Annotated in this window: 42 protein-coding genes (2 of these 42 running past the window's edge); 11 read left to right on the plus strand and 31 right to left on the minus strand. The window is 69.6% G+C overall.

The annotated features are described in order from the left end of the window. A protein-coding gene (locus EPO51_RS12720) for a CPBP family intramembrane glutamic endopeptidase (protein WP_293351022.1) crosses the window boundary here: on the plus strand, nucleotides 1-706 show its 3' portion. It extends 248 nt beyond the left edge of the window; 706 of the gene's 954 nt are visible here — the last part of the coding sequence; its start codon lies off the left edge, out of view; the stop codon is at nucleotides 704-706. Nucleotides 707-719: 13 nt separating this feature from the next. On the opposite strand, the gene EPO51_RS12725 is transcribed toward EPO51_RS12720, so the two are convergent. Genes EPO51_RS12725 through EPO51_RS12745 form a run of 5 tightly spaced genes read right to left on the minus strand, consistent with a single transcriptional unit; the run spans nucleotide 720 to nucleotide 6711 of the window. Next, entirely contained in the window at nucleotides 720-2501 is a 1782-nt protein-coding gene (locus tag EPO51_RS12725) for an IlvD/Edd family dehydratase (protein WP_293351024.1), read from the minus strand. Then, the gene (locus EPO51_RS12730) at nucleotides 2494-3369 is read right to left on the minus strand and encodes an SMP-30/gluconolactonase/LRE family protein (protein ID WP_293351026.1); all 876 of its coding nucleotides are present in this window, start codon (nucleotides 3367-3369) and stop codon (nucleotides 2494-2496) included. Before EPO51_RS12730 ends, EPO51_RS12725 begins: the two co-directional genes overlap by 8 nt. Next, entirely contained in the window at nucleotides 3366-4142 is a 777-nt protein-coding gene (locus EPO51_RS12735; RefSeq protein ID WP_293351028.1) for an SDR family NAD(P)-dependent oxidoreductase, read from the minus strand. Before EPO51_RS12735 ends, EPO51_RS12730 begins: the two co-directional genes overlap by 4 nt. Next, nucleotides 4133-5569 carry an aldehyde dehydrogenase family protein gene (locus EPO51_RS12740; protein WP_293351030.1) on the minus strand — a complete coding sequence of 479 codons (1437 nt, stop codon included), beginning with the start codon at nucleotides 5567-5569 and terminating at the stop codon, nucleotides 4133-4135. Before EPO51_RS12740 ends, EPO51_RS12735 begins: the two co-directional genes overlap by 10 nt. Continuing rightward, the gene (locus EPO51_RS12745) at nucleotides 5566-6711 is read right to left on the minus strand and encodes a fumarylacetoacetate hydrolase family protein (protein WP_293351032.1); all 1146 of its coding nucleotides are present in this window, start codon (nucleotides 6709-6711) and stop codon (nucleotides 5566-5568) included. Before EPO51_RS12745 ends, EPO51_RS12740 begins: the two co-directional genes overlap by 4 nt. Before the next feature lie 109 nt (nucleotides 6712-6820). On the opposite strand from EPO51_RS12745, the gene EPO51_RS12750 reads away from it, so the two are divergent. Next, nucleotides 6821-8068 (plus strand): SGNH/GDSL hydrolase family protein, encoded by a 1248-nt coding sequence (locus tag EPO51_RS12750; RefSeq protein ID WP_293351034.1) that lies wholly within the window; start codon nucleotides 6821-6823, stop codon nucleotides 8066-8068. 43 nt (nucleotides 8069-8111) lie between these two features. On the opposite strand, the gene EPO51_RS12755 is transcribed toward EPO51_RS12750, so the two are convergent. Then, nucleotides 8112-9161, minus strand: a complete 1050-nt coding sequence (locus EPO51_RS12755) for a LacI family DNA-binding transcriptional regulator (protein ID WP_293351036.1) — start codon at nucleotides 9159-9161, stop codon at nucleotides 8112-8114. A gap of 302 nt (nucleotides 9162-9463) precedes the next feature. Between EPO51_RS12755 and EPO51_RS12760 the strand changes: the two genes are divergently transcribed. Beyond that, nucleotides 9464-12361, plus strand: a complete 2898-nt coding sequence (locus tag EPO51_RS12760) for a TonB-dependent receptor (protein WP_293351038.1) — start codon at nucleotides 9464-9466, stop codon at nucleotides 12359-12361. Nucleotides 12362-12543: 182 nt separating this feature from the next. Here EPO51_RS12760 and EPO51_RS12765 read toward each other — a convergent pair whose 3' ends face one another. Both EPO51_RS12765 and EPO51_RS12770 read right to left on the minus strand, forming a co-directional pair. Continuing rightward, nucleotides 12544-12999: a BLUF domain-containing protein gene (locus tag EPO51_RS12765; protein WP_293351040.1), complete on the minus strand. Its 456-nt coding sequence runs from the start codon at nucleotides 12997-12999 to the stop codon at nucleotides 12544-12546. Nucleotides 13000-13065: 66 nt separating this feature from the next. Then, nucleotides 13066-15171: an alpha-glucuronidase family glycosyl hydrolase gene (locus tag EPO51_RS12770; RefSeq protein ID WP_293351042.1), complete on the minus strand. Its 2106-nt coding sequence runs from the start codon at nucleotides 15169-15171 to the stop codon at nucleotides 13066-13068. A gap of 105 nt (nucleotides 15172-15276) precedes the next feature. Here EPO51_RS12770 and manD point away from each other — a divergent pair, with 105 nt between their 5' ends. Both manD and EPO51_RS12780 read left to right on the plus strand, forming a co-directional pair. Then, a complete protein-coding gene (gene manD, locus EPO51_RS12775; protein WP_293351044.1) occupies nucleotides 15277-16488 on the plus strand; it encodes a D-mannonate dehydratase ManD in 1212 nt (403 codons plus the stop codon). Between the two features lie 80 nt (nucleotides 16489-16568). Then, entirely contained in the window at nucleotides 16569-17315 is a 747-nt protein-coding gene (locus EPO51_RS12780) for a FadR/GntR family transcriptional regulator (RefSeq protein ID WP_293351046.1), read from the plus strand. Nucleotides 17316-17386: 71 nt separating this feature from the next. Here the strand turns inward: EPO51_RS12780 and EPO51_RS12785 are convergent, their stop codons facing one another. The 8 genes from EPO51_RS12785 to EPO51_RS12820 all read right to left on the minus strand — a co-directional run bounded on the left by EPO51_RS12785 (nucleotide 17387) and on the right by EPO51_RS12820 (nucleotide 28201). Further along, nucleotides 17387-18382 carry a PEPxxWA-CTERM sorting domain-containing protein gene (locus tag EPO51_RS12785; protein WP_293351048.1) on the minus strand — a complete coding sequence of 332 codons (996 nt, stop codon included), beginning with the start codon at nucleotides 18380-18382 and terminating at the stop codon, nucleotides 17387-17389. Between the two features lie 86 nt (nucleotides 18383-18468). Beyond that, entirely contained in the window at nucleotides 18469-20778 is a 2310-nt protein-coding gene (locus EPO51_RS12790) for a serine/threonine-protein kinase (RefSeq protein ID WP_293351050.1), read from the minus strand. Continuing rightward, on the minus strand, nucleotides 20756-21319 hold the full coding sequence (locus EPO51_RS12795) for an ECF-type sigma factor (RefSeq protein ID WP_293351052.1): 564 nt from the start codon (nucleotides 21317-21319) through the stop codon (nucleotides 20756-20758). The genes EPO51_RS12790 and EPO51_RS12795 overlap by 23 nt, the downstream gene beginning before the upstream one ends. Before the next feature lie 145 nt (nucleotides 21320-21464). Continuing rightward, nucleotides 21465-23852: a glycoside hydrolase family 3 N-terminal domain-containing protein gene (locus tag EPO51_RS12800; RefSeq protein ID WP_293351054.1), complete on the minus strand. Its 2388-nt coding sequence runs from the start codon at nucleotides 23850-23852 to the stop codon at nucleotides 21465-21467. A 1-nt stretch (nucleotide 23853) separates the two neighbouring features. Next, the gene (locus EPO51_RS12805; RefSeq protein ID WP_363200617.1) at nucleotides 23854-25500 is read right to left on the minus strand and encodes a glycoside hydrolase family 43 protein; all 1647 of its coding nucleotides are present in this window, start codon (nucleotides 25498-25500) and stop codon (nucleotides 23854-23856) included. 122 nt (nucleotides 25501-25622) lie between these two features. Beyond that, nucleotides 25623-26477 carry an aldose 1-epimerase gene (locus EPO51_RS12810; protein WP_293351058.1) on the minus strand — a complete coding sequence of 285 codons (855 nt, stop codon included), beginning with the start codon at nucleotides 26475-26477 and terminating at the stop codon, nucleotides 25623-25625. Between the two features lie 12 nt (nucleotides 26478-26489). Further along, nucleotides 26490-27488: a glutathione S-transferase family protein gene (locus EPO51_RS12815; protein ID WP_293351060.1), complete on the minus strand. Its 999-nt coding sequence runs from the start codon at nucleotides 27486-27488 to the stop codon at nucleotides 26490-26492. Nucleotides 27489-27520: 32 nt separating this feature from the next. Further along, nucleotides 27521-28201, minus strand: a complete 681-nt coding sequence (locus EPO51_RS12820) for a TetR/AcrR family transcriptional regulator (RefSeq protein ID WP_293351062.1) — start codon at nucleotides 28199-28201, stop codon at nucleotides 27521-27523. A gap of 159 nt (nucleotides 28202-28360) precedes the next feature. Between EPO51_RS12820 and EPO51_RS12825 the strand changes: the two genes are divergently transcribed. After that, a complete protein-coding gene (locus EPO51_RS12825; protein WP_293351064.1) occupies nucleotides 28361-29398 on the plus strand; it encodes a glutathione S-transferase N-terminal domain-containing protein in 1038 nt (345 codons plus the stop codon). On the opposite strand, the gene EPO51_RS12830 is transcribed toward EPO51_RS12825, so the two are convergent. The 7 genes from EPO51_RS12830 to EPO51_RS12860 form a co-directional block, all read right to left on the minus strand. After that, nucleotides 29395-30576: an endonuclease/exonuclease/phosphatase family protein gene (locus tag EPO51_RS12830; RefSeq protein ID WP_293351066.1), complete on the minus strand. Its 1182-nt coding sequence runs from the start codon at nucleotides 30574-30576 to the stop codon at nucleotides 29395-29397. The genes EPO51_RS12825 and EPO51_RS12830 overlap by 4 nt on opposite strands. A 124-nt stretch (nucleotides 30577-30700) precedes the next feature. Beyond that, complete coding sequence (locus tag EPO51_RS12835) at nucleotides 30701-31069, minus strand: RidA family protein (protein ID WP_293351068.1); 369 nt, start codon at nucleotides 31067-31069, stop codon at nucleotides 30701-30703. Nucleotides 31070-31100: 31 nt separating this feature from the next. Beyond that, complete coding sequence (locus EPO51_RS12840) at nucleotides 31101-32393, minus strand: APC family permease (RefSeq protein WP_293351070.1); 1293 nt, start codon at nucleotides 32391-32393, stop codon at nucleotides 31101-31103. Next, a complete protein-coding gene (locus EPO51_RS12845) occupies nucleotides 32390-34423 on the minus strand; it encodes an amidohydrolase family protein (protein ID WP_293351072.1) in 2034 nt (677 codons plus the stop codon). The genes EPO51_RS12840 and EPO51_RS12845 overlap by 4 nt, the downstream gene beginning before the upstream one ends. A gap of 171 nt (nucleotides 34424-34594) precedes the next feature. Continuing rightward, nucleotides 34595-35536, minus strand: a complete 942-nt coding sequence (locus tag EPO51_RS12850; protein WP_293351073.1) for an ornithine cyclodeaminase family protein — start codon at nucleotides 35534-35536, stop codon at nucleotides 34595-34597. Nucleotides 35537-35624: 88 nt separating this feature from the next. Then, entirely contained in the window at nucleotides 35625-38615 is a 2991-nt protein-coding gene (locus EPO51_RS12855) for a TonB-dependent receptor domain-containing protein (protein ID WP_293351074.1), read from the minus strand. A gap of 307 nt (nucleotides 38616-38922) precedes the next feature. Then, complete coding sequence (locus EPO51_RS12860; protein ID WP_293351075.1) at nucleotides 38923-40428, minus strand: S10 family peptidase; 1506 nt, start codon at nucleotides 40426-40428, stop codon at nucleotides 38923-38925. A 261-nt stretch (nucleotides 40429-40689) separates the two neighbouring features. Between EPO51_RS12860 and EPO51_RS12865 the strand changes: the two genes are divergently transcribed. Beyond that, nucleotides 40690-41868: a pyridoxal phosphate-dependent aminotransferase gene (locus EPO51_RS12865; protein WP_293351076.1), complete on the plus strand. Its 1179-nt coding sequence runs from the start codon at nucleotides 40690-40692 to the stop codon at nucleotides 41866-41868. A gap of 1 nt (nucleotide 41869) precedes the next feature. Here the strand turns inward: EPO51_RS12865 and EPO51_RS12870 are convergent, their stop codons facing one another. The 5 genes from EPO51_RS12870 to EPO51_RS12890 all read right to left on the minus strand — a co-directional run bounded on the left by EPO51_RS12870 (nucleotide 41870) and on the right by EPO51_RS12890 (nucleotide 50033). Further along, complete coding sequence (locus EPO51_RS12870) at nucleotides 41870-42610, minus strand: SDR family NAD(P)-dependent oxidoreductase (RefSeq protein ID WP_293351077.1); 741 nt, start codon at nucleotides 42608-42610, stop codon at nucleotides 41870-41872. Then, the gene (locus EPO51_RS12875; protein WP_293351079.1) at nucleotides 42610-43404 is read right to left on the minus strand and encodes an SDR family oxidoreductase; all 795 of its coding nucleotides are present in this window, start codon (nucleotides 43402-43404) and stop codon (nucleotides 42610-42612) included. The genes EPO51_RS12870 and EPO51_RS12875 overlap by 1 nt, the downstream gene beginning before the upstream one ends. A 70-nt stretch (nucleotides 43405-43474) precedes the next feature. Further along, nucleotides 43475-45640 carry a DUF6351 family protein gene (locus EPO51_RS12880; RefSeq protein ID WP_293351081.1) on the minus strand — a complete coding sequence of 722 codons (2166 nt, stop codon included), beginning with the start codon at nucleotides 45638-45640 and terminating at the stop codon, nucleotides 43475-43477. Nucleotides 45641-45659: 19 nt separating this feature from the next. After that, entirely contained in the window at nucleotides 45660-48545 is a 2886-nt protein-coding gene (locus tag EPO51_RS12885) for a TonB-dependent receptor plug domain-containing protein (protein WP_293351083.1), read from the minus strand. Between the two features lie 111 nt (nucleotides 48546-48656). Continuing rightward, a complete protein-coding gene (locus EPO51_RS12890) occupies nucleotides 48657-50033 on the minus strand; it encodes a CitMHS family transporter (protein ID WP_293351085.1) in 1377 nt (458 codons plus the stop codon). 177 nt (nucleotides 50034-50210) lie between these two features. Here EPO51_RS12890 and EPO51_RS12895 point away from each other — a divergent pair, with 177 nt between their 5' ends. Both EPO51_RS12895 and EPO51_RS12900 read left to right on the plus strand, forming a co-directional pair. Continuing rightward, nucleotides 50211-51635: a sensor histidine kinase gene (locus EPO51_RS12895; protein ID WP_293351087.1), complete on the plus strand. Its 1425-nt coding sequence runs from the start codon at nucleotides 50211-50213 to the stop codon at nucleotides 51633-51635. After that, complete coding sequence (locus EPO51_RS12900) at nucleotides 51632-52744, plus strand: ABC transporter substrate-binding protein (protein WP_293351089.1); 1113 nt, start codon at nucleotides 51632-51634, stop codon at nucleotides 52742-52744. Before EPO51_RS12895 ends, EPO51_RS12900 begins: the two co-directional genes overlap by 4 nt. Here EPO51_RS12900 and EPO51_RS12905 read toward each other — a convergent pair. After that, on the minus strand, nucleotides 52741-53403 hold the full coding sequence (locus tag EPO51_RS12905; protein ID WP_293351137.1) for a response regulator transcription factor: 663 nt from the start codon (nucleotides 53401-53403) through the stop codon (nucleotides 52741-52743). The two genes, EPO51_RS12900 and EPO51_RS12905, sit on opposite strands and share 4 nt — an antisense overlap. Nucleotides 53404-53594: 191 nt before the next feature. On the opposite strand from EPO51_RS12905, the gene EPO51_RS12910 reads away from it, so the two are divergent. Further along, entirely contained in the window at nucleotides 53595-54791 is a 1197-nt protein-coding gene (locus tag EPO51_RS12910; protein ID WP_293351090.1) for a serine hydrolase domain-containing protein, read from the plus strand. 301 nt (nucleotides 54792-55092) lie between these two features. Here the strand turns inward: EPO51_RS12910 and EPO51_RS12915 are convergent, their stop codons facing one another. Together EPO51_RS12915 and EPO51_RS12920 are read right to left on the minus strand one after the other, a co-directional pair. Further along, a complete protein-coding gene (locus EPO51_RS12915) occupies nucleotides 55093-55764 on the minus strand; it encodes a peroxiredoxin-like family protein (RefSeq protein WP_293351092.1) in 672 nt (223 codons plus the stop codon). A gap of 199 nt (nucleotides 55765-55963) precedes the next feature. After that, on the minus strand, nucleotides 55964-56206 hold the full coding sequence (locus tag EPO51_RS12920; RefSeq protein WP_293351093.1) for a hypothetical protein: 243 nt from the start codon (nucleotides 56204-56206) through the stop codon (nucleotides 55964-55966). A 271-nt stretch (nucleotides 56207-56477) separates the two neighbouring features. Between EPO51_RS12920 and EPO51_RS12925 the strand changes: the two genes are divergently transcribed. Next, nucleotides 56478-57671: the 5' portion of a S10 family serine carboxypeptidase-like protein gene (locus EPO51_RS12925; protein ID WP_293351094.1), read on the plus strand. It continues 357 nt past the right edge of the window; the window shows 1194 of its 1551 coding nt (coding positions 1-1194); the start codon lies at nucleotides 56478-56480; its stop codon lies off the right edge, out of view.

Here is a 57671-nt window from a genome sequence, read left to right on the forward strand (position 1 = left end):
GAGCTACACCTATGAACTCGCGATGGTCGGCGGCGCCTCGATCTCGGCGGCCGGCGCCTTCATCGCCGTCGCCGCACGACGGGCAGGACGGCCGATGCGAACCTTCCTCACCGTGGCGCCGCGCTTCCGCTGGCGGCAGGCCCTCGCCGGCCTGCTCATCTTCCTGCCGGTGGTGGCGGCCGAGATCTGGCTGGACGGCGTCGTCCACCCTCCCACCGATCCCGCGCCGGTGGCGACGCCCGGCGCGTCCGTAGGGGATCGGCTGATCTACGTCGCCGCCGCCGCGGGATTCCTCTGGCTCGCCGCCCTGGCGGAGGAGGTGCTGTTCCGGGGCTGGCTGCTGCAACAGGCGCGCGCCTTCACCCGCAGCGTCGCGGTGATCGTCGCGATCAACGCCGTCGCCTTTTCCCTGGCCCACGGCGACCCCAGCGTGGGCGGCCTCGTCACGCGCCTGGCCCTCGGCATCGGCTGGGCCTGGATCGTCCTGCGGCTGGACGGCGTGGAGTTCGCGGCCGGGGCGCACCTGGCCAACAACCTCGGCCTCGCCCTGCTGGCAAAGCCCGTCCTCCTGACCCAGTCCGCGCCGCAGCCCTTCGAGCCCCTGTCCGTCGCCCTTCAGGTCGGAACCGTCGCGGCGCTGGCCTGGGGCGTGGAGTGGTGGGTGCGCCGCGGGTCGGCCGCCCAGGTTCTCGCCTACCGCGGCTGATCCGCCAGACGGATCAGTGGTTGTGGCGCGGGGTCTTCGCCGCGACGCCGCGATATTTCACCGCCATCTCCAGCACCGCCCCGTCCACCAGTTGGCCGGTCTTCTCGCGATAGAGCTCTTCCCACGGCGTGTGGCTTTCCGGGACCGGCGGCGGGCCTGCGGACCGGCGGCGGGCGATCTCGGCCTCATCGACCAGGGCGTCGCAGCGGCCGGCGTTCAGGTCGATCCGGATCGTGTCCCCCGTCCGCAGCCAGGCCAGGCCCCCCCCCGCCGCGCTCTCCGGCGAGGCGTTGAGAATCGACGGGCTGTCCGAGGTGCCCGACTGACGCCCGTCGCCCAGGGTCGGCAGGCTGGTGATCCCCCGCTGGATCAGCGCATCCGGCGGCTGCATGTTCACCACCTCGGCCGAGCCCGGCCAGCCGATCGGTCCGGAGCCGCGGATCACCAGGATCGAGCGCTCATCCACGCCCAGCGCCGGGTCGTTGATCCGGTTGTGGTAGTCGTCGGAGCCGTCGAAGACCACCGCCTTGGCCTCGAACACCCCTTCGCGCCCCGCCTCGCTGAGATAGCGGGCCCGGAACTCTTCGGAGATCACCGAGGTCTTCATGATCGCGAAGTCGAAGAGGTTGCCCTTCAGGACCACGAAGCCGGCGCGTTCGCGAAGCGGCTGGTCGTAGGGCAGGATTACCTCGGGGTCGGTGGAGCTGCGGCCGGCCACGTTCTCCGCGATCGTGCGGCCGGTCACCGTCAGGCAGCCGCCCTCGATCTGTCCCGCCGCCAGAAGCTCACACAGCACGGCCGGCACGCCGCCGGCCCGGTGAAACCGCTCGCCCAGGTATTTCCCGGCGGGCTGCATGTTGACCAGCAAGGGCACGTCCAGGCCGTGGACGCTCCAGTCGTCGGGGGCCAGTTCGACGCCGGCGTGGCGGGCCATGGCCACGATGTGCGGCTGGGCGTTGGACGAGCCGCCGATGGCGCTGACCGTCTTGATGGCGTTGAGGAAGGCCGCACGGTCCAGGATCTTCGACGGCCGCAGGTCCTCGTAGGCCATCTCCACGATCCGCCGCCCGGTCTCGTAGGCCATCTGGCCCCGTTCGCGATAGGGCGCCGGGATCGCCGCGCAGCCGGGCAGCGACAGGCCCAGCGCCTCGGCCACGGCGTTCATGGTCGAGGCCGTGCCCATCGTATTGCAGTGGCCGGCTGACGGGGCCGAGGCCGTCGCCCGCGCCAGGAACTCGGCCTCGTCGATCTCGCCGGCCGCCAGCTTGCGGCGGCTGCGCCAGATCACCGTGCCGGAGCCGACCAGCTCGCCCTCGTGCCAGCCATCGAGCATCGGCCCGCCCGACAGGACGATGGCCGGGATGTCGACGGTCGAGGCCGCCATGATCCCGCTGGGCGTGGTCTTGTCGCAGCCCGTGGTCAGCACCACCGCGTCGATGGGATAGCCGTAGAGGGTCTCGACCAGGCCCAGGTAGGCCAGGTTGCGGTCCAGCGCCGCGGTCGGCCGGCGGCAGTTCTCGAAGATCGGATGGACCGGGAACTCCATCGGGACGCCGCCCGCGTCGCGGATGCCGTCCCGAACCCGCTTCGCCAACTCCACATGGATGCGGTTGCAGGGGGAAAGGTCGCTGCCCGTCTGGGCGATGCCGATGATCGGCCGGCCCGCCTGCAGCTCCGCCGGCGTGATCCCGTAGTTCATGAACCGCTCGAGGTAGAGCGCGGTCATGTCCGAGCGGGCGGGATCGGCGAACCAGTCGCGCGAACGGAACGGGCGCGCGGGCGTGCGGTCAGGCATGTCGGGCATCGTGCTGCGGCAGGCCCGGCGTGTCGACGGAGAACCGGAACAGGGCGCCGGCCAGGGGCTGGGCTTCGCGCTCGGCCCGCGACAGGCCCTTCCACGCCGTGGTGGCGTAGACGGTCTTCAGGTCCGGCCCGGCGAAGGCCAGCTTGGTGACGTTGGCGACCGGGAACCTGACGAACCCGATCCGTTCGCCCTTCGGCGAATAGCGCCGCGCGCCCCAGCCGGCGAAGAGCGCCGTCCAGACGCAGCCCTCGGCATCCACCGCCGGGCCGTCGGGATAGCCCGCGCCGTCCTCGATCGCCGCGAACACACGCTTGTTCGACAGGCCGCCGTCGGGGGTCAGGTCAAAGGCGTACAGCACCTTCTTCAGCGTATCGGTGTGATAGAGCGTGCGCCCGTCGGGGCTGACCGCCGGGCCGTTGGTGATGCAATAGCCGTCGTCCATGCGGCGCGGGCCGCGCTCGTCCAGGCGATAGAGCGCGCCCGAGAGCGCCGTCTCCGCGTCATGCATCGAGCCGAACCAGAGCCGGCCGCTGGCGTCCACGAAGCCGTCGTTCAGGCGGTTGCCGAGGCTCGCGTCCTCCACCGCGGTCATCAGGTCGAACCGACCGCTCCTGGGGTCAAAGCGGTGCAGGCCGGTCTTCAGGCCCGCGATCCAGCCGCCCTCTGCGGTCGGCGCGATGAAGCCGGGCTGGGCCGGAGCGGCCCAGCTGAAGGCGGCGCCGGTCTCGACCTCGTAGCGATGGATGCGCAGGCCCTTGATGTCGACGAACCACACCGACTTGTCGGCGGCGCGCCAGACGGGCCCCTCGCCCAGCTCGCAGGCAGACTTGAGGACGCACTCGGGCGCGGCCGCGTTCATCGCCAGCCCGCGTCGATCCAGTACTCGTGACCGGTGCAGAACCGCGCGTCGTCCGACGCCAGGAACAGCACCAGCGCCGCCACGTCGCGGGGCTCTATCCGCCCCTTGAGGCACTGCTGCGCCACGATCTCGGCCTCGCCCTCGGGCGTGTACCACTTCATCTGGCGCGGGGTGCGGACGTTGCCGGGGGTGATGCAGGTGACCCGGATGCCGAACCCGCCCAGCTCGCGGGCCAGCCCGCGGGTCATGCCCTCGATCCCGGCCTTGGCGGTCTCGTAGAGCACCAGGTCCGGCAGCCCCAGGTGCCAGGAGATCGAACCGAAGTTGATGATCGCGCCGCCGCCGGCGGCCTTCATGCCCTCGACCACCGCCTGGGCGCAGAACAGCATGTGGCGCAGGTTCACCGCGATCCGGTCGTCGAAATAGGCGGGCGTGACCTCGGCCAGGGTATGGCGGTCGTCGTTGCCGGCGTTGTTGACCAGCACGTCCACCGGCCCGATCGACCGGAAGAAGGCGGCGATCGCGGCGGGGTCGCGCAGGTCGACGGCGTGGAAGCGCGGCGGGATCGTCGCCTGGCCCAAGCTGTCGGCGAGGGCCCTGGACTCGGTTTCCAGCACGTCGAGGAAATGCACCTCGGCCCCCTGGCCGACGAAGGCCTCGACCAGGCCCGCGCCGATGCCCGAGCCGCCGCCGGTCACGACGACGCGCTTGCCCTCCAGGCTGGGATAGATCGCCCCCTTGGGCTGGGCGGCCACATTCACCGTCAGGCCCATGAGTAGGCCGTCTTGGTCTGGGTGTAGAACTCGACCGCCGCGAAGCCCTGCTCGCGGGCCCCGTAGCTGGACTTCCGCGAGCCGCCGAACGGCACGTGATAGTCGACGCCGGCGGTGGCCAGGTTGACCATCACCATCCCGGCCTTCACCCGCCGCTGGAAGTCGCGGGCGTGTTTCAGGGAGGTCGTGACGATGCCGGCCGAGAGGCCGAAGTCGCCGTCGTTGGCCACCGCCAGCGCCTCCTCGTAGGTCTTGACCCGCACGGTGGAGGCGACGGGCCCGAACACCTCCTCGTTGTTGATCCGCATGTCCGGGTCGGTGTCGGCGATCAGCGTCGGCTGGACGTACCAGCCGGGCGTGTCCAGCTTCAGCCGCTCGCCGCCGGTGACGATGCGCCCGCCCTCGGACCTGGCGATGTCGATGTAGCGGTAGCTGGTCTCCATCTGCGCCTCGCTGACCGCCGGGCCCATCTGGGTCTGGGGGTTCAGCGCGTCGCCCACCCTTAAGCCCGCGACCTTCTCGGCCAGGGCGGCGACGAAGCGGTCGTGGATGGCGTCGGTGACGATGATCCGGCTGGAGGCCGTGCAGCGCTGTCCGGTGGCGAAGAACGAGCCGTCCAGGGCCACCATCACCGCCCGGTCCAGGTCGGCGTCGTCCAGCACCACCAGCGGGTTCTTGCCGCCCATCTCGAGCTGCACGCGCGCCTGCCGCTTGACCGCCGCCTCGGCGACGCCGGTCCCCACCGCTTGCGACCCGGTGAACGAGATCCCGTCCACGCCCGGATGGTCGACCAGCTTGGCCCCCATCGCGCCGGGGCCGAAGATCATGTTGAAGACGCCCTTGGGCGCGCCGCATTCCCAGATGATCTCGGCCAGGGCGGCGGCGGTGGCCGGCGTCGGGCCGGCCGGCTTCAGCACCACGGTGTTTCCGAACGCCAGCGCCGGCGCGCTCTTCCAGGCGGGAATCGCGATCGGGAAGTTCCAGGGGGTGATCAGGCCATAGACGCCCACCGCCTGGCGATAGGTCTGGATCTCCACGCCGGGGCGCACCGAGTCCAGGTTCTGGCCGTGGCGGCGCAGGGCCTCGCCGGCGAAATACTTGAAGATCCGGCCCGCCCGCACGGTCTCGCCGATGCCCTCGGGCAGGGTCTTGCCCTCCTCGCGGGACAGCAGCCGGCCCAGCTCCTCACGCCGGGCCAGGATGGTGTCGCCCACCTTGTCCAGCAGGTCCGAGCGAACCTCCGGCGAGGCGTCGGACCAGGAGGGGAACGCGGCCTGCGCGGCCTCGACCGCGGCGTCGACCTCGGCCTCGCCGCCGCGGGGCACGTGGGCCACCACGTCGGTGGTGTTGGAGGGATTGGTGCTGTCCTCGGCCGCCGCCGCGCGCACGCGCTCGCCGCCGATGTACTGAGGTAAGGTGTCGGTCATTGCGCCGCCCGGGCCATGAGAAGGCCGCGTCCGGCCAGGTTTCGCATCAGGTCGCCGACCCCGAAGCTCCAGGGCGCGGCGGCCTTCGAGGTCGTCACCTCGTTCTCCAGCACGCCCAGGCGCGGGCTCGACACCCGCACCACGTCGCCGACCTTGTGGGTGAACCCCTGTCCCGCCACGTCGCGGTCCTGGGTGGGAGCGAACAGCGTGCCCAGGAAGAGGGCGAAGCCGTCCGGGTACTGGTGCTCGCTGAGCGCCTGGCGCACCAGTTCCAGCGGGTCGCGGCTGATCTGGTCCATCGAGCTGTGCCCCTCGAGCCGATAGTTGTCCGCGCCCTGGATGACCAGGTCGACGCGGGCGTTGCGCACGTCGTCGACAGTGAACACCGCATCGAACATCCGGATGAAGGGGCCCAGCGCGCACGAGGCGTTGTTGTCCTTGGCCTTGCCTAGCAGCAACGCCGAGCGGCCCTCGAAGTCGCGCAGGTTCACGTCGTTGCCCAGCGTCGCGCCGACGGCCCGCCCGGCGCGGTCGCACACCAGCACCACCTCCGGCTCGGGATTGTTCCAGGCGGAGTCGGAGCGGATGCCCACCTGCGCGCCATGGCCCACGGACGACAGCACCGGCGCCTTGGTGAAGATCTCGGCGTCGGGGCCGATGGCGACCTCCAGGTACTGGGACCAGAGGCCGTCGGCGATCAGCGCCGCCTTGAGCTTCGCCGCCTCGTCGGAGCCTGGGACGACCGAGCGGATATCGGACCCGACCCGGTCGCGCAGGTCGGCGCGGATCGCCTCGGCCCGGGCGGCGTCGCCGCGGGCGCGCTCCTCGATCACCCGCTCCACCGCCGAGACCGCGAAGGTCACGCCGGCCGCCTTCACGCACTGCAGGTCGATGGGGGCCAGCAGCGGCTGGGCGGCGAAGTCGAACTCGTCGATGGGCCCGAGGTCGCGGCCGGCGATCGTCGTAACGTCCAGGTTCAGGAGATCGGCTGCCGTGGGCGCCGCCTGGGAGGCATCCAGCAGCCGGCCCTCGCGGCCAACCACCGGGGTCGGACCGGCGGCGGTCTCGATACGGCCGACCAGAATCGCGGTCTGCCAGTCGTCCGGCAGAAAGGCCGTCGGCCGCGTCGCGGCTCCGCCCATGGTCAGACCTCCCTATTTTTGGTAGCGCTATCAATCCGAAGCCCAACCTGTCAAGGTGAGCTTTCGAAGGCAGCCTCCGAAGAGCCGCCATACCGAGGCGAGGAACCACGTGAAGCTGAAGCTCATCTTTCCGTCGTTGGGCCGGCTGGCCGCGACAGCCGTGCTGGCCCTGGCCCTCACGGCCCCGGCCGACGCCCGCGAACGGGCCTGGGTCGGCGCCTGGGCCGCGTCGCAGCAGGTTCCCGAGCCGCGCAACACCCTGCCCGCTGGGGCGCTGACGGACGCCACCGTGCGCCAGATCATGCGGGTGACGGCCGGCGGCCCGCAGATCCGCATCCGGCTCTCCAACGCCTTCGGGACCGCCCCGCTGCGGTTCTCGGCCGTCCACGTGGCGCGGCCGAGCGCGCCCGGCTCAGCGGCGATCGCTCCCGGCGGCCACGCCGTGACCTTCAACGGACAGCCGGGCGTCACCGTACCGGCGGGCGCAGAATACGTCTCCGATCCGGTGGGTTTTGTGGTGAAGCCGCTCGAAAGCGTGGCGATCAGCTTCCACCTGCCCGAGGCGCCGACGGTGCAGACCGGCCACCCCGGGTCGCGCACGACCACCTTCTACGCCCACGGCCAGCACGTGGCCGCCGCCGACCTGCCCGGCGCAGAAAAGGTGGTGCGCTGGTACCAGGTCTCCGGGATAGACGTGCCGGCCGCGCCCAAGAGCGCCGCGATCGTTGTCTTCGGCGACTCCATCACCGACGGCTTCGGCGTCGGCCCCGACCGCAACGACCGCTGGCCCGACGCCCTGGCCGAGCGGCTGCAGGCCGCCCCGGCGACGCGCCACTTGAGCGTCCTCAACCAGGGCATCGGCGGCAACCGGCTGCTGAACGACAGCCTGGGCCCCAACGCCCTGGCCCGCTTCGAGCGCGACGTCCTGGGCCAGACCGGCGTGCGCTACGTGATCATCCTGGAGGGCGTGAACGACCTGGGCACGTCCACCCAGGACGCGCCGATCTCCCCCGAGGCGCATGCCCGGCTGACCGCCGACATGCTCGGCGCCTATCGCCAGATGGTCGCCCGCGGCCGGGCGCGCGGCCTGAAGGTCATCGGCGCCACGATCCTCCCGTTCGCCGGCTCGTTCTACAAGCCCACGGCCGCCAACGAGGCCGACCGCCAGACCCTGAACGCCTGGATCCGCGCGCCGGGAAACTTCGACGCCGTGATCGACTTCGACGCGGTCATGCGCGACCCAGCCCAGCCGGACCGGATGAAGGCCAGCGTCGACTCCGGCGACCACCTGCACCCCTCGCTGGCGGGCTATCGCGCCATGGCCGCGGCCGTCCCGCTGTCGCTGTTCAAGCCGTGAGGGCGTTCGCCTTCGGCCCGGCGACGCCGGACGGGTTCTGCCGTTAGGCCTTGGCGGGGGGACCGTCGGACTGGCGGCGGATCAGGGTGAAATCCTGAAGCGCGTGCGGATGCTGGGCCTTCTCTCCGGCCCGGCGGCTGCGGATCTCATCGGCCAGCAGGGTCACCGCCTGGCGCGACATCTCGGCGATCGGCTGGCGGATGGTGGTGAGCTCGGGCCAGACTGTGGTGGCGAGCGCACTGTCGTCGAAGCCGACGACGGTCAGGTCGCCCGGCACGTCCAGTCCGCGCCGATGGGCGACCGAGACCGTGGCCGCGCCCATGTCGTCGTTGCTGGCGAAGATCGCGGTGGGCGCCGGCTCCAGCGCCAGCAGCTGCTCGGCGGCCTCGAAGCCGGAGCGATAGGTGAAATAGCCCTGCACGATCAGTTCGCCGGGCGCCGGCAGGCTCGCCTCGGCCAGGGCGGCGAGATGGCCTTCCAGGCGCTGGCGGCTGGCGGTCTGGTTCGGGTGGCCGACGATGAACCCGATCCGCCGGTGGCCCAGGCCGATCAGGTGGCGGGTCATGGCCTGGGCGGCGGCGAAGTCGTCGATCCGCACCGCCGAGACGTCGGCCGGCGGCTTGCCGGTGGCGACGGCGACGGCCGGCACGCCGGCGTCGGCCAGCGCCTTGGTCACCGCGGCGTTGTCGCAGAGCGGCGGCGGCAGGATGATCCCGTCGACCCCCGCCGCCACCAGGCGCGTGGCGGCCGTCTCGGCCCGCTCGTCGTCGCACTTCTCGACGATGAGCTGGATGTTGCCGCGGCTGCACTGGTCCAGGCTCCCGACGAGGAATTCGCTGAGATAGGCCGCGCTGGGGTTGGAGTAGAGCAGCCCGATCCGCACCAGGTCCGCGCCGGCCAGGCTGCGCGCCGCCGGGTTGGGCGCGTAGTTCAGCTCCTTGATGGCGGCGTTCACCGCCTCGCGGGTCGAATCGCGGACGTTCTTCTCGCCATTGATCACGCGCGACACCGTCATCGGCGACACGCCGGCGAAACGCGCCACGTCGTGGATCGTCAGCGAGCTTCTCTGGCGACGCGCCGGTTTCGGCTCCAACCCTGCTTCTCCTGAATGCGCCCTAGCTGTCGCCTACCCGGCCGCGCTTCTCAAGCCTGCGCGCGACAGACAGGAAAAGTCCTAGAAAATCCATTGGTCTGACCTACGCGACCCACGCGGTCAGACCGTATTGACAGCAAAGAACTGACCTAGTACCAATGTCAATGTGACCGCTATCATTACGTAACAAGGTAGCGGTCAGAGAGCTGTTCCGAGAAACGGCACGGTCAAAGACCGGTCGGAGCGTTAGCGCGCAAATAACAACAAGTGTGTGCGGGGCACACACAAAGGGGACGGGAACTATGAATTCTTCCACGAAGCAGACGTCTGCGCGTACCAAGGCCATGCTGCTTGGCGCGACTTGCCTCGCGACCTGCCTCGCCACGCAGGCTCAAGCACAAACGCCCCCTCCGGCCGCGGGCGCCGCCGTCGACGAAGTGGTCGTCACGGGCTTCCGCCGCAGCCTGCAGGAAGCGACCCTGGCCAAGCGCGACTCCACCAGCATCCAGGACTCCATCTTCGCCGAGGACATCGGCAAGTTCCCGGACACCAACCTCGCCGAATCGCTGAACCGGATCCCCGGCGTCCAGCTGACCCGGGAGATCACCGGCGAAGGCCTGAACATCGCCATCCGCGGTCTGGGCACGAACTTCACCAAGGTCCTGCTGAACGGCAACCAGATCGCCGTCGCCTCCTCCGGCCGCACCGACTCGCAGAACCAGAACCGTGAGGTCGATCTGGACCTGTTCCCCACGGAACTGTTCAGCCGTCTGGACGTGAACAAGACGCCGGTCGCCAGCATGCTGGAAGGCGGCGTCTCCGGCACCGTCAACATGCGCAGCGCCCGGCCGTTCGACAATCCTGGCCGCCAGCTCAACTACTCCCTTCAGGGCGCCTACAACGAGAACTCCAAGAAGTGGAGCCCGCGCGGGGCCCTGATCGCCAGCCAGACCTGGGACACCAATATCGGCGAGATCGGGATCCTGGCCGGCGTCGCCATCGCCCGCAACAAGGTCGAGACCCGCGGCTTCGAGACCATCGGCTGGACCAACGCCACCAACATCACCTGCGCGGGCTGCAACACCAACGGCGGCAACGGCTTCAACATCCCGGGCGTGGTCCCGGCGAACGCCGGCAACGGCCTGACCGCCGGCACGGTGATCGACAACGCCTTCCTGACCGGCCGCAATCCCGGGACCACGCTGCAGCAGCTCAGCGACGGCCTGGTGCCGCGCCTGGGCCGCCCGTCCTACAGCGCCGGCCACCGCAACCGCGACTCCGCCCTGGTCTCGATCGAGTACAGGCCGTCCGAGAACCTGAGCTTCTACCTCGACACCCTGCTCGGCCAGAGCGAGCGCAAGTTCCAGCGCCTGGACGTCAACTGGTCGGTGCGGAATTCCAACTTCATGGTTCCGCTGAACGTGAAGGTCGATTCCAACAACGTCGTCACCTCCGGGACCTTCGCCAATTCACAGTTCTTCCTGGAGTACCGGCCCTACGACGAGGACGTGGACTTCTTCAACGTGAACCCCGGCGCGAGCTGGCAGGTGAACGACTGGATCAAGGTCGACGCCCAGCTCAACATGAGCAAGAGCACCTTCTTCCGGGAAGCCCCCACGGTGCTGATCAACACCCCGCTGAACAGCGGCCTGACCGTCACCTACGACAACACCGGCGGCGCCTTCCCCACGATCACCTCCAGCGCCGACCTCAACGACCCGAACCTCGGCTGGACCTATGCCGGCGGACGGATGAACATCCAGAACGAGCGCCGGGTGACCAAGACCAAGGGCGCCCACCTCGACACCACCTTCGGGGATGCCGACACCCTCAGCCTCAAGGTCGGCGCCGCCTACGACAAGGCGCGCCGCTCGATCATCGCCCTCGACAACAGCCTGGCCTGGCAACAGGCGGTCTGCGGCGGCGGCGGGACCTTCCAGCCCGCGCCCGCGCCGCAGCCGGCCTGCAACGGCCAGGCGGGCTCGGCCATCCCGCAGTCGGCCCTGGCGTCCTACCTGCGCCCCGGTCCCGACGGCTTCATCACCGTCGATTTCAAGTCGTTCGCCCAGGCCACCAACTACGACACCTTCAACGACTCCGCCCCGTTCTCGTCCGCGGCCGCCACTTCGGCCCGCTCGGGCATCATCGTGGAGGATACCGTGGGCGGGTACGCCGAGTTCAGCGGCGTCTCCGAGTTCAATGACTTCAAGCTGCGCTACAACGCCGGCGTCCGTTACGTGTCCACCGATCAGGCCATCACCGGCCCGCTGACGATCAACAACGTCACCACCTTCCAGACCCTGAAGTCGCGCTACGACGCCTACCTCCCGTCGTTCAACGCCTCGCTGCAGGTAAGGCCCGACGTGGTCTTCCGCCTGGCGGCCTCGCGCACCCTCACCCGGCCCAACCCCAGCGACATGCTGCCCGGCACGACCTTCAGCGATCCGTCGGCGCAGCAGGCCAGCCAGGGCAACGCCAACCTCACACCCTACACCTCCAACAACTTCGACATCGGCGTCGAATGGTACACCGGCCAGGAAGGCTACATCGGCGCGGTCGGCTTCCAGAAGGAGATCCAGGGCTTCACGGTGCAGGGGAACACCACCATCCCCTTCAGTCAGCTCGGCATCCCCTTCGACGCCCTGACCGCCCTGCAGCAGCAGGCGATCAACAACCGCGGCGGGCCCACGGCGGCCACGGTCACGGTCAGCCAGCAGGTCAACGCCGGCGGCAAGCTCACCATCCGCGGGTACGAACTCACCTGGGTGCAGCCGCTGAGCTTCGTGCTGGACGGCCTGGGCTTCACGGCCAACTACACGCGCATCTACCAGAGCGCCTCGGGCGCCGGCGCGCCGGCGGTGGCGATCGGCGTCTCGCCCTACACCTACAATCTCACGGGCTACTATGAGAAGGGCCCCGGCTCGATCCGGCTGTCGTGGACCTACAACGACAAGCAGATCAGCTCGGGCCCCAACCAGAACAGCGTCCCGGTGGCCCAGCTGCGGACCGACGCGCGCGGGCAGCTCGACCTGTCGGCCAGCTACGAGCTGGGCTTCCTGCCCACCTCGCCGCGGATCACCTTCGACGCGATCAACCTGACCGACGAGGCCCAGCGCCAGACGTTCGAGTATTCCAACGCCGCCTTCACCTACTACAAGCCCGGCCGCGCCTTCCTGATCGGCATCCGCGGCAAGTTCTGAACCTGCCTTCTCACTCCCCTCGAGAACGGCATACCCTCGGGCGGCGCATCTCGCGCCGCCCGTCTTGTTTGGGCGGCGTCCCAGAGCGCTTTCCGGCCAAGTGGATACCGGTTCGCCGCCAGAAAGCGCGACAAAGCAAAGACCTGGAGCGCAGCTTCGATTCAATCGGAGCGAATAACGCTCTAGGACGCTGAGGCGATCCTCTCGTGCGCGGCGTCGAGTTGGCTCGCATGGCGCAGGGCGATGCCTTCCAGGTGCTGCAGCAACGCGCCGGCTTCGGCGTCGACGAGATCGAAGCGGATGTCAGACGGACTCAGGAGGGTGTCGTCCGCTTCCGAGAGCCGCAGCCCGCACATCGACCACCTGGGGAAACGCCTGTGGTCGATCGGGGTCAGCAACCTCAGCCTGGCGTCGCAGTTGCGCCCGTCGGTCGCGATCCGCTCGTAGCAGGCGATCACCCGGGCCTCGGGGCCTTCCAGAACCTGGACGAAGCTCTCGCCGTCGGCGAGCAGGAAGCCGGTGATCGCGTCGGCGCGGTTTCGCCGTGCCGAGACCACGAGGATGTCCTCCATCGTGCCGGCGATACGGGACCCCGCCTCCGGCGAGATGCGGCTGACATACAGGAGACGGCAAAGCATCGGGCGCCGACGAATAAAGCGAAGCTGGAGCGATGCAACCCCTCGCCCCTCCCCCGCCCGGTCGGGTCAGCCGCCCGGCGCGTAAGGGAAGCTGAGCGCTTCGTACCACTCCAGCGGATGCGGCGGCGGGGCGTAGCCCGCGGGCAGCGGGCGCTTCGAGAAGGTCTGGAAATAGGCGATGCAGGCGTCGCGCCACCACTGGGCCTCGTTCTCCTGGATCGCCAGGTAGGCCGCCACCTGGGCGTGGCGTTCCGGATCGACATAGGGCGCCATGGCCGCCCAGCTCCGGCGCATCGCCTTCACCTCGTCGACGCCCCTGGAATAGCGCACCACCAGCTCGTCCCAGACGGTGCGGCCGGAGGCGGTCTTGCGGTCCCAGGGCACGCGGTGGAACCACAGCAGGTAGCGTTCGTCCGCCGCCAGGGCCTTGCCGGCTTCCGGTGCATACTGGGCCACGGCGTTGCTGCCGCTGGCCATGCGGTCGAAGCCGATCCCGTCGGGCGAGGCCCGGTGATAGTAGACGCTGGTCCAGTCGGCGCGCTCCCCGCCCGCCACCCACGGGCCCGGCCCGTAGTGGTGGCTGTTGCCCATGATGTGATGCAGGCCCAGCGGGGTCATGTAGTTCACCATCGTCTCGCGCGACGACAGCATCATCTCCGTGACCGGCTTCACGAACGCCGGGTCGTTGGAGAAGGTCATCCGCGCCCACGCCTCGGCGATGGCCTTCGAGGTCAGGTTCGGGTCCCAGGCCAGGCGGCCGAAGGCGTACCAGTTGGCCTGGTCGAAGTGCGAGCCGGACCAGTTCCGGTCGGCCCCGATGTTGGCCACCCCCGCCATGCCGGTCAGCGTCTGGCCCGTGGCCTCGCCGTCGACGACCTTGGCGACGGTCGTCCCCTTGCCGGCCCGCCAGGTGTCGGCCTGCAGCGCCTCTTCCCAGAGCGGGCCCTGGAAGACCAGGTGGGTGGCGAAGCCCAGGTATTCCTTGGTGACCTGGAATTCCGCCATCAGCGGGGTCTTCGGCATGGCCCCGAACAGCGGGTGGAACGGCTCGCGCGGCTGGAAGTCCAGCGGCCCGTTCTTCACCTGCACGATGACGTTCTTCGCGAACTTGCCGTCCAGCGGGACGAACTCGGACCAGGCCTGCTTGATCCGGTCCTCGGGCTGCTCGTGCGAATAGACGAAGGCGCGCCACATCACGACCCCGCCGTGCGGCCCGACCGCCTCGGCCAGCATGTTGGCTCCGTCCGCGTGGGTGCGGCCGTAGTCCTGCGGCCCCGGCTGGCCCTCGGAATTGGCCTTCACCAGGAAGCCGCCGAAGTCGGGGATGGCGCGGTAGATCTCGTCGGCCTTGGCCTTCCACCAGGCGCGGACGGCGGGGTCCAGCGGGTCGGCGGTGGCCAGGCCGCCGATCTCCTTGGGCGCCGAAAACCGGGCCGACAGGTAGACCTTGATCCCATACGGCCGCAGCACCTCGGCCACCGCGGCGGCCTTCTCCAGGTAGGGCTCGGTGAGGCTGTCGGCCTTGGCGTTGACGTTGTTGAGGACCGTGCCGTTGATCCCCAGCGAGGCGTTGGCGCGGGCATAGTCGACGTAGCGGGGGTCCCTGTAGTCCGGCAGCTTCCACCAGTCCCAGATCGACTGGCCCGCATAGCCGCGCTCCACCGAGCGGTCGAGGTTGTCCCAGTGGTTCAGCAGCCGCAGCTTCACGGCGGGCGCGGAGGCGACCTCGATCCTGTCCAGCGGCTGGCGCGTCTGGACCAGCCGCAGGAAATGGAACGCGCCATACAGCACCCCCACGTCCGAGTTGGCGGCGATGACCGTCGTCGGCCGGCCGTCCACCTGCATGGAGCGGATGACATAGCCCTCGGGCCCGGCCGCCTGCAGCGGCAGCTTCAGCCCCGCGATCCGCGCCTGGGACGCGGTCCCGGCCAGCAGGGCCGCTCGGGTCGACGGAGCGGCTCCGCCCCGCAGGCCCGCCAGGCCCCGTTCCAGCTCGGCGCGCGCGGCCTGCAGCGTCGGGCTCTCGCCCAGCACCGTGACCCCGCCCACCGCCGCCGCGCCCTCCACCGGCCGATAGCGGAGCCAGAGGTCGTAGCCGTCCTCTGCACGGGCGGCCGTGGCGCAGGAGACCGACGCGGCGGCCAGCAGGGCGAGCAGGGGACGGCGCTTCATGAACTCGCTCCTAGTGGTCGTAACACTAACCTTCTATTGGTCAGACCACATCGTTGACAACCCTTCTGTGCCGGCCTACCCAGAACCCGCGTACGAAAGGCCTCCATGCCCAAGATCACCGCCGCCAGGACGATCGTCACCTGCCCGGGGCGAAACTTCGTCACCCTGAAGATCGAGACCTCGGACGGCGTCCACGGCGTCGGCGACGCGACGCTGAACGGCCGCGAGCTGTCGGTGAAGAGCTACCTCGACGACCACGTCATCCCCTGCCTGATCGGCCGCGACGCCCACCAGGTCGAGGACATCTGGCAGTACCTCTACAAGGGGGCCTACTGGCGGCGCGGACCGGTGACGATGAGCGCCATCGCCGCCGTCGACATGGCGCTGTGGGACATCAAGGGCAAGATCGCCGGCCTGCCGGTCTACCAGCTCCTGGGCGGCGCCAGCCGGGCGGGCGTCATGGTCTACGGCCACGCCAACGGCGAGACGATCGAGGACACCGTCGCCGCGGCCCGGGACTACCAGGCGGCCGGCTACAAGGCCGTGCGGCTGCAGACCGGCGTGCCCGGGTTCAAGGGCACGTATGGCGTCTCCAAGGACAAGCTGTTCTACGAGCCGGCCGACGCCGATCTGCCCACCGAAACGACCTGGGCCAGCGAGCCCTACATGCGTGTCGTGCCCGAGCTGTTCGCCGGCGCCCGCGAGGCGCTGGGCTGGGAGATCCACCTCCTGCACGACGTCCACCACCGGCTGAAGCCCATCGAGGCGGGCCGCCTGGGCAAGGACCTGGAGCCTTACCGCCCGTTCTGGATGGAGGACCCGACGCCGGCCGAGAACCAGGACGCCTTCCGCCTGATCCGCCAGCACACCACCACGCCCCTGGCCGTGGGCGAGATCTTCAACTCGATCTGGGACTGCAAGGGCCTGATCGAGAACCAGCTCGTCGACTACATCCGCGCCACGGTCACCCATGCCGGCGGCATCACCCACCTGCGCCGGATCGCCGGCCTGGCCGACCTCTACGGCGTGCGCACCGGCTGCCATGGCGCCACCGACCTGTCGCCGGTCTCGATGGCCGCGGCCCTGCACTTCGACCTGTCGGTCCCGAACTTCGGCGTCCAGGAGTACATGCGCCACACGGCCGAGACCGACGCGGTCTTCCCCCACGCCTACAGCTTCGAGGGCGGCCTGCTGCACCCCGGCGAGGCGCCGGGCCTGGGCGTCGACATCGACGAGGCGGCTGCCGCGGAATTCCCCTACCGCCGCGCCTACCTGCCCGTGGCGCGGCTGCAGGACGGGACCATGCACGACTGGTGACCGGCGCGTTCGATACGGGAGGCGAATTCATGATATCGACAGGCCCGCCTCCCGGCGCAGCAAGGAAATCCCAGACGCCCATGGCCGTCAGCGGCAAGCTCTACCGTCGCCTCGCCGACTCCATCGCCGCCGAGATCGAGGCGGGGAAATACAATGTGGGCGAACGCCTGCCGACCGAGCGCGAGCTGGCCGAGCAGTTCGGGGTCAGCCGCCCGTCCCTGCGCGAGGCGCTGATCGCGCTCGAGATGCTGGGCATGATCGAGGCCCGCCACGGCCTGGGCATCTACGTCACCCGCGCCCAGCTGCCGCTCACCGCCGCGGCCTACGACTTCGAGATCGGGGCGTTCGAGCTGATCGAGGCGCGCCGCCTGTTCGAGGGCGAGGCCGCCGCCCTGGCCGCCGCCACCATCGACGACGAGGCGCTGGCCGAGCTGGAGCGCCTGCTGGGCCTGATGTCCGACGAGGACGAGCTGAAGGCCGAGGACGCCGACAGGGAGTTCCACATGGTGATCGCCCGGGCGACCGGGAACGGGGCCATCGTGGCTACGATCGAGAACCTGTGGGAGCTGCGCAACCGCTCACCGCTGGCCCGCAACATCCTGACCCGCGCCCGCGGCGGCGGCCTGGAACCGCGCATCGTCGAACACCGCCGGGTGGTGGACGCCCTGAAGGCCCACGACCCCGCCGAGGCCCGCCAGGCCATGCGCGACCACCTGGAACGCGTGATCGAACACCTCCTGCACGCCACCGAGACCGAGGCGATGGAAAAGGCCCAGCAGGAGAGCGAGGCCCGCCGCAGCCAGGTGGCCAAGCGAATAGCGCTCTAGGGCCGGCGTGGCGCGCGCACGCCGCCGGCGCCGTCCAGGGAGGCCTTCCCCGGACGGCGCCGTCGCAGCCGTCAGGCCGCCGCGAGGCGACGCCGCCGGATCATCGCGCCGACACTGCCAAAGCCGGTGATCATCAGCGCCCACGTGCCCGGTTCCGGGACGCCGCCGGTCGGCGGCCCGACGAGGCCGGTCAGGAAGGTTCCCGATGCGGAAGTGTAGCTGAGGCCGCTGGCCAGGGGGCCGAAACCGAGGCTGGCCGTATGCCCGAACAGGCAATCCGTGCCGGCGCGGCAGTCGAGCTGCAGGTCGGCCCCGATGCCCATGGTCGTCATGCCCACCGGAATGGACAGGATCGCCGACAGCGTGCCGCCGACCCCATTGGCCGAGAAGGTCCACTGGGGCGAGCTGTCGTACGAATAGACCCCGCCCTCGTTGAAGCTCATGCGGTTGTTGTACAGGCCGGCGCCGTCGTCGAACGTGACGCCCTGGCCGGATGTGTTGCCGCAGGCCCCGCAGCCGGCGAGGAAGAGTTGCGCCGATCCGCCCTGGTTGGCGGCGCCGGGTCCGAGCAGGATCGAGCCGTCCACGCTATAGGAAACGGCCAGCTCGATGGCGCTCCCAGACGTGTTGTTGAAGTAGACGGTGTCGAAGATGTAGTCGCTGACGAAGCCCAGCGGGCTCCCGAAGTTGTTGACGTAGCTGTTGTCGACGGTTCCCTTGAGCTGCCCGGTCGTGAGGTCCGCCGACCCGTAGGCGCTGGACGAGAAGGCCACGTCGCCCGCACCGCCGGGTATGAAGGCGGAGGCGTACACGCTGTAGATGTTTCCGCCGTTGGTCCCGGCCGAGGCCGTGCCGCCGTCGGTCGGATTCACGCCGGTGTAGAACGGGTCAACGACGCCGTTGGTGATCCCGATCGACGCGCCGTGTACGTGCGGCCCTTGGTGGGCCTGCGCGTTGGCGCGAGCGGTCGATTGAGGTCCAAAGACGACGATGGGTTCGGCGTAGGCCGCGCCCGCCGCACCGATCATCAGAACCGCCGCGCTGGCGGCGAACAAGTATCTGCGCATTACCCCACTCCTGATCCTGGACATTGCTGTCAGTGGGGAGTGCGCAGACCGAGGGAATTGCGGGCCACCACGACCGCAGGAAAATCTCAGCAGTAGCGGGCTTCGGCCTGCTCGGCCCTCCGGCGGGCGTCGGCCGCGTCCTTCTGGCCCAGGCGTCCGGCCGCCGCGATGGCGTCCCAGGTCGCGGTCGACCGGCGGGCCATCGCGCAGGCTTCGCGCCGTCGACCGGCCTCGGCGAAGACCCGCGACGTGAACTCCAGCCCGACGGCCAGGTCCCGCTCGCGCGCCGGATCGCCGCGCGCGAGCCTCGCCCGGGCTTCCCGCAAAGCGAGTGAGAGTCGCGCCGGCGCGATGGCCTCGACAGGTCGCTGCAGGTCCGCAAGCAGCGTCGCTTCATGACCATAGAGAACGAGGAGCAGCTTCTCGGCCTGCGCGTCAGGGCCGTAGGAGAGCACCCGCTGCATGACCGCCTCTCCCTCCCGGGCCTTATCGAGCGCGGCGGGCTTTTGCGCCATGTCGCTCAGCGTGCCGCTGACGTTCCAGGCGCTCTCGCCCTTCCGCGCCAGCCATTCCAGCTTCTCGCCGCGCCGCAGCCGCTCGTCGACGATGGCTTCGGCCGCCCGGTAGGGTTCCAGAGCTTCCGGGATGTGGTTCGCGTAATAGGTTGCGTCCCCAAGCCGGTTCAGGATCCCGACCTCGACGAGCTTTGCCTCGTCAGTCTCCAGCTTCAGCCGGCGCAGCTCCGCGAGGGCGGCCTGCAATACGGGGATCGCATCCGCGGGCCGGTTCTCGCCCCAGGTCAGGTCGTAAGCGCGGTCCTTCTCCGTCTCCAGCAACCCCAGCCTGGCGCTCGTGCGACCCGGTTCCTGCTTCAAGGCCTGCAGGAAGAAGTTGCGGCCGCGCTCGGTCGCCGCGCGGGATTCCGCGGTGTCGGGCTTCAGGGTCCAGCGATCGACTTCGATCCACCCGCGGAGCTCCAGCGCCTCAGCCGAACCCGGCTGCGCCGCCAGCACGCCAGCCGCGAGCGCCTCGGCGCGATCCAGGGATCGCTCCGCCGCGGCCGGCTGACCGAGGTTGGCGATGTTGGTGATCCCCTGCACCCGGGCCAGGCGTCGATACCCCTGGGCGATCTCGAGCCGCAGATCGACGGGCGCGCCCGGCGAGGCGCTCAGGCGGTCGAGGTAGCGGCCCGCGGTCTGGGCCAGGTTGACCCGAGCCTCCACGGTGCCGGGCGCGTTCGCCAGCCGGTCGTAGAGGTCGAACAGCATGTAGCGCGAGATGGCCCGCACCTCGCTGAACCGCCGCTCGGACTGCGCGCGGGCCCGCTCCGCCGCCACGTAGTTCGCGGTCGCGACGCCCGCGGAACACGCCAGCACGAGCATGGCCGCCGCCGTCATGGCCACGCCCACCCGGTGGCGTCGAACGAAGAGGCGAGCGCGGTAAGCGAACGAGGCGGGCCGCGCGCGCACCGGCAGCCGCTCGCGCCAGCGGTCGATGTCGGCGATCAGCGCCGCGACGCTGCTGTAGCGGTCGTCCTCCGCCGGCGAGGCGGCCTTGTTCGCGATCGCAGCGAGGTCGGGCTCGCCCATGCCGCCGATCAGTTGCCCGAGCACCACGCCGAGGGCGAAGACATCATCGGCGATGCTGGCCGCGGCCCCGGCCGCACGCTGCGGACTGGCGAAGCCATGGGTCATTGGCCCATGCGCCGCGGAGTGGCCGTCGTCGTCCGTGTCCGTGAGGCGCGCGAGGCCGAAGTCCAGCAGCCGGACGCGACCGTCGCGATCCACCATGATGTTCGACGGCTTGAGATCGCCATGGACGATCAGCCGGCTGTGCGCGAACTGCACGGCCTCCGCGGCGTCCCTGAACAGGCCCACACGGCCCCGAGCCGGATGATCTGCCGACGCGACGTCGATCGTCTCGCCGTCGACATACTCCATGATCACATAGGCCAGGCCGTCGGCCGTCAGGCCGCCGTCGATGACGCGTGCGATGGAGGGCGCTTCAAGCTTCGCGAGTAGACGCCGTTCGACCGCGAACCGCTCCGCCGCGAGCGCACCCAGCTCGGCGTGGAGGAACTTCACCGCGACACGCTGCTCGTAGAGCCCGTCGTCACGCTCCGCGAGCCAGACGCTACCCATGCCGCCGCTGCCGATCTGACGGATCAACCGGAACGGCCCAACTCGGTCCGGCGGTTCGATCGGCGCGCTGAGCCCGGCGTCCGTCGGCAACATGGCCCGCGCCGCCGCGGCGCTCCGTTCGAGGGCCTCGACGCGGGCCACGATGTCGGGAGTCTCCGCCTTGAGAAGACGGTCTCGTGACTTCGGGCGGGCGCTGAGGCGCTCGAACAGCGCGAGCGCCCGCCGCTCGACCTCAGCCGACCGCGGAGAGTTCATCCTGCGTGAGGTAGTTGTGCAGCCAGGTTCGCGCCGCCTGCCAGCGGCGCTTCACCGTGCGCTCGGCGATGCCGGTGGTTCGGGCCGTTTCCTCGACGCTGAGGCCCAGGCCGAAGCGCAATTCAACGATCCGGCTGTGCTCGGGCGAGAAGCGCTCCAGCGCCGCAATGGCGTCGTCGAGCGCCTCGACATTCACGCCTGTGGCCGGCCCACCGGGCCACCGCGTCAGGAGGGCGGGCTGGCGACGCTTGGCGGCGAGCGCGCGGCGCGCTTCGTCGATGAGCACCCGGCGCATGGTTCGGGAGGCGAGCGCCAGCAGGTGCTCGCGTTGATCGACGCTCTCGAGTCCCGAGCGGATCAGGCGAAGTATCGTCTCGTTCACGAGCTCTGTGGCCTGCAGGGCGTGACGCTGCGCGTCGGTGCAGATGATCCGGCGCGCGATACGGCGCAGTTCATCGTAGTGCTGCGCAAGCAGCTGAGGCGCTCTGGGCTCTCGCCCCGCAAAGGCCGACGATGGCTGGATGACCGTCATGATACCCATGTTCCTCGCTCCGGCGCGCGATGCAAGGTCCGCGCCATGCGCGGTTGCAGTGAGCCGGCGGCGGCCGGTCCTTCGGCGTGGGTTGGGCGGACCCCGCGAACGCGCGCCTTAGTCGTGACCCGGCGCCCTCGCGATCTCCCGACGCCTACCCCGCCACCGTCAGCGTCACCGACTTCAGATCGGCGGAGTTGCCTCCCGCCATCACCGTGAACTTCCCCGGCTCCACCACCCGCTTCATGTCGATGTTCCAGATCGCCAGGTCGGCGGGGGTCAGCTCGATGGCCACCGAGCGCCGCTCGCCGGGCGCCAGGGTCACGCGCCGGAACTTCTTCAGCTCCTTCACGGGCCGGGTCACCGAGGCGGCCTCGTCGTGGAGATAGAGCTGCACCACCTCGTCGCCGACCCGCTTGCCGGTGTTGGCCACCTCCACCTCGACCCGCACGCTCTCGCCGGCCCCGATGCTGGTCCGCGACAGCTTCGGGGCGCCGATTTCGAAGGTCGTGTACGAGAGGCCGAAGCCGAACGGGTAGAGCGGCGTCGCCTCGGCGAACAGGTAGCCGCGCCGGGCGGTGGGCTTGGCGTTGTAGAACACCGGCAGTTGGCCGACGTCGCGGGCGATCGAGACCGGCAGCTTGCCGCCCGGATTGACCCGGCCGAACAGCACGTCGGCCACGGCGTTGCCGGTCTCCTGGCCCAGGTACCAGCCCTCGATCAGGGCGTCGGCCTTCTCCGCCAGCAGGTTCACCGACAGCGGGCGGCCGTTCAGCAGCAGGACGACGGTGGGCTTGCCCAGGGCGAAGATGGCGCGGGCCAGGTCGTTCTGCTGGCCGATCAGGTCCAGGCTGTTGCGGTCGCCCAGGTGGTTGTCGGCCCAGGCCTCGCGGCTGGTCTGCTCGTTGTCGCCCAGCACCATCAGGACCACGTCGGCCTTCTTCGCCACCTCGACCGCCTCGGCGATCAGGCGGGCGTTGACGGCGGGATCTGCCAGCTTGACCTCGTCGGCGGCCCAGACCCGGCTCTCGGTGATCCGCACGGCCTCGGCGTAGTCCACCTGGAACTGGCCGGTCTTCGCGGCTTCCGCCTGCAGCCCTTCCAGCACGCTGACGACCTTCCGGGGGATGTCGCTGTAGCCGCCGATCGGCGTGTCGCGGGCGTGCGTGCCCAGCACGGCCAGCCGGCCGACCTTGCCGGCCTCCAGCGGCAGCAGGCCCTTGTCGTTCTTCAGCAGCACCATCGACCGCGTCGCGGCCTCGCGGGCCAGCGCGATGGCGTCGGGCGCGGCGGTCAGCCTGTCGGCGTTCTTCAGGTCGCCGTAGGGGTTCTCGAAGAACCCGCCCTCGAACTTCAGGGTCAGGATCCGGCGCACGGCGGCGTCGATCTCCGCCTGCGGGACCTTTCCCGCCCGGACCAGCTCCGGCAGGCGGTTGTAGGCCTCGCCGTCCGGCAGCTCGACATCGACCCCGGCCCTCATCGCCGCCACCGCCGCGTCGTCGGGCGTCTCGTACATCCTGTGGCGGGTCACCAGCTCCCGGATCGCGAAATAGTCGCTCAGGGTCGCCCCCTGGAAGCCCCACTCCTCGCGCAGCACATCGTGCAGCAGCCAGCGGTTGGCGTGCGACGGCACCCCGTCGATCTCGTTGTACGACGGCATCACCGCGCGGACGTTGGCCTCCTTCACCGCGCGTTCGAAAGGCGGGAAGAAGTTCTCGCGCAGGGTGCGTTCCGAGATCTGCGCCGGGCCGACGTTGGTCCCGCTCTCCGGCTGGCCGTGGCCGGTCATGTGTTTCAGGGTGACGAACACCTTGTCCTTGGCCAGCGGCAGGGTCCGGCCCTGGAAGCCGTGGATGGCGGCCAGGCCGATCTCCGCGCAAAGGTGCGGGTCCTCGCCATAGGTCTCCTCGATCCGGCCCCAACGCGGGTCGCGGGCCACGTCCACCACGGGGGCGAGCGCGATGTTGGAGCCGCGCAGCCGCATCTCGCGGGCGGCCACGGCGAACACCTTCTCGACGGTCTCGGGGTCCCAGGTCGACGCCAGCGCGATGGCCTGCGGGAAGCTGGTGGCCTCGCGGGCGACGTAGCCGTGCAGGGCCTCGTCGTGCATCAGCATCGGGATGCCCAGGCGGGTCTTCTCCACGGCCCACTTCTGGGCGGCGTTGATGTAGCGGGCGGTCTCGGACGGCGTGCGATTGACCGTGCCGGGCTCTGCGCCGGCGTGGGCGCCTGCCTTGGCGCCCCGGCGATCGGAGGGCCGCGAGATCTGACCCAGGCCGTTCGGGAAGGCCTTCGACGCCGCCTCGGGCGAGAACTCGGCGTCCGGCGTCTGGATATCCTCCTTCTTCAGCCAGATGCCGACCATCTGGGCGACCTTCTCCTCCAGGGTCATGCGGCCCATGAGGTCGTCGACCCGCGCGGGGACCGGCGCCTTCGGATCCTTGTAGAGCGGCCGCCCCTGCGCGTGGGCGGCGGGCGCGGCGAGGGCTCCGGCGAGGACGGCGAGGCTGGCGCCGAAGCGGCGGCGGGTCAGGGTCGTCATGTCAGTCTCCGTCCGGCGCGGCCGGGCTGTAGGCATAGAGTCCGAAGGTCGCGCCGACGAAGCCGCCGGCGGTCTTGGTCGAAAGGATCGTCCCGTCCTGGTCGACGGCCAGGGTGGTCCAGCGGCCGGGCGCGAGCGCATAGGCGAAGTCGTACTTCGCGCCGCGCGCCGTGATGCGCAGGTCGATCGGCTTGCCGTCGGGGATCGCCGCGCTCGCGACGAGCGCGCCGCTCACCGGGTCCTTGGGACCTGCCCGGCGCTCCAGCGCGACCACCGTGGCGGCGCCCTTCCGCGTGACCGTCAGGGCATAGAAGAAGTCGGGGCTCTGCAGCGCGACCAGGCCGGCGCGGTCGCCGTCGCGTTCGGGCGTGAAGCGCAGGCGGGTGCTGGCCTCGGCGTCGACATGCTGCTGGCGGCGGCCGGCGTAGGCGGGATGGCCGGTTCCGCCCAGCGGCTCGGCGCCGTCGAGCACCAGCGCGCCGGCGTCGAGCCGATACCAGGGGCCGCGCGGGTTGCGGATCGTCATCCACTCCGGGCCCAGCGGCTTGCCGAAGTCCTCGCGGACCGGCCGCGCCTTCGCGGGCGCCGCCGGCAGGTCGGGCTTGGGGACCTCCCGCGGGATCGCCTGGCCGGGCGGCAGGATCACCGGCCAGCCGTCGGCGGTCCAGGTCACCGGCAGCAGGAAGGTCTCGCGGCCGGTGTTGTAGAAGTCCCCGGCGTAGGGCTGGGTCGCCAGGAAGCTTGCCCACCATTCGCCCCTGGCCGTCTGCACGAGTTGGGCATGACCCGCCGAGGTGATCGGATGCAGCCGGTCGGCCGGCAGGCCGCGCTGGGTCAGGATCGGGTTGCCGGACCAGGCCTCGTAGGGCCCGGTCACCGTGCGGCTGCGCAGGATCACCTGCGAATGGCCCTCGGCCGTGCCGCCCTCGGCGCAGCTCAGATAGTACCAGCCGCCGCGCTTGAAGATGTGCGGCCCCTCGATCCAGACGGGCTTGGTCGAGATGTCGACGCCGCCGTTCACCAGCACCTTGCGCGGCCCGATCGGCTTGCGGGCGGCGAGGTCGAACTCCTGCAGCCAGATGGCGCGGTGGCCGGGATAGAGGGGCTCGCCTTCCGGCGGGCCGTTATTGAGGATCCAGGTCCGGCCGTCGTCGTCGAAGAAGAACGACGGGTCGATGCCGTCGATGTCCCTGATCCAGATCGGGTCCGACCACGGCCCGGCGGGGTCCTTGGTCGTGATCAGGAAGTTGCCCCCGCAGTCCACGCAGGTGTTCAGGATGTAGAACGTTCCGTCGCGGTGGCTGATGGTCGGGGCGAACACGCCGCGCGAGAGCCCCAGGCCGGTGAAATCGAGCTGGTCCGGCCGGTCGATCGCGTTGCCGATCTGGGTCCAGCTCACCAGGTCGCGGCTCTTGAACACCGGCAGGCCGGGGAAATAGGCGAAGGTCGAGGTGACCAGGTAGAAGTCGTCGCCCACCCGCGTGAGGCTGGGATCCGGATAGAAGCCGCGCAGGATCGGGTTGCGGTACGCGCCGGGCTTCAGCGGCGCGGCGTCGGCCGGGTCGCTGCCGCGATAGTCGAACCAATCGAACCGCGCCTCCGCGGCGGCGGCAGGGCCGGCCAGGGCCAGTGCGGCGACCAGCGCCAAGACCTGCCTCCGCGACATCGCCGCCACGCGCCCTCCTCCGCATCCTCAGGCGGTCTGGCGCCGCCATGTTGTAGGATGTTTGTGCCGGAGGTGGTCAGACCAATCAAGCAGATTGTTAGCGCTCACATTAGATCGAGGCGCATCCAGGCCGTCAGGGTCTCGCCCGGCGCTAGCACCCGCACCCCCTGGGCTGCGGGATCGGCCATGTTGAAGGCGTTGGGCGCATGGCTGACCGGCTCGACGCAGAAGAACTCTTCGCCGGGCGGCGCGAAGACGTGCAGCCAGCCCAACTCTGGCGAGGCGGTCATCTGGAGGCTCGGCCGTCCAGGGCCCAGGTCGATGCGCGCGAGGCCGACCCAGCCGGCGTGGCAATGATCGACGAGCCGCTCGGTCCGCACCGCCGCCCCGTCCGCCCACGGCGCGCCCGCCGCCAGCTCGGTGGGCAGCAGGTCGGCCGACGAACGCCAGACGCCGGTCGTGTGCGCGGTCAGGCGCGCGGTGGCGCTGTGTGGGAAATAGGGGTGGAAGCCCAGGCCGAACGGACCGGGCTCGTCCGCCATATCCAACACATTCACCTCGAAGGTTGAACTTTCGGGCGTCAGCCTGAAGGTCTGTCGGGCCCGGTAGCGCCACGGCCATTCGGTGGCCCGGGGCTCGAAAACCAGGGTCGCGAAATCCGCGCCCCTCGCCTCGACCCGCCACGCGGCCCGCCAGCCCTCCCCATGCAGCGGATGCTCCTGCCCGACCATGTTGCGGCTCAGCGCGGCGGTCCGGCCGCCGAACCTGAAACACCCGTGGGCGATCCGGTTGGCGTAGGGGACCAGGGGGAAACACGCCGTCTCCAGCACGTCCGCCGCGCCCTCCGGCGTTGGCCGCAACAGGTCCTCGCCGTCGCGCGTCAGCGACAGGATCGCCCCGCCAAGCTCCGGATCGAAGGTGAGCCGCAGGCCGCCGGCCTGGAGGGTTTCTCGCGCCATGGCCCGGTCCGCCTAGACCGGCTTCAGGAATGGCAAGCAGTTGGACTCGCGCAGGATTTCGGCCAGACCCACGTCACCCGCCAGCGGCGCGTAGCGCGCCCGCAGCGCCGCCAGCGACTTGGCGTGGTACTTCTGCGGCGATTGGGTATAGCCCTGTCCCGCCAGCTCGATCGTGAACTCCGGATCGCCTTCCAGCAGGGCCGCGGCGTTGGCCGTCGACCACGGCAGGAAGTAGCGGCCGATGTAGGCCAGCAGCGGCGCAAGCGTCGGCTTCAGGCTGTCCCAGCTCTCGAATGCGCCATCCACCCGCGGCTCCATCATCCGGTGGCACCAGTCCAGCACCGCCGGCCCCCGGGCCCGCATCATCCCTCCGCAGGTCGGGTCGACCGAGCATTCGTAGAGCTGGGCGGAGAGCCCGAAATCCCCAAACGCGGGACGCCCCCCGAACAGGTGCTTCCGATCCCGTAGGTGCGCCTCCAGGATGTCGAGGAGCTCAAGGTAGTAGCCGGTGATCAGCGGTGCGTTGGCGTCGCTGGAGCCCACGAAGTGGCCGCGGCCGGTCATCCGTTCGCGCACCAACTTCGTCCGCTCGGCCACCTCCTCGGCCGTGCCGTCCGGCAGCGACAGCCGCGCCAGGGTCTGGGCCGAGGCCGCCTGGTCGACGTCGGCGTACCAGCGATGGTGGAACATCAGCTTGTTGCCCCACTCGTCGCCGAACTCCTCGACCAGCGCCGAGAGGAAGGCGAGCGCCAGATCGGACGGGTGCATCGAGGGTTCGGGGAAACGCGCCTCGGCCCGCTCCAGGATCGGCGTCGAATCCTGCTGGCCCTCGTCCTCGGGCGTCGCGACCGTCGGCACGATCGGCAGCTTGGCGAAGCGCTTGTAGTCCTCGTCGGAGGCCGCGTTGCGCGGGATCCACCGGTGCGGGACGCCCTTGAAGCGGAAGTAGGAGCGCACCTTCACCGAGTACGGCGACATCTCCGATCCGAAGATCCGATAGACCTCGGCCATGGCCATTCCTCCACGCGTCCGTTTCGGGACTGCTACCTGTTCTTCTTCGCCGGCGCCGCACCCTCGATCCTCAGGTAGCGGATCAACATCAGGCTCAGCTCTTCGTGCAGCTCGGGATCGTCGGCGGCCCACGGGCCCGGCCCATGCAGCATCGCCGAGACGATCTGACCATGCATCATGCGAATGGCGAGGTGGGCGCGCTTCTGGAACCTGTCGTCCGTGGAGACGCCGCGGGTCTTGAGCAGCTTCACCAGGAACTCGGCCTCGATGGCTTCCACGCGCCGCATGGGCGGCCAGACGTTCTGGCCTCGCAGGCTGAGCTCGAACAGCGCGCGGTAGTAGCCCTCGATGCCGCGCATGGTGCGCGCGGTGTTGCGGGCCAGCCGGGTGAGCAGCTCGTCCAGCGCCTCCGCTTCCCGCGCCGGATCCTCGAAGAACTTGGCGATGTTGGCTTCCGCACGGGAGGCCATGTCGGACTGGAGCGCCAGGAAGAACGCCTCCTTGTCCTCGAAGCGCCGATAGAAGCTGCCGACGGAACAGCCGGCGCGCTTGGCGATGTCGGTGATGTGGGTCTGCCAGAACCCCGAGGCGGCGAAAGCCCGCTCGCCGGCCTTCAGCAACCGGTCCCGCTGCTCGCGGCTCCGGTTCTGGTACGCAGGCCGGGTCCAGGTCGGATCGGGCTCGGTCGCGTCCAGAGGCTTGGCTTTCGGCATCTAGGTCTTCCGCTGCTCGCCTTGCGGTTTAGCCGCCTCCCGCGGCGTTTCCAAATGGAACGGCGGTGTGTCCCGGATGCGCCCTCTTTCCGGAACATGAATTCCGCTTCATGCTCCGCGCAAGGTCCCGGACTGTCAACGGGACGCCGGGAGGCGCGCATGGGAACGACCGAGGATCGAGTGCTGCTGAGCGGGGTTCCGGGCTCGCCCTACACCCGCAAGATGCTGGCCCTGCTGCGCTATCGCCGCATCCCCTATAGCCTGATCCAGCTCTCGCACGAGGCGCCGGATCTGCCCCGGCCGAAGGTCTCGCTGTTGCCGACCTTCTATTTCCCCGGCGCCGATGGCGACCTCGTCGCGGTCACCGACTCGACGCCGATCCTTCGGCGGCTGGAGCGCGAACATGCCGGGCGCGAGGCGCGGCCGGCCGATCCCGCGCTGGCGCTCATCGACGCGCTGCTCGAGGACTTCGGCGACGAGTGGCTGACCAAGGCCATGTTCCACTACCGCTGGGCCTATGAGGCCGACGTCGCCAAGGCGGCGGCCGTCTTGCCCGCCTACACCCGCGCCCGGCTACCGGACGTCGAGCTTCGGGCCGCCGGCAAAGCCTTCGCCGAACGCCAGATCCCGCGCCTGCGCTACGTGGGGTCCAACGCCGTCACCGGCCCGGTGATCGAGGCTAGCTACGTCCGCTTTATCGACCTGCTGGAAGCGCATCTGCGCGACCATCGCTTCCTGCTGGGCGGCCGGCCCTCGGCCAGCGACTTCGCCAGCTATGGCCAGCTCACCCAGCTCGTCCATTTCGACCCCACGTCGATGGCGCTCACCCACGCCCGCGCCCAACGCGTCGCCGCCTGGGTGCTCTTGATGGAGGACCTGTCGGGCGAGGACCCGAAGCCCGCCGACTGGTTCGACGCCGACGCCCTGCCCGCCACGCTCACCGCGATCCTGGGCGAGGCCGGCCGCACCTATGCGCCGCTGCTGCTGGCCAACGCCGCGGCCGTGCAGGCGGGCGCCTCCGAGGTGAACGCCGAGATCGACGGCAAGCCGTGGGTCATGCAGCCCTTCGTCTACCAGGCCAAGTGCCTCGCATGGCTGCGCGAGGAGTACGCGGCGCTGGGCGACAGGGACCGCGCCCGGGTGGATGCAGCCCTCGCCGGGACCGGCTGCGAGACGCTGTTCGCCGCCGGACGCTAGGGCTGCGGCGGGGTCAGCAGGTCGCTGAGATAGGTGTCGGCGAAGTCGGTCTTGATCTGGATCCACAGCGGGTGGTGGTCCGACATCTGCCAGGTCCGCCACTTGTTGAAGAGTTTCTCGGGCGTCGTCGCGCGGGCCCGCGCGCTCTTCTCCGGATCCACCGCCGGCATCAACGCCTGGTAGATCGGCAGGTCCTCGTCGCGGAAGACGTCGGCGTACATGTCGACCATGCCCCCATCGATGACCTTGAACCGCTTGTCCTTCACCCTGGCGGCGATCTGGTCGTAGTAGTGCTGACCGTCCTTGCGGACCTTGTCGCCGTCGATCTGTTCCGGCACCAGGAAGCCGTGCCTCTTAAGCGCCTTCATCGTCTCGTGCTCGGGACTGACGACGTTGAAATCCCCCAGCAGCAGATAGTTCTCCACGGCGCCTGAGCGGTCGCGTTCCGCGCTGCTCTGGCTGTCCTGACGCTTCTTGAAGAACGACACGAGACGGTCGATCTCGTCGATCCGCTGCTGCAGCTTCGCGCCCCGGTCCTCGCCGTAATAGATATGCACCGTGCAGAGGCTGAAGCGGAACCAGCCCGACTGGAAGGCGACCAGGAAGGGCGAGCGGGCGAACTGCTGCTTCACCTCCTCGTACTGTTCCTTGACCTTCGCCGCCGCGACCGCGCCGGGCTCCAGGGCGGGGGCGTCCGCCTTCGACGCCTTCTTCTTTTTCTGGGTGACGATCAACTGACCTTCGGGGAGCACCACCTCGCCGGCGATCTTCCGAAACCAGACCTTCTCGGTGTTGAAGACGAACGCCATCCGCTCGCCGTTGCCCCCTGGCCCTTCGGTGGTGTCGGTGGCGATGTAGTCCCACTCGCGGCCCAGGATCCGCATCAGCGTCTCCAGGCCCGAGAGGTCGCGGTTCACCTCCTGCAACGCCACGAGGTCGAAGCACGAGATGATCTCGGCGAGGTAGTAGAAGGTCTCCGGCAGCCGGTAGCCGTAACCGAACTTGTTGGAATCGAAGTCGCGGATGTTCCAGGTCGCGAGCATGAGCGTGTCGTCGCTCTTTCGCGCGCGCAGGTCCTGCAGCGAGGCCCGCATCTTCAGCAGCCGCTCGGCGCAGCGCCGCCCCGCCGGAGCGTCGTTTTTGAGCAGCCCCCGCAAGCCGGCGTACTTGTTGGTCATCGCAGCCCCCGCTCAGATCTCCGAGCAGTAATCTCCGAATTCACAACCACAGCAAGAACCTTTGACGGTGCTGCAGGGGCATCACCGCGATTTCCGGCAATCCGGCGACGGCCCACGCGAGCCCTCAGTCCGCCGCCACGGCCTCGATCTCCACCAGCCATGCGGGATCGTAGATCTCGCAGACGATGACGGTGAGGGCAGGAGAGCGCCCGGCCAAAACCTCATGGCGGATCGTGTAGTTGGCCTCGCGATAGCGGCGGTCGGCCAGGAAGACGGTCACCTTCACCAGGTCGTCGAGGCCCATCCCGGCCGCCGCAAGCTGCCGCTCCACGTTACCCCAGGCCAGCCGGCATTGGTCCTCGAAGGCCTCGGGCGCCGCCCCCTCCGCATCCGTGGGTGTCTGACCGCTGACGAACAGCCAGCGCCGCGGCGCCTCGACGAGGCAGGCCTGGGAGTAGGACCGCGCCTGCCGTTCGAACGTCCTGTGACGCATGGACTCTCCTCCGGAGGGGAAAGCCCGGAGCCTACGACGCGGTCTTGCGGGCGACGAGGGCGTAGTAGGCGAGGCCCAGCGCCAGCCAGCCGGCCAGCAGGGTGTAGGGCTTCCAATCGGTGCTGAAGCCCAGGCTGGCGATGATCACCGCGGCCGCCATGCCGAGCCCGGCCAGCACGCGCACCGTGCCCCGGCCCAGCCGCAGGCGCGCCTGGGCGTGTACGTCGGGATGCTTGGCGGCGACGTTGTAGGCGGCCAGGCACGAACCGGCGTACTTCATCATCGTCGGGATGTTCACCGCCAGCAGCAGGAACAGCAGGCTGGAGGGCAGGAAGAGGCCCAGGCAACAGGCGCCGAAGGCCACGATGGTGGCGATGTGCGGCGTTCCGAACTTCGGGTGGATCCTGCCCAGGGCCGCGGGCAGCACGCCGGCCCGGCCCATGGCGTAAAGGAAGCGGGCGAACACCAGGAAGACCGCGTTCATCGACTTCGACAGCGCCAGCACCGCGGCTGTGACGATCACTGGCATGGCCCAGTCGCCCAGCGCCGCCTCGGCGGCCGTCAGCAACGGGGCGTCGCTGGCGGCCAGGGCGTCGGCGCCCACGAGGCTCAGGGCCGTGAAGGCGATGGCCAGGTAGACCACAACCGTGAGGATCAGCGCGAGCGCCAAGCCCAGCGGCACCACGCGCTTGGGATCGGCCACCTCCTCGCCCACCTCCGTGGTCGTCTCGATGCCGAGGAAGAGCTGGATCATCAGCGGCAGGGCCGCGACGATCGGCGCCCAGCCCACCGACAGCGACTGCGCCACCAGTTGCGGCTTCAGCGAGGGCGCGCCCGCGATCACGAACACCGCGAACACCACCAGCAGCATCAGCATTAGGATCGTCTGCGCCCGAGCCGCCACCGCCACGCCCAGGTAGTTGATCGCGAACACTGCGAGGAACAGGGCGAACATCACCGGCTTGCCCGGGATGGCGATCACCTTGCCCAGGTAGCTGACCAGCACCGTGCCCAGCACGATCATCACGACGGCGTTGGACAGGATGCGCAGCCAGACGATGCCGAAGGCGATCAGCGGGTGGGTGAACTGGCGCTGCCACTCGAACGAGGCGGCCGTCCGCGGCACGGCCGAGGCCATGTAGGCGTAGACCAGGCCGAACAGAACCATGGGCAGCGCCGCCAGCACGCAGGCCACCAGGATGCCCTCGTGGCCCACCTGGGCCGCCGGGCCCAGCACCGAGAAGATCGAGGCGCCGATGGCGGTCCCCGCCCCCAGCATGACGAGGTCGATCAGGCGAACGCCGGCTCGGAGCTGGTCGGTCATTTGGTCTCCGGCCGCGGCGCGACGACGGGCGGCGGGGGCGCGAACGGCTTGATCGCCAGGTGCTCGTAGATCTCGGCGGGATAGTAGGCGACGCCGCCGACCATGGTCATGCGCACATTGCGGATCTTCGAGATATCGGCCGTCGGGTCGCCGTCCACGAGGATGAAGTCGGCCAGCTTGCCGCGCTCGATGGAGCCCAGCTGGCTGTCGCGCTTGAAGTACCGCTCGGCGTCCAGAGTCGACAGCCGCAGCGCCTTGCCGGCCGGAATCCCGGCCATGACATAGACCTCCAGCTCACGCTGGTTGGAGAAGCCCGTGCCGTCGTCCGTGCCCGGCAGCAGCTGGACGCCCTTGTCGTCCAGCATCTTCAGGACCTCCAGCACCTTCCTGAAGCCGGCCTGGTAATCGGCGTCCTCCTGCGGCGTCTTGATCGTCACGAAGCTGCGCTTGCGGTAGCGCTGGTAGCCGATCGGCACGTGGTCGAGGTAGGGCTTGTCGCCCGCCTGCACCTCGCCCGAGCGCGACAGCATCAGGCGCTCCAGGATCATCGCGGTGGTGTCCAGCGCGACGCCCTTCTCCTGCATCAGGGCGACGGTCTTCTGGACCCGCGGCGAATTGAGGTCGAGGTCCTTGCCCCGCGCCATGCCGGTGAGGCGTAGCGGCGTACGGGTGTCCTCCTTGGGATCCAGGATCCAGCCCAGCATGAGCTGGTTGATATGGGCGATGTCGTTGTAGCCGTCGCCGATCACCCGGTCAGGCGAGGAGAAGGCCGGCACGTGGCCGGTGACGCCCAGGCCCAGCCGGTGGGCCTCGGCGGCGACGGGGGCGACCCAGTCCGGGTTGAAGCTGTTGTAGATCTTGATCTGCCAGTAGCCGCGATCGGCGTACCAGCGGACGTCCTTCAGCGCGTCCTCCAGGCTGTCGGCGATGAAGCCGTTGCGCGCCGAATAGGGGCTGCGGCCCTCCAGGAAGCCGTTGCGCACGATACGTGGCCCCGCCAGCCGGCCCGCGGCCAGGCCCTCCATCATCGCCAGCAGCTGTTCGTTGTCGTTGCCCTGGTCGCGCGTGGCTGTGACGCCGGCGGCCAGGTTGAACAGGTTGGACGACAGGGTCGTGTGCGAGTGCATGTCATGCAGGCCGGGAACCAGCGTCCCGCCCTGCCCGTCGATCACCGTCTCGCCCGCCGGCGCGGCGCCGGCCGGATCGTTGGCGCCGACGGTGGCGATGCGGTCGCCATAGACCACCACGGTGGAGAGCCCGCCGACCTTCATCGAGACCGGATCGAAGACGCGCACATTGCGGATCCGCACCGGGCCGGAGAACCGGTGGGCCAGCTTCTTCTGGGCCTCCTCGGCGCGGGCCTGGGATATCTCGCGGTTCATCTTCTGGAGGACCGGAATCTGGGTCTCGTAGCCCTCGCGGATCAGGCCCCCGGACGCGAACAGATCGCCCTTCCTGTCGACCAGGACGTAGTCGGGTTGCAGGTCGATGCCGGAGAGTTCGTAGACCGTCAGCGGGACGGCGGCCTTTCCTTCGCCCAGCGTGACCTTGCGCGCCTCGGCCAGACGCAGCTGGCCCGACGGCAGGACGGGAAGCGTGTGGTTCGGCGCCTTCAGCAGCGCCTTCACATAGACTCCCAGCATCCACGGGCTGACGTCGTTGCCGATGTAGAGCAGCGGCTTGGGCGCAGGCGTCTGGCCCTTGTCGGCCTGGCTCACCCACTCGGCCTGGCCGGCCCTCCAGGTGAAGTGCTCCTGTACCGGGCTTCCGAACAGGGACTCGCCTTCGATGGTCCAGGTCACCGGCATGCCGGCGGCGTCGGCCTCGATCTTCTCGCGCGCCTTGGGGCCGCGGCCATTGTTGACCACCGCATAGTCGACCGAGGTGCTGCGTCCCTGCACCTCGGCGACCAGGTGACCGACCTTCTCGCCGTTGGCCATGACCACATACCGGAAGGTCTCGGCGAAGGCCGTTCCCGCCAAGCACAGGGACAGGAGGACGCCGACGGCGGCGGCGGTTCTTGGCGACATGAGACACCCCTACACGGCGGCAGCATCGTACCTCCGGGGCCAGGATTTTCTATTCGAAGTGCCGCCCGCCGCCCTGGCGCGCGACAAGTTCAATGCGCGGCCGAACGGGCGTCGACATAGGCTATGTTGCGGGCTTTCGCTGGGCCGCAGGGGCGAAGGCCCCGCGCTTCATCACTGCGCCTCGTAGAGGGCCTTGGCCGCCGCCAGGTCCTGGACGATGTGGCCCAGGGACTTGTAGGCGGTGATCTGGTCGGCGGACTGGCGGCCCTCGAGGTCCCCGGCCAGCACCTGACCGATCTCGCCCACCACATGGCTGTCGTCGATCAGGCCAGCGGCCTTGGCGTAGAGAAACTCCGCGCCCTGGGCCAGGACGCCCTCGCGGCTGTCGGCGATGAAACGCGAGCACACGACCAGGTCGTCGTCGACCTCGGTCGGCCCCGGCCCGCTGGAGCCCACTAGGTTCACATGCGTCCCCGGGGCCAGCCAGGCGCCCTCCAGGATCGGCTCGCGCGCGCCGGACACGGTGGTGACGATGTCGACCCCCGCCACCGCCTGGCGCACGCTGGGCGCCGCGAACACCGGCAGGCCCAGTTCGGCCTCGGTCGCCTTGGCGAAGGCCTTGGCGCGGTCGGCGTCGCGACCCCAGACGGTGATCGCCTCCAGCTTGCGAACGCGGGAGATGGCGCGGGCGTGGGTGGCCGCCTGCTCGCCGTAGCCCAGGATCGCCATGCGGCAGGCGTCCGGCCGCGCCAGGGCGTCGGTGGCCACGGCGCTGGCCGCCGCGGTGCGGATGGCCGTAATCTCGCCCGCGTGGGCGATGCAGACCGGCGCGCCGGTCTCGCCGTCGAACAGGACCACTACGCCCTGGTGCGACTGGATTCCCTTGGCGAAGTTGTCATGGAAGACGCTGATCAGCTTCGCGCCGAACACCGCGTGATCGCCCAGCGCGCCCGGCATGATCCCGAACGCACGGCCCTCGCTCAGCGGCAGGATCAAGCGCAGGTGCTGCAGCGTCTCACCCTTCGAGAAGGCGATCATCGCCTGGCGCACCAGCGGGATGCAGACCTCGTAGGTCAGCCGCCGGCGAACCTCATCCCGATCAATTACGCGCATCAGCAGCCTTTCCCGAAAGATCGGGGCGCGGCGACGGTGTGGGGACCATCGCCGCGCCCACGCGACCGTTACGCCGGGTCGCGCTGAACTAGAAGCGGGCCTTCAGCCCGACGTAGTACTGCCGGCCCAGGATGTCGCCGTAGTTCCGCGTGGGGTACGAAGGTTCCTCGTCGGTGATGTTCGTGACCCCGCCGCGGATCGTGTAGTTGCCGATCTCGTATGACGCCGAGACGTTCTGGCGCAGGTTTTCCTTCACCGTGGGCGTCGGCACGTTCTCGATCGTCGCGGTGTAGGTGAACTTCACCGGAGACATGTAGTTGATCGAATAGTTGAGGCGCAGCGGCCCCCTGCGCCAGCGGGCGTCGAAGCGGGCCGAGAGATCGGGCGACGGCCCGAAGTCGGTGGTCGCCGCGGTGTTGTCGACCCGCGTGACGTCGACGCCGGTCACCGAGATCTCGAACTTCTCGATGCGGGTCGCCTCGAGGTTCAGCTCCAGTTCGCCCAGGTCGCGGTCGCCGAAGTAGCGACCGATCGGGAAGCTGTAATTGATGTTGTAGACCTCGCCCCGGAAGGTGATCCGGCCGGCGTTGAAGGTCGTCGAGCGCGCCGTGGCGATGTTGCCCTGGGCGTCGCGGGTGAACGTGCCGCAGATGTCGGCCGGCTGCTCCGCGGAGTCATAGCAGGTGGCCATGAAGCTGGCGGGCGTGAAGGCGGAAAGGCCGTCCTTCAGGTCCACCTCGACGCGGTCGACCACGATGCTCAGGCCCGGCGCGAAAATCGGCTGGAACACGAAGCCATAGGTCCAGGTCTTGGAGATCTCGTTGCGCAACTCAGCATTGCCGCCCGACGTCACGAGGGCGCGGGAGAAGTTCTCCGATTGGTCCTGGAAGGTCGCGAGCGGCCCATAGCCCGGGTTGGCGGCGAACAGCGCCTGGCAATTGGCGAGGCGCGTCGCCGGCGCCGGACCCGAGGCGATCCGGTCGGCGTCGCACGGGTCATTCCCCGAATTGGCCAAGGCCGTACGGGTCGGAGCGAACAGTTGATCGAGGGTCGGGGCGCGGAAGTTGCGGCTACGCGACGCGCGGAATGTGAATCCCTCCACGATTTCCCACCGGCCGCCAACACCCCAGACGTCCTCCTTGCCGGCGATCGAGTTGTCGACATAACGGTAGGCGGCGTTGAGCTCGACCGTGCGGGCGAACGGCAGCGAGAAATCGCCACCAAGCACGGGGACAAGCAATTCCCCGGACAACTCCTCGGTGTTGTAGCTGCCGCTCGTGGCCAGGGTCGGCACCTGAGATTCCACCAAGCCACGCTGATTGGCCGCCAGCGGGACGAACTTCGCCTTCTCCTCGCGATGCTCGTAGGCGGCGCTGAACTTCACCTTGCCGGCCGGCAGGGCGAACAGATCGCCGCCGAAGGTCGCGAGCAGGTCGTCCTGTGTGTTCAGGTAATCCTGGCCGACCTGGGTCGTGGCGTAGAGGCGCGCTTCCTGGCTCACATTGCCCACGCCGAAGGGATTGATCGGCGCGCAGGCAGGGTCGTCGTTGGCGGCCGAGGCATCGGCGTTGATGGCGCAGACGATCTGGCCGGAGCCGTTGCGGACCGCGTTGATCGCGTTGTTGAAGCGCTGCGTGTAGGCTCGATAGCCGCGTGTCTCGCCATCGGTCTCGGCGTGGCTGAACGACAGGCTCCAGTAGAAATTGCGCTCGCCGAGGTCGAAGTCGCCGTCCAACGCCACCAGGGCGCGGACCGTATCCGTCTGATAGGTCTGCTCACGCGTCGGCAGCAGATCGGTCCACCACTTGGAGAGGGTGAGCGGCGCGCCCGCCGGGCCGAGGATCGCGGTGACCGCCGGCGACAGATAGGGATTGGTGCGCGAGATCGAGATTGCCCCGGCGCCGCTCGCGGCGTTGTTGAGCACCGTGTTGCTGGCCTGGTTGGCGTACGGATCGCGCCCTTCGACGCGGGCGTAGAGGAACTCGCCAGACAACTTGATCCGGTCGGTGATGTCGTAGTGCCCGAGCACCGTGCCACTCCAACGCTCCACGCCCGTCACGAGGGCCGCGAGTTCCTGGTACGGATTGCCGTCGCCGCCGCTGGTGAAGGGCGGGACCGCGTTGTTCAACAGGTTGCCGACGTCGTAGGGAATCAGGGCCGAGCCGGCGGCATTGAACTGCTGTGGCGCCCCGTTGACCTTGTAGATCGAGCTGGCGAACGGCGGGCCCGGCGAGAACAGCACACCATTGGCGTTGAAGCTGACGAAGCGGGTGTTCAGGTTCTCGGTGACCGCGGGGACGCCGTCGGAATTGGTGCGGTTCGCCGGGTTCGAGATCGTCACCCGGCCCAGGTTCGAGCGCGGGCGGTCGTAGTCGAACAGCGGCCGGGTCTTCGACCATTCCACATTGACGGCGACGTTGGCGCGGTCGTCCAGGAAGTTGCGACCGGCGGTCGCGCGCAGGCTCTGGGTCGGATAGTCGTCGCGCGAGGAGATGCCATACTGGGCGTCGAGCTCCAGGCCGGTGAAGTCGTCCCGCAGGATGTAGTTCACGACACCGGCTATGGCGTCCGAGCCGTAGACCGCCGCCCCGCCCGCCTGCGCGACCTCGATCCTCGAGATCAGCCCGGTCGGTATGACGTTGGTGTCAACGGCGCGGTCGCCGATCACCGACGTCGAGATGGACAGGCCCGACGACGAGGTCACGAACCGACGACCGTTGACCAGAGTCAGGGTGCGGCCGGCGCCCAGACCGAAGAGATTGGGGAACTGCTGGGCGTTGCCGGCGGCCGATCCGTTGCCGGAGGCCTGGGCGAACTGGGGCATGTTGGCGGTGAGCTCGTTCAGCGCCTGGCCGGCTTGGATGAAGCCGCGATCCTCAATCGCCTGTGCGGTCAGAATGGACACCGGCGCCTCGGTCGTCGTTTCGGCCCGCTTGATACGCGAGCCGGTGACGATGACCTCCCCGATCTCGCTGGCCCCCGCTTCCGCCTGGGCGAAGGCCGGCGCGGCCCCCATCAGCACAAGGCCTCCCAGCACCGTGGAAGCCAACATCCGCCCGCGAATGGAATTGCCGTTCATCTCAAGATCCCCCAGGTCCGGAGCCTGGGCCGAAGCCGCGTTTCGCGTGTCCTCGGCCGAACCCCTGCCTTGCGGAAACGGTAGGTCCGCGCCGCCGGTTTTTCTTTTCGTTCTTCGAACCATTGCCTATTCGACACACATTGATAATGCGGCCGTCGCCCCAGCCGCGAATGAGCAATGCAGTCGCCCAGCGCGTGGGTATCCTGGGTTCGCGACCTTCCTGTTCCCTGACGGCCCAGAAGGGCGCACGGCCGTGCCGCCGACGGCGCGGCGGTTTCGCTGAGCGCTTGGATAATTCATCCAACCGCTAGGGGGTGACGAAGGCCCTGACGGCCGCGTCGAACCGGGCGAGGTTCTCCGGGTGGTCGTAGACGCCATGGGGACCGGCGAAGTAGGCCGCGGTGAGCTGGCCGCCCGGAACGCCGGCCTGGTCCAGGACATAGCGCCCCGCGTAGGCGGGGGTGGTCAGGTCGTAGTAGCCCGCCGCCCAGAACAGCCGCATCCTCGGGTTCTCGCGCATCGCCTGGCCCAGGGTTTCATAGGGGTTGGCGCCCCGCTCGTGCGTCCAGGCGGCGTTCACCGAGAAATTCACGCCGTAATAGGGGTCGGTCGCCGGATACTTCAGCACCTCGGTCAGGTAGCGCCCGACGACGGGGCTCGGCACGGGGCCGATCGCGGCGGGGTTGGGCGGGGGGCCGGCCACGGCCCCCGGCGCGCGCTTGGGCACGACGCCCAGGGCCGGATCGTCGATGGCCCCGTCCTGGCCGGCCTCCAGCGGCGCGGTGACTGTCACGTCCAGCAGGCCGGTGCGCAGCGCGCGGTCCTTGAGAACGTTGAACATCCAGTCGTTCTTGGACAGCCGCAGGTTCCTGTCTTCGATGAGGTCGGCGGGCAGTCCGACCAGCGCCGACATCCGCTCGGCGATCCGCCGTTTCTCCGCGGCCGGCAGGCTGCCGCCCTGGATCAGGGCGCTGACGTAGTCGGTCCGCGCGAACTGCAGCGCCTGGGCGAACACCTGGTCCACCGAGCGCCCGGCCCGGTCGATCTTCTGGTGATACCAGGCCCCCGCGGCCATGGTCGGCAGGGCGACGACATAAGGCATCTCGCGCCCGGGGACCTCGCCCGCCAGAGCGATCAGCAGCACGCCGTCGAACGGCAGGTCCGGAGATATCTTGACGATGCTGGCGGCCCGCGTGGTCCCATAGCTCTCACCGGCCAGATAGCGGGGCGAGGCCTCGCGGCCGTTGGCCTTCAACCAGGCCTGGATGACGGTCTTCACCGCCTGGGCGTCGCTGGATGTGCTGTAGAAAGCCTTGCCGTCCGCGCCGGGGAACGGCCGGGAGAAGCCAGTCCCGACCGGATCGACGAAGACCAGGTCGACGGCGTCCAGCGGGCTGGTCGCGTTCTCCACCCAGCCGCCGCCGCTGCGGTCGCCAGGCGCGGTCGGCGTGCGCCTGTAGGGTCCGAGCGCACTCATGTGCAGGGGCGAGGACGACGCTCCCGGCCCGCCGTTGAACAGGAACATGACCGGCCGCCTGGCCCGGTCCTTCACCCCGTCGCGGACGTAGGCGATGGTCGTGGCGGCCGCGGCGGGCTTGCCGGATGCGTCGTCCAGGAAAGTCTCGGCGACCGTGGCCGTGTAGCGCACCTTCTGGCCGTTGAAGACGCCTTCGTGCCGGGTCACCGCCACGCGCGGAGTGCGGGCCTCGCTCGTCGCCGGAATGGCCGGGGCCTGCGCCACGGCGGGCAAGGCGACCCCCGCCAGCATCGCAAATCCCAGCGCGGCCAGGCCGCCGTCGCGCGGTGTCGTCATCTGCATCCCCGGACCTGCGGCGAGCCTAGCGGCGAACGGACGGATTTTCTTTTCGTTATGCGCGCGCCATGGGGCCGTCCGCGCCCCGCGAACCGGAGTTCCCCAAGGCGCCCTGCATGACTTATGCGCCTGGGGAGAAGTGCGCGAATAGGCGGCTCGCGATGTGCCCCTTGTGGGGGCAAATTCGCAAAGAAAGTCCGCCTCCGGCGCCTATGCTACGACCATCCGCCGAATTCGAGGGCGGCGTGCAGGGATGTTTCGTTGACCTCAGTCCACTCGACAGGCGCGGCCGGCGCTCCGCCCCGCGGTGCGGGCGATGGCCTGTTCGACGCGCCGTCCTATGCGGACTGGGTTCGCGGCGCCATGCGGATCAAGGCGGCCCGCCCGGACGTCAGCATCCTGTTCGAGAGCACCATCGCCGAGCCCACGGAGGAACTGGTCGCGATGGTGCGCGAGGCGTTCTCGCAGGAGGTCACCTCCCGCTATGTCAGCGTCTTCGCCGACGGCAACCGCTACGCCATCGACGCCGTGGCGAAGCGCTATGGCCTCTCCGCGGACCAGATCGTGGCCACAACCGGGGCGACCGGGGCGCTGGTCATGGCCTTCAAGGCGCTGGTCTCCCCAGGCGACCATGTTCTGGTCGAACGCCCCGGCTTCGACTTCCTGTCGCGCCTGGCGCAAGAGGCCGGCTCCGTCGTCGAGGAATTCGCCCGCCCGGCGCCCACGTACGACGTCGACCTGGACGACCTGCGCGCCCGCCTGACGCCCCGCACGCGCGCCGTGCTGATCACCAACCTGCACAATCCAACCGGCGCCTGGCTGCGGCCGGAGCGGATCGCCGCCATCGCCGAAGCGGCCGACCTGGTCGGCGCCGTGCTGCTGGTGGACGAAGTCTATGCCGACTTCGCCGCGGCGTCCGGCGCGCCTCCGGCCGCGACGCTCGCGGCCAACATCGTCACCGTCTCCAGCCTGACCAAGGTGTTCGGCCTCTTCGCGCTGAAGTTCGGCTGGCTGGCGGGCGACGCCGACCTGGTCGCGCGCCTGCGGGCCGGCGCGCCGGACGGCGACATGGGCGTCTCGAAGCTGTCCCACGCCGTGGCCGCCCATGTGCTGGAGACCCCAGCCGCCTTCGAGGCCCATTGGAAGGCGGTGCTCGCGGCCACGCGGCCGGTGGTGCGGGGCCATGTCGACGCCCTCGTGGCCGACGGCCTGCTGGCGGGCGACCTGCCCCCCCACGGCTGCATGTATTTCCCGCGTGTGGTCGGCGTGGACGACACCCGCGCCCTGGCCCAGCGCCTGCTGTCCGAGTTCGACGTCCTGGTGGCCCCGGGCGAGTATTTCGGCGCCCCCGGCTACATCCGCATCGGCTACGGCGCCGACGCCCCGGCCATCGACCAGGGCATGCTGCGCCTGCGCGCGGGCTTAGCCGCGCTTCGCTGACCTACTGGCCGCCGTCCACCCGCAGGATCGCGCCGGTGGTGAAGGACGACATCGGGCTGGCCAGGTAGAGCGCCGAGGTCACCACTTCTTCCGGCCGACCGGGCCGCCCCAACGCATTGTCCGACCGCTCGCGCGCCTCCTCGCTCCAGGCCTTGGAGATGTCGGTGAGGAACGGCCCCGCCGAGATGGTGTTCACCCGCACCTCCGGCCCGTATTCTCGCGCCATCGAGACGGTCATGGCGTTCAACGCCGCCTTCGCCCCCGAATAGGGCACCACCGCCGGCAGCGGCATCAGGGCGCCCGACGAAGAGATGTTGATGATCACCCCGCCGCCGGCCTGCTTCATCCGGTGCGCCACCTGGCTGGCCAGCCGGAACGGGCCCTTGAAGTTCAGCCCCAGCACGCTGTCGAACAACTGCTCGCTCACCTCATGGCTGGGGACGGCGGGCGACATCCCGGCGTTGTTGACCAGGATGTCGATGCGGCCGAACTGGGCGTAGGCCGCCTCGATCAGGCCGTCGATCTCGTCCCATCTCGCCGCGTGGGCGGCATAGGCCATGGCGCGCCGGCCCAGTCCGCGCACGTCGGCGGCCACCGCCTCGCAGGCGTCCAGCTTGCGGCTGGAAATGACCACGTCGGCGCCAGCCTTGGCGAAGGCCATGACCATCTGCTGGCCCAGCCCGCGGCTGCCGCCGGTGACCAGCGCCACCTTGCCGGTCAGGTCGAAGAGGTCGCTGGCCATCAGCTCATGCCGCCCGCCACGTCGCGGTCCCGCGCGTCGCCCAGCTGCGAACCGCCGTCGCAGTCCAGGATCGTGCCGGTGACATAGCGGGCGGAGTCACTGACCAGGAACACCGCGCTCTCGGCCACCTCGCCCACCTCGCCGAACCGGCGCAGCGCGATGCGGGCCGTGATCGCCTTGTCGGATTCCGGCGTCGGGCTCAGCCGCGCCATGCCCTCGGTGCCGGCGATGGGTCCCGGCGAGATTCCGTTCACGCGGACGCCCGAGGGGCCCCACTCCATGGCCAACACCCGGATCAGCTGGTTGATTCCCGCCTTCGCCGCGCAGACGTGGGCCTGCATCATCGCGGGGTTCACCGCCTGGCCGGCCGTGATGGCGATCAGCGAGGCGCCGGGCCGGTTCAACAGGTCGTAGCACGCGCGGAAGACGTTGAAGGTGCCGTTCAGGTCGATGTCCACGACCGTCCGGAAACCGTTGGCCGACATGCCCAGCGCCGGCGCCACGAAGTTGCCGGCCGCGCCGGAGACGACGATGTCCAGCGGACCCAGCTTGTCCCTGGCCTCCTGGAGCGCCGCCTGGATCTGCGCGTAGTCGCGGACGTCGCAGGACAGGCCAAGGGCCCCGTGGCCGATCTCGGCCGCCGCATTGGCCGCCTTTTCCGGGTTGCGCCCGGCCACCGCGACCTTGGCCCCGAGCTCGGCGTAGCGCTTGGCTATGCCCAGGTTGATGCCGCTGGTGCCGCCGGCGATGAAGGCGGTCTTGCCGACCAGCAGGTTGTCCTTAAAGGCGCTCATGTTTCCTCGTCCCGGTGGGCTGTGGGCGTCGTGGCCCCGTGCCGCCCCACTGGTCCGCGCTGTCTCAGCGTCAGTCAACGACCCACATGTTCGGCGCGCCCGCCGGGCCGAACGACAGCCAGTTGCCGGCGAGAGGCTGCTGTTCGACACCTGGCCGCGTGTAGTCGCAGACTCCGGTCGGAAAGGTTCTCCGCATCTCCGCCCACTCCTCCGGCGTGAAGGCGGCGGGGTAGTCGGCGGGATCGAGCGGTTTTAGCGCGCACTTCAGGACGTTGTTCGCCAGGGGCGCGCCGGCCTGGATGTAGGGGTTGCTGTGCGGCGGGTAGAGGCGGTTGCAGGCGGTCGCCTTGCCCCACACCTGGCGCTCGACGATCTTCGCGCCATCCTCCGTGAAACAGGCGTCGACGAGGCCGGCAGGACGCGCCGAAGCGACCTTCTGCGCCGCGGGACGGGCCGAGCGGTCGGCCTGGATGGCCTGGATCCAGGCGGTCATGCCGTCGAGGGCGCCCTGCAGGACCGGGCTTTCCAGGCTGAACAGGCCACGTCGGGCGCTCTCCGTCAGCATCACCTGGTTGTCGGCGTCGCCGTTCGCGGCGACCAGGCGCTCGCGGAACGAGAACGAGTGGAACCGCTGATGCGGGTCGCCCTTCGCGAAGTCTGCGTAGGCGCGGTAGTCGATGATGGGGACTCCGGCCAGGCCGCCGCCGCCCGATAGGATGCGTCCGCTGCGATAGGCGCGGCGGATGGCTTCGGGGTCGCCGGCCGTCCGCGCCTCGGTGAACTTCGCGTCGATGTCCACGCCGCCGATGCGCCGGTTGAGGTCGATGAACTGAGCCTTGGTGATGACGCCGGCGCGAAACGCGACGAGGCCGTACTGGACCCCGATGTTGTCGAGCGGTCGCCGCGCGAAGCCGGTCGCCGGGTCGCGGCCGTAGGCGTTGCGACCGTGGTCGTAGATCGAGCAACGCGCGCCGGTGGGATTGGTCTTGGCGTCGTAGAGCAGCGCCTTTGGGATCGCCGGGGAGCAGACGCCGGCCGGATCGATCCGGTCGCCGCGGTCGCCCTGGGTCCGCAGGGAGACGAAATCCGGAAGCCCCGACACGGCGACGATCTGCGCCTCGGTCCACGGCGTCGTCGCGCCGTGGCGGTAGTAGTTGTAGACCAGCCGCGCCCCGAACGAATGGACGCTCACCGCCGCGTAGCCCACGTCGGGGAAACTGCAGCCCACCACGACGCCGTCCAGCAGGCCCGGATAGTTGTCGGCGATCTGTTCGGCCTGGTAGGAGCCGCCGGAACAGCCCCAGCCGATCGTCCGCGAGATGGGGCCGAAGCGCTCGATGAAGCGCTCCCGGACCATCATCATGGTCTCCGACGCCAGCAGGTCGTCGCAGTTGTTGCCGAAGACGTTCAGCGACGAAGAGGCGACCGCGTAGCCGCGCGCCAGCATCTGGTCGTCCAGCACGCCGCCGGTGGTCTTGCCCTGGATGTACATGCCGCCCGGGCAGCCGCCGCCGAACACATAGATCAGCCCGCGATTCCAGCTCCGCGACGGCGCGGCGGGCGTCGGCGCGGCCGTCCGCGGATCGTGCAGCATGGCGAGCTGGTAGATCGAGCGGTTCACCACCCCGGTCTCCACCCGCACGATGTAGGGGTGAGGCTTGCCCGCCGCATCGACCACTTCGCCGATGTCGCCCGGCATGGCTCCGGCCGGCAGCGGGCGGAAACCGCCCTCGCGGCGGCGGTAGACGTAGTCCACGCGCGTCGCGGCATCGCAGTCGGCGCTGGCGGCCGGCCCGAGCGTCCCGCCGGTGACCGGCAGCTCGAAGCTGTCGGTCATGCAGATGAACGGCGTCTCGTGCGGGCCCGAGATGACCGGCCCCTGCAGCGGCCAGTTGGTCAGGATGAGGCGGGACGGCGCCCGGCCTCCAGCCACCTCAAGCACATTGTCGCCGAGCTTCAGGCCGGTGATCAGGCCTACGCGCCTCCCCGAGCGCGCGACCGGGCGGAGGGCGTCGGTCACCGGCCGGCCGTTCAACGTCACCGCCGCGCCGGTCCGCCCCACGATCTCCACCAGGGCGTCGCCGCCGGTGACCAGGTCGTTGTGCGACGACAGCACGCGGATGCGGGCGGCGTCGCCGGTCTGCACATGCTCCTGGGTCGGGAACGGCTGGGCGTCAGAGATCCCGGAGACCCCGAGCAGGGCCCCCAGCAACGGTCCGATCAGCCAACGCCGCATGACCGCCCCCCTCGTCCACCTAATACTGGAGCCTCAGGCCCGCTTTGAACATGCGGCCGATCACGTCGTACTGCGGAGAAGCGTTCAGGCCATAGCCCCATCCGAAGCCCTTGGGCGGCTTCACTTGGAACAGGTTGTCGACGTTGAAGAAGACTTCGGCGTCGGCTCCAAACCGCTCGAACTTATAGTTGAGGTTCAGGTTGGTGTAGAGGCGGGCCGCGACGTGGTTGTCGTCGATCTCGTTGGGCGCGCGGAAGTCGTTGCTGACCACGCCGCTGGACAGGTAGCGGTTGACCACCGTCACGCGGATCGGACCGCGCTCGTAGAAGGTGGTGGCCTGGATAGTCCAGTCCGGCTGGCGGTCGCCCAGCGAGCCTGCGAGGTCCAGCGCCGTGACGCCGTCGCTGGTCTCGAACTTGCCCACGTAGTTGGCGAGCACGCGAATGCCCACGTCGCCCTCCCAGCCCGGATTGAAGGTCGAGAGCGAGGTCCGGTAGGCGGCCTCGATGTCGAGACCGTTGGTCTCGAAACCGGCCAGGTTGAGGTTGGTCGACCGGATCTCGATGATGTCGCCGTTGACCCGCGTGATCTGCCCGCAGAGGTCCTGGTTGCCCGCGAAGCAGCGATCGACGATCTGCTGCACGGCCAGGGTCGAGATCGAGTCGCGGATCTTGATCCGGTAGTAGTCCACCGAGCCGCTGAGGCCCGGCAGCCATGCGGGCCGATAGACGACGCCGGCCGAGATCGTGTCGGCGATCTCCGGGGTCAGGGCGGCGTTGCCGCCGCCGATCTGCTGGATGTTGAAGGTGACCGAGCCCGGCTTGAAGCGGTCGATCACCGACCCGCGGGCCTGGGTGGCGCCCGTGTACAGCTCCTGCAGGCTGGGTGCGCGGATGTCGCGCGAGCGAGTGAACCGGAGCCGCAACTCGTCCGTTGGCGCCCAGGTGAAGCCGGCCTTCCAGGTCTCCACGCGGCCGGAGGTGGAATAGTCCGTGACGCGGCCGGCCAGGTTGACGTCGGCGGTCCCCAGGCCCTCGTCCTTCAGCACCGGTATGACCAGTTCGCCGAAGGCTTCCTTGACGTTGTACTCGCCGGCGTAGGGCTTCGGATTGCCGATACCGAAGGCGCTCTCGAGCGACAGCGGATCCGACGTGGCGTCGATCTCCTCCCGGCGGTACGAGCCGCCGGCGGCGAACGACACCGGCCCGGCCCAGGTCGAGAACAGGTCGCCGTGAATCGAGGCTTCGACCACATGCTGCCTGTAGATCTGGCGCGTGAACTGATCGCCCAGAATGTAGTCGATGGCGGCCTGCGAAGCCGCGCCGGGACCGAAGATGTTCAGCGGCACGCAGCCGTTGGTCGGGTTCGTGAGCGTCGAGCGGCAGACGATGGTTCCGGCGGCGATCCCGGCGGCGTTGCCGGCCGGAGCGACCACCGCGTCCGTCGCCAGGTTCACGTTGCCCCGGGCCGTGACCCCGCCCCGCGAGGTGATCAGATTGTCGTCCACCGTACCGAAGTACTTGTTCCGCCCGAACTGGTAGTAGACGTCCCACGACCAGTCGCCCTTGAGGTCGCCGCTCAGGCCGGTGACGAAGCGATAGGTCTCGTTGGTGTTCTTGATCCGCGAGTTGCCGGTCCAGTCCTCGTTGATCCTGCCGATGTTGAGGAACGCGGGGCCGGCGGGATTGCCGCCGCCGACACCGGACATCTGCGCCTTTATGTTGGCGGGCAGGAAGGCGTTGTCGGCGCTGACCGAGAGCCAGGTCGTGGCGCTGGTCCCGAAGCGGTAGGGCGGCACCGAATAGGCCGGGCCGATGATGCTCTTGGTGTACGTGCCCTCAACGAAGCCCTGGATGCTGTCCGTCAGCTCGTGCTTCACATGGCTGAACAGGCTGACCCGCTCGGACGGGTTCACGATTTTGATGTTGTCGTAGATCTGGGTGTAGTCGCCGAATGTGTCGGGGCCGGCTGGCTGGATCATGTTGCCGGTCGGGTTGACGTAGGTCCCGTAGACGAATCGGTGGGTCGCGCCGCCAGGACCGAAGGCCGTGCCGGCGAGCGCGCAGTTGGGGATGTTGCCGCCGGCGGCCGTGCGGCAGCCGTTGACCAGTCCGCCGGTGGACATGTAGGCGGCCACGATCCCTTCGGACACCTTGATGCGCCGCGGCTGGCCGTTGGTCGGCGTGTAGGCCGGATTGTTGATAACGCCGGGACGCGCGGCCAGCCAGTCCCGGTCCATCAGGTCCTGCTTGCCGCCCACGAAGTACTCGGCCGAGGCGATGAAGTGGCCGCGCTTGTCGTTGAAGTCCCGCCCGACGGCGGCGGAGACCGTGCCTTCGCCGTTGTCGCCGTGGCCGGAGATCCCGCCGGACATCTCGGCCTTCAGGCCGGTGAAGCCGGTGTCGAGCACGAAGTTCACCACGCCCGAGACGGCGTCCGAACCCCAGGCGGCCGAGGCGCCGCCGGTCACCACGTCGATGCGGGAAACCAGCGCGCTCGGCAGGATATTGACGTCGACGACGCCGTTGCCGGTCGAAGGCACGACGCGACGGCGGTCCAGCAGGACCAGATTGCGGTTGGCCCCCAGGCCGCGCATGTCGAGGCTGCCCTGGCCGCCGTTCGCGCTGCTGTTGCTGCCGCTGCGCGCGCCGCCCTGGTTGCGGAACACCGGTAGGTTCCGCGACACGTCGACCAGCCGCGTGACGGCCTGTTCCTTGAGCTGCTCGGTCCCGACCACGGTGACCGGGGTCGGCGCCTGGAAGCCGTCGCGGACGACGCGCGAGCCGGTGACGACGACCTCATCGAGGGCCGGCTCTCCCGGCGCGGCGGTCTGGGCCTGGGCGGCGTTGGCGGCGAGCGCCATGGCGATGGCGGACACACCGGCCCACAGGATGCGTTGACGCATTGTTCAGCTCCCTAATTCCCCGGGCGTTCTTTCGGAGCGTCTGCGCGATCCTGATGAGCCCTTGGCGCAAGACCTAGCGCGCGAACCTGACAGCAGCCTGTCGTCCAAGGGTCATGTTGCGGCCAGCAACGGGAAGGCGCCCACCGCCAGGCCCGCGACCAGGAGCACCAGCGAGGTGGCGATGGCCCAGCGGGCGGTGAACTTCTGGTGCTCGGCGAATTCGACGCCGGCCAGGTTGGCCAGCAGGTACGTGGACGGCACCAGCGGGCTGAGCAGGTGCAGTGGCTGCCCCACCAGCGACGCGCTGGCGATGGCCTGCGGGCTCACCCCGTAGTGGGAGGCCGTCTCGGCCAGGATCGGCAGCATCCCAAAGTAGAAGGCGTCATTCGAGATGAAGAAGGTCATGGGCAGGCTGATCAGCCCGGTGATCGGCGCAAGGTACGGCCCGAGCTGCGGCGGGATGACCGCGAGCAGGTTGCGGGACATGGCCTCGACCATGCCCGTGCCGTTCAGGATGCCGGTGAAGATGCCCGCCGCGAAGATCAGCGACACCACCGCCAGAATGTTGGCCGAGTGGGCCGCCACGCGGACCTTCTGCGCCTCCAGGCTGGGATAGTTCACCATGGCTGCGATGCAGAACGCCCCCATGAACAGCGCCGGCAGCGGCAGGACGCCCAGAACCAGCAGGACGATCAGGGCGACGGTCAGCGCCGCGTTGAACCAGACCAGCCTCGGGCGGCGCGCCTCGGGATCGGCGGAGACAGTGAAGGCGCCGCCGTCCACCGACACCATCTCGTCGACGCCCGCATCGCCGACGAGCGCCGGCTGGTAGATGACGGGATCGGCGCCCAGCACCAGCACGCCCAGCCGGCGCCGCTCGAAGCGCCCGTAGGCGAAGGCCAGCACCAGCAGCCACGCGAAACAGATCACCATCGCCGGCACCAGCGGCAGGAAGACGTCCGCCGGCTCGAGCTGCAGCGCGCTGGCGGCGCGCGCGGTCGGGCCGCCCCACGGGGTGATGTTCATCAACCCGCTCGAGAGCATGATCAGGCAGGCCATGATCAGCGGGTTCAGGCCCATCCGCTTGTACAGTGGCAGCAGGGCCGCGGCGGTGATCATGTAGGTGGTCGAGCCGTCGCCATCGAGCGAGACGAAGGTGGCCAGGACCACGGTGCCCACGATGATCCGCACCGGGTCGCCCCGCACCAGGCGCAGCAGCAGCCCGACGACCGGGTCGAACAGGCCCGCGTCGATCATCAGGCCGAAGTAGAGGATGGCGAACATCAGCATCACCGCCGTGGGCGCGATGTTCTTGATGCCGTCCAACATCATCGGCCCAAGGCCCGCGCCGAAGCCGGCGAGCAGGCCGAAGAAGATCGGGATGACGATCAGCGCCACGAGCGGCGACAGCCGTCGCGTCATGATCAGCGTCATGAACGTCGCGACCATCGCGAAGCCGAACACGGAAAGCAGAAGACTCGACGTCACCAAGCTGTTCGTCCTGCCCTAATCCCCCGGTCGCGGCGCGCCGGCCAGGCGTTTTCTCGCCTTTGGGCCCTACGCTACGACAGCCGCCTTGCAGCAACCTGTCAGCCTCGCGACGGATGACGAAGGCCCATCTTCGCCCCTAGGCTGGCCGCGCGGCTCGGGGAGGGCCGCGCGGCGATGACCAGCGCAGCCCATCCGGCCGGCCGGGGCATGACCTTTCTGCGCGACCGGGCGCAGCGATCGGTCTTCGACCACCTGCGCCTGCTGCTGGCCGGCGTCTTCCTGTCGGGCGGCGCCCTGGCCTTGCTGGCGGCCTGGTTCTTCTCCAACGCCCTGGCCAACGACACCTACGATCGCCTGCTGATCAGCGCCGCGGTGCAGATCGCCGAGACCGTGGGGATCGACCAGACCCATGTGACGGCCAACCCGCCGGACGCCGCCTTCGAGACCCTCGCGCTCGCCCGGGACGACCGCCTTTTCTATGCGGTCCGGGCGCCGGACGGCCGTCTGGTGACCGGTTCGGGCATGCTGGCGGCCCGTGTGTCCGGCCGCGAACTGGAGTCGCCGCGCCTGGCAGACGCGGAGGTCGCCGGGGAGGCGGTCCGCACCGCCACCATCGGGCGCTACATCACCACGCCCGGCGAGGCAGGCTGGGCCAGCATCGTCGTGGCCCAGACGCGGCTGGCCCGCAACGCCCTGGCCGTGAACCTGATGCTGAAGATCGGCGCGCTGATCGTCTTCGTCAGCGCCCTCGGCTTCTTCTCCGCCCTGGCGGTCGCGCGCCGCGCCCTGCTGCCGCTGGCCCGGATCGAACAGGCGCTGGGCCAGCGGGACCTCAACGACGTGCGACCGCTCGCGGTGTCGAGCCCGCGCGAGACCCAGGCGCTGGTCGATGCGATCAACCAGGTCATGGCCCGCCTGGCGGACCGGATGGCCAAGCTGCAGGCCTTCGTGGGCGTTGCCGCCCACCAGATCCGCACGCCCATCGCCGCCGTCACCGCCCAGGCTGAGCTGCTGGAGGCCGACAGGACCCCGGCGGCGCGGCGGGCGCGGGCCGAGCGGATCCGCGGCCGGCTGGCCGAGCTCGGGCGGCTGACGAACCAGCTCCTGGGCCACGCCATGGTCGTGTACCGCGCCGATACCGCCCCCCACGCCATCGTCGACCTGGGAGAGGTGGCGCGGAAGGCGCTCCGCGAAGGCGTGCCCCAGGCCCTGGACCGCGACCTGATCGTCACCTTCCACCCGCCATCCAGATCGATCCGCGTCCAGGGCGACGCGCTCAGCCTGCACGAGGGGCTCACCAACCTGGTCCACAACGCCGCGGTGCATGGCGCGCCGTCGCGGCTGGAGGTCAGAGTGGACGAGAGCGACGGCTGGGCGACGGTCAGCGTCTGGGACAATGGCCCCGGCATTCCGCGGGACACCTGGGCGGCGGCGGTGACCCCCTTCACCGCACCGCGTACCGGCCGCCCAGGCGCCGGCCTCGGCCTCTCCATCGTCCATGAGATCGCCACAGCCCACGGCGGGCGGCTCGAGTTCGACCTGCCGCCGGACGGCGGCTTCACCGTGCGGGTCAGCCTGCCGACGCCGGAGCGCCCGTGAGGCGGTTCGTGATCCTGGCCGTCGCCATGGCCGCCGTGTTCGCTGTCGGCTGGATGGTGATGCGGCCGCATGCGCCGAAGGCCCGCGCGCCCTACCCGCGGCCGGCCTACGGCGAACAGACCATCTTCCCCGCCTCGGCGCGGCCGGCCCGGCTGCTGACGATCGAGGCCGCCACCGACGTCAGCTTCATGCGGCCGTTCATTGAGGTGTTCCAGAAGGCCAATCCACAGGTGGCGGTGCAGTACGTCGACACCCTGTCGAGCGAACTCCTCGGCAACGCGCGCGCGGCCTGTCGCCGGCCCGGGGCGACCCCGGACCTCTACCTGAGCATCTCGACCGACCATCTTGTCGAGCTCGCCAACAGCGGCTGCGCCTCGCCGCTGCCGAAAGCCGTCGCTTCGCAGGCGCCGGACTGGGCGCAGTGGCGGCGCGAGGTGATCGCCTTCAGCCTGGAGCCCGCGGTCTTCGTCTACGACACCCGCCGCTTCTCGCCCCACACCGTGCCCCGCAGCCACCCGGACCTGATCGAGGCCATGCGGGCGGACCCGGAGGCCTGGCGGGGCCGCATCGGGACCTACGACATCGAGAAGTCCGGTCCCGGCTACAACTACGCCAGCTTCGACGCCCGCCAGGCGGCGATCTACGGTCGCCTGATCGAGAGCTTCGGGCGCAGCCAGGTGAAGTCGTACTGCTGCTCGAACCTGATGGTCGACGCCGTCCGCAACGGCGACATCGCCCTGGCCTACAATGTCCAGCTTTCCTACGCCTACGCCGGCCAGCGGCAGAGCCGACATGTCGGCGTGGTCCTGCCATCGGACTACCAGGCCATCCAGTCCCGCTCGGTGATGGTCAGCCGCGATGCGCGCAACAGGGCCGACGCGGTCGCCTTCGTCCAGGCCCTGCTGTCCCCGAGGGGCAAGGCGCTGGCGGAGGCCATGACCACGCCGCCGCCGAACGGCGTCACCATCGGCGCGGTCTCGGAGACCGAGCGCGCCGGCCAGATCGCGGTCAGTTCGTCGCAGCTCGCCCTGCGCGACGCGGCCCGGCGCGCGGCCTTCATCCAGGAATGGCGTCGCGCGACCCGCCCTCCCGAGGCCCCCTCGCCCTAGGCTCCGGCGCCGATCTGGTAGCCGAGGCCCCGGTGGGTGCGGATCTCCGCGCCCGAGCCCGCCAGCTTCGGCCGCAGCCGGGTGACGATGACCTCGATGGCGTTCTCGCTGGGCTCGGCCGAGAAGTCGAAGATCTGGTCCATGATGACACTCTTGCTCAGGATCTTGCCCTGGTTGGCGAGCAGCACCTCCAGCAGCGCCAGCTCCCGCCGCGTCAGGCCGACGGGCGCGCCGTGGATGGTCGCGGTCCGGGCGGCGCGGTCCAGCGCCACGCCCCGGCAGGCCAGGGTATTGGTGCGGTCGCCGCTCCGCCGGCGCAGCAGCGATCGGACCCGGGCTTCCAGTTCGCGGAAGTCGAACGGCTTCACCAGGTAGTCGTCCGCGCCGTCGTCCAGCACCTTGACCCGATCCTCGACCTCGGACCTCGCGGTCACCACCAGCACCGGCGTCGTGCTCTTGCGACTGCGCAGGCCGCGCAGTACGGCCACGCCGTCCATCTCGGGCAGCGTCAGGTCCAGCACCAACAGCTCATAGGCGGTATCGCGCAGCAGTCGGTCTGCGCCGCCGCCGTCCTGGGCCCAGTCCACGGCATGGCCCATGCGCTCGATGCAGGCCACCATCCCCTCGCCCAGATCGACGGTGTCTTCCACCACAAGCACCCGCAAGGCCGATTCCTTCCAATCGCACGCCGGCTCATTCCGCCCGCCAGTCCAGCAGAGGAACCGGTGGCGCGCCAGCGCTTCAGGGCTGTAAGGCAGGCGTCAGGTTGGTGTGCCAGCCTGACCGGAAGCCTGGCGGTTGGCGGCGGCGCACGACCGCCCGCGAGATCAGCGCACACGGGAGGCGATCGATGACCTTGAAGACCCTGGCCCTGGCGGGCGCGGCGAGCCTGTTCGTCGTCCTTCCCGGCGTGGCGTCGGCCCAAGCCACCTCGCCCGAGACCCTGGCGCCCGCCGGCCCGTACGCCCAGCACCTCACCACGCCCAGCCGCGCGAAAGCCGTCACGACCGGCCGCAAGATGATCGCCGACTATATGGCGCGACGCGGGGTCCCGGGCCTCTCCATCGCCGTCTCCGTCGATGGCGTGACCGTCTGGTCCGAGGGCTTCGGCCTGGCGGACGTCGAGCAGGGCGTCCCGGTGACGCCGGCCACCATGTTCCGCACCGGCAGCGTCGCCAAGCCCATGAGCATGTCGGTCGCCGCCGTCCTGCACGACCGCGGCAAGCTCGACTTCGACGCGCCCGTGCAGTCGCTGGTCCCAAGCTTCCCGGTGAAGAGCAAGCCGATCACCTTCCGCATGCTCGCCGGCATGCTGGGCGGCCTGCGCCACTATCGCCTGGGCAGCGACGACTTCTTCAACTCCACGAAATACGAGAACCTCCTGGACTACGTGGAGACCTACAAGAACGACCCCCTCGTCGCCGAGCCGGGGACCAAGTTCTTCTACTCGAGCCCCGGCACCAACCTGCAGGGGGCGATGACCCAGGCGGCGGGCGGCAAGCTGTTCCCCGACCTGGCGCAGGAACTAGTCTTCGAGCCGCTGGGCATGGTCCACACCGTCGCCGACCGGAACGAGGAGATCATCCCCTATCGCGTCCGCTACTACGAGCGCACGGGCGGAGAGCGCACCTATCGCATCCGCCAGTCATCCTGGGGGAACGGCGAGCGCGGCGTCCTGCTGAACGCGCCCTACAGCGACAACAGCAACAAGTTCGCCTCGGGCGGCTACCTGACCACGCCGGAAGACCTGGTGAAGTTCGGCAACGCCCATCTCAACCCGGGCTTCCTGAAGGCCGACACCCTGCGCCAGCTCTTCACCGAGCAGAAGACCGCCGACGGCAAGGGTACTGGCTATGGCATGAACTGGTTCCTCGACAAGGATAAGGCCGGCAACCCCGTCTACTGGCACTCCGGCTCGTCGGTCGGCGGCAACTCGATGCTGATCCTCTATCCGAACCAGAAGCTGGTGCTGGCCATGCAGACCAACCTCACGGACTCCAACCTCAAGGAGCTTCCCCGCGCCCTGGCCGACCTGTTCGTTCCCTGACCCAGGCTGAGCGGCCGCGACGCCGTGCGCCGCGGCCGTTGCATCTAGAACTCGGTCGACAGCGTCACTTGAACCGTCCGGCGCGGCCCCGGCCGGAACGAGGCCGGCGTGTTGATCGTGGTCGAGATCGTGCCGAGGTAGTCCTCGTCCAGCAGGTTGTCGACGTTGACCCGGGCCTGAAGCTGGACAGCAGAACGCCGCTACGCCAGCCGGCTACGGCTGGTGGCGGTGAAGTCAGAGCCGATGCCCACCCACTCGGCGCCCAGACGGGCAACAGCGTAATCGATGGACGCCCGACGGGCTATTTGGCCGCGACCGGGGCCAGGGCGCGCACCGCCTCGAGGACCGGCCGTGCCTCGGCCCGCACCAGCCAGTCGGGGCTGACATCCACGAACGCCGCCCGCCGATCCTGCCCGACGACCACGACGGTCGGCTGGGGCAGGTCCCAGGTCCCGGTCCCCGTGGTGTCGCCGATGAAGCTCCCCTTCAGGCGGCCGGCGAGCTGGGTCGCGGCGTTGGCCGTGTAGAGGATGCCCAACTTGCCGCCGAGCACGTTGTCCCGGTCGGTCGCCACCGGGAAGCTGAGGTCGTGGCGGCGCTTGATCTCCACCAGACGCTCGGGGACCTGTGGGCTGACCGCCACCAGCGTTGCGCCAAGCTCGCGCAGGCCAGGCGCCAGCTCGCGGTCGTAGTAGGGCAGCGCGATGTTGCAGGCCGGACAGCCGGCGAAGCGGAAGAAGAGGAGGACCGCGGGGCCCGTCGCCGTCAGGCTCTCCAGGGTGAGATGGCCGCCGTCGACCTCCTCCAGCGCGAAGTCCGGCAATGGATCCCCGGCGGCGATCCAGGAGGACGGATCGGCGGCCTCAACCAGCTCGCGCCGTTGATCGATGTTGAGCTGCAACTGGCCGGCGTCCCAGGTCCGCTCGCGTTCGGCGTGGAGTTCGCCCAGCAACTCGCGAAGGCTCTTGCCCATGGTCCAGCTCCTTGCGCCCTGGGCGCTTCCGGTCTCCCGGAGGGTGAACCTCGTTCGCACGGGCGGGACAATCGGGAAGTCTTCAAGTCACGCATTTGCGAGGCGCCACTTGCTCATCCGACCAGATGCCCGGCGTGTCCGCTTGGCTGATGCCCAGCGGCGTCGCCGAGGTCGCGTCCTCGCGGCGCGGCTTCGAGGCCTAAGCTCCGACGAGACGGCGGGGGATCGCGTAAGGCTGGCGTCGCCCAGGGCGGCGGCGGGCCAGCAGCGCCGCCTTCTGGGCGGCCTTGAGCGTCGAGTAGATCGTCGCCGACCCAGCCGTCCGCACCCATACCTCGCGCCCCGGCGTGTCGGCGGCCAGGTAGACGGGTTCATACCCGTTCCGCGCATCGACCAGGACGACCAGGGCGCCATCGATCAAACTGTCGTCGATCTCCGACAATGGCCCTGCTTCACATCTTGCCGGCGCCCACTGCCCGGCTTGTTCCCTTGCGAAAGGCCTCGATCGGCCATGGGTTCCAGGGTGGGTGGCGATCTCGGCCGACGCGCGACAGGCGGAAACGCGGCAATCCCGGAGGGAACATAGATGCCGCGCGCGCCAAACGCCGGGCGCGAGATCTATGCGCCATGCCGCCGTCGGAAGCCTGGAAACGCACAGCATTTCCGCGCCGTCCCCGTAGGATGTGGCCGATAGGGTGAGGCTTCGAACGCGAATGCTGAAGCGATCGGGATCGAAAAAGGGCGGGCGCGGATCTTCGGGGGGTCTCCTGTCCACCGCCCGACGGCGCGGAGCCGCCAGCGCGGCGGCCGTCCTGGTCGTCAGCCTCGCCGCGTCGTCGCCCGCCGGTGCGGCGACCGCGCCGGAGGCGCCCGTCCTGACGCAGCAGACCGTCCGGGTGGGCGACCGCACGCTGGCCTACGCCGCGGAGGTGGGCCGGATCCCCATCCGGGACGTGGAGACCGGGGAGCCCCACGGCTTCATGGGCTACATCGCATACCGGGTGCGCACCAAGGGGCCGCCGCGGCCTCTGACCTTCGTCTGGAACGGAGGCCCCGGGGCCGACTCGTCGACCCTGCACTTCGAGGTGGTCGGCCCAAAGCGGGGCGAAGGCGCCGGGCTGGTCGACAATGCCGAGACCTGGCTGGCTGACACTGACCTGGTGTTCGTGGATCCTATCGGCACGGGGTTCAGCCGACCGGCCAGGGCTGAGTATGCGCAGGAATTCTACAGCACCGTCGGCGACGTCGCCTCGGTGGCCGAGTTCGTGCGTAGCTGGCGGCTCCTGCATGGGGCCGAGGACGCGCCGATCTTCCTAGCGGGCGAAAGCTGGGGCGCCGGCCGCGCCGGGAGCGTCGGCTACGCGCTCCTGAAGCGCGGCGTGCCCGTGAAGGGCTTGGTCCTGATCTCCGGCGGTTCGGGCCTGCCCGCGGCCTACGGCGCCCCGGAGCTGCTCGCCGCCCTTCGCGTGGCCGACCTCGCGCCGGTCGCCCTGTTCCATGGCCGCCTGCCGCCGGAGCTGGGCCGCGATGCGGACGCCGCCCGACGGAACGCGGCGGCCTGGGCCAGGGAAACCTATGCGCCGGCGCTGGCCAGGGCCGCCAGCCTGTCAGAGGACGAGCGAAGCCGGATCGTCGGGGAGCTGTCGCGGCGCACGGGCATGCCGGCTGACCAGATCGACCGCAAGACCCTGGCCTTCGGGCCCCGCGCCTATCGCACCGCCCTGCTCGGCGAGCCCGCCAAGGTCCTGAACGTCTTCGACATGCGCAAGGTGGCCGACCCGCCGCGGGCCTTCAACCCCGCGATCCTGCGCTATCTGCGCGGCGCCCTCGCCTATCACACGGACCTGCCCTACCTCGGCGTCGAAGGCCTCCGGGACGGCTTCGCGCCCGGCGGCAAGCCGCCTGAG

The organism is Phenylobacterium sp. (genome assembly GCF_004297125.1).
Taxonomy (GTDB): Bacteria; Pseudomonadota; Alphaproteobacteria; order Caulobacterales; family Caulobacteraceae; genus Phenylobacterium.

What these genes read in the sequence shown, in the direction of transcription:
- EPO51_RS12725 (WP_293351024.1), bottom strand. Translation starts at nt 2,501, where the DNA reads ATGCCTGACCGCACGCCCGCGCGCCCGTTCCGTTCGCGCGACTGGTTC.
- EPO51_RS12730 (WP_293351026.1), bottom strand. Translation starts at nt 3,369, where the DNA reads ATGAACGCGGCCGCGCCCGAGTGCGTCCTCAAGTCTGCCTGCGAGCTG.
- EPO51_RS12735 (WP_293351028.1), bottom strand. Translation starts at nt 4,142, where the DNA reads ATGGGCCTGACGGTGAATGTGGCCGCCCAGCCCAAGGGGGCGATCTAT.
- EPO51_RS12740 (WP_293351030.1), bottom strand. Translation starts at nt 5,569, where the DNA reads ATGACCGACACCTTACCTCAGTACATCGGCGGCGAGCGCGTGCGCGCG.
- EPO51_RS12745 (WP_293351032.1), bottom strand. Translation starts at nt 6,711, where the DNA reads ATGGGCGGAGCCGCGACGCGGCCGACGGCCTTTCTGCCGGACGACTGG.
- EPO51_RS12760 (WP_293351038.1), top strand. Translation starts at nt 9,464, where the DNA reads ATGAATTCTTCCACGAAGCAGACGTCTGCGCGTACCAAGGCCATGCTG.
- EPO51_RS12765 (WP_293351040.1), bottom strand. Translation starts at nt 12,999, where the DNA reads ATGCTTTGCCGTCTCCTGTATGTCAGCCGCATCTCGCCGGAGGCGGGG.
- EPO51_RS12770 (WP_293351042.1), bottom strand. Translation starts at nt 15,171, where the DNA reads ATGAAGCGCCGTCCCCTGCTCGCCCTGCTGGCCGCCGCGTCGGTCTCC.
- manD (WP_293351044.1), top strand. Translation starts at nt 15,277, where the DNA reads ATGCCCAAGATCACCGCCGCCAGGACGATCGTCACCTGCCCGGGGCGA.
- EPO51_RS12780 (WP_293351046.1), top strand. Translation starts at nt 16,569, where the DNA reads ATGGCCGTCAGCGGCAAGCTCTACCGTCGCCTCGCCGACTCCATCGCC.
- EPO51_RS12785 (WP_293351048.1), bottom strand. Translation starts at nt 18,382, where the DNA reads ATGCGCAGATACTTGTTCGCCGCCAGCGCGGCGGTTCTGATGATCGGT.
- EPO51_RS12790 (WP_293351050.1), bottom strand. Translation starts at nt 20,778, where the DNA reads ATGAACTCTCCGCGGTCGGCTGAGGTCGAGCGGCGGGCGCTCGCGCTG.
- EPO51_RS12795 (WP_293351052.1), bottom strand. Translation starts at nt 21,319, where the DNA reads ATGGGTATCATGACGGTCATCCAGCCATCGTCGGCCTTTGCGGGGCGA.
- EPO51_RS12800 (WP_293351054.1), bottom strand. Translation starts at nt 23,852, where the DNA reads ATGACGACCCTGACCCGCCGCCGCTTCGGCGCCAGCCTCGCCGTCCTC.
- EPO51_RS12810 (WP_293351058.1), bottom strand. Translation starts at nt 26,477, where the DNA reads ATGGCGCGAGAAACCCTCCAGGCCGGCGGCCTGCGGCTCACCTTCGAT.
- EPO51_RS12815 (WP_293351060.1), bottom strand. Translation starts at nt 27,488, where the DNA reads ATGGCCGAGGTCTATCGGATCTTCGGATCGGAGATGTCGCCGTACTCG.
- EPO51_RS12820 (WP_293351062.1), bottom strand. Translation starts at nt 28,201, where the DNA reads ATGCCGAAAGCCAAGCCTCTGGACGCGACCGAGCCCGATCCGACCTGG.
- EPO51_RS12825 (WP_293351064.1), top strand. Translation starts at nt 28,361, where the DNA reads ATGGGAACGACCGAGGATCGAGTGCTGCTGAGCGGGGTTCCGGGCTCG.
- EPO51_RS12830 (WP_293351066.1), bottom strand. Translation starts at nt 30,576, where the DNA reads ATGACCAACAAGTACGCCGGCTTGCGGGGGCTGCTCAAAAACGACGCT.
- EPO51_RS12835 (WP_293351068.1), bottom strand. Translation starts at nt 31,069, where the DNA reads ATGCGTCACAGGACGTTCGAACGGCAGGCGCGGTCCTACTCCCAGGCC.
- EPO51_RS12840 (WP_293351070.1), bottom strand. Translation starts at nt 32,393, where the DNA reads ATGACCGACCAGCTCCGAGCCGGCGTTCGCCTGATCGACCTCGTCATG.
- EPO51_RS12845 (WP_293351072.1), bottom strand. Translation starts at nt 34,423, where the DNA reads ATGTCGCCAAGAACCGCCGCCGCCGTCGGCGTCCTCCTGTCCCTGTGC.
- EPO51_RS12850 (WP_293351073.1), bottom strand. Translation starts at nt 35,536, where the DNA reads ATGCGCGTAATTGATCGGGATGAGGTTCGCCGGCGGCTGACCTACGAG.
- EPO51_RS12855 (WP_293351074.1), bottom strand. Translation starts at nt 38,615, where the DNA reads ATGAACGGCAATTCCATTCGCGGGCGGATGTTGGCTTCCACGGTGCTG.
- EPO51_RS12860 (WP_293351075.1), bottom strand. Translation starts at nt 40,428, where the DNA reads ATGACGACACCGCGCGACGGCGGCCTGGCCGCGCTGGGATTTGCGATG.
- EPO51_RS12870 (WP_293351077.1), bottom strand. Translation starts at nt 42,610, where the DNA reads ATGGCCAGCGACCTCTTCGACCTGACCGGCAAGGTGGCGCTGGTCACC.
- EPO51_RS12875 (WP_293351079.1), bottom strand. Translation starts at nt 43,404, where the DNA reads ATGAGCGCCTTTAAGGACAACCTGCTGGTCGGCAAGACCGCCTTCATC.
- EPO51_RS12880 (WP_293351081.1), bottom strand. Translation starts at nt 45,640, where the DNA reads ATGCGGCGTTGGCTGATCGGACCGTTGCTGGGGGCCCTGCTCGGGGTC.
- EPO51_RS12885 (WP_293351083.1), bottom strand. Translation starts at nt 48,545, where the DNA reads ATGCGTCAACGCATCCTGTGGGCCGGTGTGTCCGCCATCGCCATGGCG.
- EPO51_RS12895 (WP_293351087.1), top strand. Translation starts at nt 50,211, where the DNA reads ATGACCAGCGCAGCCCATCCGGCCGGCCGGGGCATGACCTTTCTGCGC.
- EPO51_RS12910 (WP_293351090.1), top strand. Translation starts at nt 53,595, where the DNA reads ATGACCTTGAAGACCCTGGCCCTGGCGGGCGCGGCGAGCCTGTTCGTC.
- EPO51_RS12915 (WP_293351092.1), bottom strand. Translation starts at nt 55,764, where the DNA reads ATGGGCAAGAGCCTTCGCGAGTTGCTGGGCGAACTCCACGCCGAACGC.